The sequence below is a fragment of the Aeromonas sp. R4-1 genome, assembly GCF_040908325.1.
GTDB lineage: Bacteria > Pseudomonadota > Gammaproteobacteria > Enterobacterales > Aeromonadaceae > Aeromonas > Aeromonas veronii.
Genome location: NZ_JBFODM010000040.1, coordinates 1 through 41,489, shown reverse-complemented (window position 1 = coordinate 41,489; position 41,489 = coordinate 1). Strand labels below are relative to the sequence as shown.

Here is a 41,489-nt window from a genome sequence, read left to right as displayed (position 1 = left end):
CCTGATCGAGCTTGAAACCTTGCGGATAGCGGAAGCTATCGGATAAACCCTTCTTTTTGAAGCGAGGGAAATCGGCGCGTTTGGCGAAGAAGTTAGTGTAGGCTCGCTCCAGATCTTTTAGCGTTTGCTGCAAGGGTTGGGAGGGCGTTTCGGCAAGCCAAGCGGTTGAGTCTTCCGACTTCCATTGGGTGAGCTGTTTACACAGCTCCGCATAGCCGAGCTTCTTCTCGCCCTGTTCAAAGCGCTCCTGCTGCAACGCCAGCGCCTTGTTGAACACGAAACGGCATGAACCAGCGAAGCGGCGCATTCGCAGCTGTTGCTGGCCGTCTGGCCGAAGTTCATATTTGAAGGCTTGAAGTCGTTGCATGGCCATAATATACTTTGGTCTATGAGCAAAATCAATGACATTAGAACTGGCAGACACTGCGTTTTCTCTATGCATGTTCATTTGGTCTTTGTGACGAAATATCGCAGAAGAGTATTCGACAATGCCGCCATCGACCGCCTTAGAGAGCTGTTCTCCAAGATCTGCGCTGACTTTGAGGCAGAGCTAAAAGAGATGGATGGAGAGGTTGATCATGTTCACCTGCTGGTGAATTACCCGCCAAAAGTGGCAGTATCGGCGCTGGTGAACAGCCTAAAAGGGGCATCCAGTCGGGTGCTGCGAAAAGAGCGGCCAGACATCGCCGCCAAGTTCTACTACAAGGGCATGTTGTGGTCGCCATCTTACTTTGCATCGAGTTGTGGCGGCGCTCCGATAGAGATCATCCGGCAGTACATCGAGCAACAGCAAACACCTCATTAACCATGGAACGGCTACGCCATTCACACCTTATATCCCCGCCATGAATGACGGGGCTTTACGGTGCTTTTGGGTAAGTGTGAAACAACAAGAAGGTAACTGATGCGCGTTGAGGTCAAACCCGACCGGGAATATGCCTGGTTTATCCGCCCCTTTTTCTGGCTGCAAAAGCGCAACTATGGTCAGGTGCTTATTCCGGGCAAATGCTGGGGCCGCTCGCCGCGCCTGTTTGCCGCCGTCGCTACCCTCTACGGGGTCATCAACCGCAAGCGATCCCCCATCGACCCCGTGCTGCGCTCGCTGGTGACGGTGCGGGTCTCCCAGCTCAACTGGTGTCGTTTTTGCGTCGACATCAATGCCATGACCCTGGTAAAGAGAGCCGGCTCCAGCGAGAAGGTGGAGGCGCTGGCCAACTGGCGCGAAAGCCCGCTGTTCGATGAACGGGAGAAAGCAGTGCTCGACTACACCGAAGCGATGACCGGGCTGGATGGGGTTAGCGATGAACAGGCGGCCCGCCTCAAGCCCTGGTTCGACGACGACGCCATGGTTGAGCTGACCGGCCTTATCGCCTTCCAGAACATGTCGGCCAAGTTCAACGCCGCCCTCGATATCGCGCCGCAGGGCTTCTGCCAACTACCGGTGCAACCGGAACGCCCCGCCCAGCCAGACAGCAAGGACGCCTGATGAACCGGACCCGCCTGCTGCTTGCGCTGGTGATGGGGGGCCTCATCGGCACCTTTTTTACCCTCGATCTTGGCCGTTACCTCACTCTGGGCGCCTTGCAGGCCCAGCAGGCGGCACTGGCGCAATGGGTCGACAGCCACTTTGTCTCGGCCAGCCTGCTGTTCGTGCTTATCTATGTGCTGAGCACAGCCCTCTCCCTGCCCGGTGCCAGCCTGCTCACCCTGGGTGGCAGCGCGGTGTTCGGCGTCGCCTGGGGGCTGCTGCTGGTCTCCTTTGCCAGCTCCATCGGCGCGACCCTGGCCTTTCTCAGCGCCCGCTTTCTGCTGCGCGACTGGGTCACGGCCCGCTTTGGTGACAAGCTGACCACCTTTCACTCCGGCATGGCGAAGGAGGGTGCCTTCTATCTGCTCAGCCTGCGCCTCATCCCCGTATTCCCCTTCTTTCTGGTCAATCTGCTGATGGGGCTCACCCCCATCAGAGTCAGCACCTACTACTGGGTGAGCCAGCTTGGCATGCTGCCCGGCACCTTCGTCTATGTGCTGGCGGGCAGCGAGCTTGGCCAGTTAACCAGCACCGGCAATATCCTCTCTCCCGGCCTGATGATGGCGCTGACCCTGCTGGGGCTGATGCCCTGGCTGGTCAAGAAATTGACCGCACACCTCGCCCAGCGGCGCCTGCTCGCCACCTACCGCAAACCCGCTCGCTATGACTACAACCTGCTGGTGATAGGTGCCGGGGCCGGTGGACTGGTCACCAGCTATATCGCCGCAGCGGTGAAGGCCAAGGTGGCGCTCATCGAGAAACACAAGATGGGGGGCGATTGCCTCAACAGCGGCTGCGTCCCCTCCAAGGCATTGATCCGCTGCGCCCGCTTTGCCGCAGAGCAGCGCAAGGCCGACGAGCTGGGCTTTAGCCCAAGCCACTCCCGCGCCGATTTTGCCGCTGTGATGGAGCGGGTGGCTGAGGTTATCAAGGCGGTCGAGCCCCACGATTCCATCAAGCGCTATCAGGGGCTTGGGGTGGAGTGCATCGAAGGGGAGGCGCGGCTGGTCTCCCCCTGGGAGGTGGAAGTGAATGGCCAGCGCCTTGCCAGCCGCCATATCGTTATTGCCACCGGCGCCCGGCCGCTGGTGCCCAAGCTGCCGGGGCTGGATCAGGTGCCTTACCTCACCTCGGATAGCCTCTGGCAACTGCGCACCCCGCCGCGCCGCCTGCTGGTGCTGGGCGGCGGCCCCATCGGCTGCGAGCTGGCCCAAAGCTTCGCCCAGCTCGGCATTCCCGTGACCTTGGTGGAGCTCTCGGAGCAGCTGCTGCCCCGCGAAGATAGGGAAGTGGCCGACGCGCTGGCCGGGCAGATGAGCCGCGATGGCGTGCGGCTACTCACCGGCTGGCGCGCCGAGCGAGCCGACTACCTGCCCGCAGCCGAGGGGGATCTGCCCATCCGGCTGCAACTGCGCCGGGGCGATGAGACGCAGGTGATTGAAGGGGATCAACTGCTGCTGGCACTGGGTCGGGTCGCCAATGTGAGCGGCTTCGGGCTCGAAGCGTTGGGAGTCGAGTTTGCCCCCCGCGGCACCATAGCGGTCGATGGCTTTCTTGCCACCAACTTCCCCAGCATACTGGCAGTGGGAGACGTAGCGGGCCCTTACCAGTTCACCCACTTCGCCGCCCATCAGGCCTGGTATGCGGCGGTCAATGCCCTATTTGGCCAGTTCAAGCGCTTTCGGGCCGACTATCGGGTCATTCCGGCGGCCACCTACACCACTCCGGAGATTGCCCGGGTCGGCCTCAATCGCAAGGAGGCAGAGGCGCAGGGGATTCCCTTCGAGGCGACCCGCTTCGAGCTGGCCGAGCTGGATCGCGCCATTGCCGATGGTGAGCGCCACGGTTTTGTCGAGGTGCTGACCGTGCCGGGCAAGGATACTATCCTTGGCGCCACCATAGTGGGCACTCACGCCGGTGAGCGGATTGCCGAGTTCGTGCTCGCCATGCGTCACCGCCTCGGCCTTGGCAAGATCCTCGGCACCATTCACGCCTATCCCACCCTGATGGAGGGAAACAAATACGTGGCAGGTGAATGGAAACGGGCCCACCAGCCCACCCGGGTGCTGGCGTTGCTGGCCCGTTATCACCGCTGGCGCCGTGGCGCCTGACAATCAGGGAAACGTTTATGCTCAAGCCATTCTCACTGCTCGGCTCACACCTCAGATCACGCCAGAACTCTCGGCTTAAACAGCGGCTCAACGCCCTGCTGTGCGCCCTGCCACTGCTGGCCAGTGGCCCGCTGTTGGCGGCCAATCCAGACGACGGCTGGCAACAGACCCTTGAGGAGGCGAAAGGGCAGACCGTCTACTTCAACGCCTGGGGCGGCAGCCCGGAGATCAACGCCTATCTGGTGTGGGCCGGGCAGGAGCTGGCGCGCGACTATCAGGTCAAGCTGGTGCAGGTGAAGGTAGATGACATCGCCCAGAGCGTCAGCCAGCTGCTGGCCAACAAGCAGGCGGGTAAGCAAGCTGGCGGCCCCATCGATCTGCTGTGGGTCAACGGTGAGAACTTCAAGGCGCTCAAGGAGCAGGGGCTGCTTGGCGCGCCCTTTACCACTGAGCTGCCCAACATGGCGCTGGTAGACAGCAGCCTGCCGGTGAGTGAGGACTTCACCCTGCCGGTGGAAGGGCTGGAAGCCCCCTGGGGCATCGGCCAGCTCAATCTGATGGTCGACACCGAAGAGGTCGCCAGCCCGCCCACCTCGGCTGCAGCCCTGCTTGCGTGGGCCAAGGCCCATCCCGGCCGTTTCACCTATCCCAAGCCGCCCCAGTTCCATGGCTCCAGCTTTCTCAAGCAGATCTTGCTGGAGTTGACGCCAAACCCCGCCCCCCTCTATCGGGAAGCGACCGAGAGCGACTTTACCAAGCTCACCGCCCCGCTCTGGGCCTGGCTCGATGAGCTGCATCCGGCACTCTGGCGCAAGGGCAAGCTGTTCCCCACCAGCGCCGCCGAAACCCGCCAACTGCTCGATGATGGCGAACTGGCCATGGCCATCAGCTTCAACCCGCAGGAGGCGCAAAGCGCCGCCCAGATTGGCGCCCTGCCCCCCAGTGTGGAGGCGGTTGCCATGGAGAAAGGGGCGCTCACCAACAGCCATTTTCTCGCTATCCCCTTCAACGCCAGTGCCCGCGCCGGGGCCAAGGTGGTGGCCAACTTCCTGCTGAGCCCGGCAGCGCAGGCGCGCAAGGCCAATCCGGCATTCTGGGGTGATCCCAGCGTGCTGCGGGCCGATGCCCAGCCTGACTCCACAAAGGGGCAACCGGCATTGCGCTTCAAATCAGTGTCAGAGCCCCATCCCAGCTGGCAGCTCAAACTGGAAGCGGCCTGGGCCGGGCGTTACGGCCACTGATGAGTGCCGCTGGTCACCCGCTTGCCCGCTCCCGACCATGGCGCAGGTTGCTGATCCGCCACCGCGGGATGGGTATGGGCGTTGTTTATCTGGTGATCTTCGTCATTCCCCTGCTGGCGGGGCTATGGCAACTGCTGGCGGAGGGGATGACCGCCTCTCATCTTGCCTTGCTGTTGGCCCAGCCTGGCCTGTGGCACTCCGCTGCGCTGAGCCTGTGGATTGGCGCCGCCTCGACCCTCGGTAGCCTGCTGTTGACCGCCCTGCTGCTGGCCCACAGCGACAGCCGGGCTTTCGGCCTGCTCCGCCGCCTGCTCTCGCCGATGCTGGCCATGCCCCACGTCGCCTTTGGCATCGGTTTTACCTTTCTGCTCGCCCCCTCCGGCTGGCTGCTGCGGCTCGTCTCGCCAGCCCTTACCGGATTTGAACTGCCCCCCGATTGGCAGACTATTCGCGACCCTCTAGGACTCGGGCTGATTACACTGCTCGTGTTCAAAGAGACCCCCTTTCTGCTGCTGATGGCGATGGCCGCGCAGCAACCCATCCCGCTGGCGCGCCAGCAGTGGCTGGGGGCGAGCCTCGGCTTCAGCCCCCCCCAGATCTGGTGGCGCCTGCTGCTGCCAGCGCTCTGGCCCGCCCTGCACCTGCCCATCTATGCGGTGGCAGCCTATGGTGTGGCGGTGGTGGATCTCGCCCAGCTGCTCGGGCCCGATGCCCCCGCCCCGCTGGCGGTGCGGTTGTGGCTCTGGTATCAGGACCCGGATCTGCTCTGGCGCGGTGCCACCGCCAGCGGCGCCCTGCTGCTGCTCGCCATCACGGCGCTGCTGATCGCCCTGCTCAGATTACTGGAGTGGTTTCATCAAGAAGTGGGCAAAGGCTGCTGGCTCGATGGCAAACGGGCGATGCCTCACTCCTTTGCCAACCGGCTCGCAGCATGCTTTTCATTCACCCTGATCACCCTCAATCTGGCGGTGCTGGCGGCCCTGCTGCTCTGGTCGCTGGCGCGCCGCTGGCCCTTTCCCGCCCTCTTGCCCAGTCAGTGGAGCGGTCACTACTGGCTGGATCTGCTGCCAACCCTGCTGCCGCTGCTGGCAACCAGTGCGCTGTTGGCACTGGCGAGTGGCTTGCTGGCGCTGGTGATGGCGGTGTGTAGTCTGGAGGTGCAAGCCGGGCGCCGCCGCTGGCCACTTTGGCTTGTCTGCCTGCCGCTGTTGCTGCCGCAGGCCAGCCTGCTGTTTGGCATCCGGCTCGGGCTGGACTGGCTTGCACATGACTCGATAAGCAGCGCCATTGGCTGGAGCTGGGTGCTCTGGAGCCAGCTGCTGTTTGTCTTTCCCTATGTCTATTTGTGCCTGCACGGCCCCTATCGTCAGTTCGATCCGCGGATCACCCAAAGCGCCCTGCTGCTGGGAGCAACACCGTGGCGAGCCTGGTGGCAGGTCAAAGCACCGCTACTGGCCCGCCCTCTGCTATTTGCCTTCGGTGTCGGGGCGGCGGTAAGCCTGGCCCAGTATCTGCCGACCCTGCTGTTTGGCGCAGGCAGAGTGGTCACCATCACCACCGAAGCGGTGGCCATCGGCAGTGGCCTCAACCGGCGGCTGGCGGGGCTCTACGGCCTGCTGCAACTGCTGCTGCCGCTCGTTATCTATCTGCTGGCGCTCTGGCTGCCGGCGCGGATCAATCCGGCGCTCAAGGGGGGCGGCTCACGATGAACTCTCATGATGGAAATAGCCATGTGCTGAGCACCACGCCTCTTCGGCTCTATCTGGAGGAAAGCCTGTTGCTCTCGCTGCCCGCCCTGCAGGTGGCACCCGGCGAGGTGTTGACCCTGATGGGGCCCAGCGGCTGTGGTAAAAGCTCCCTGCTGGCGGGGCTCGCCGGGGTACTGCCGAGCGCGCTGACGGGGAGCGGCCCAATCCGGCTGGAGGGGGAGGTAAGGCTCGGCGAGCGGCCACTCAACACCTTGCCTGCGCAAGCGCGGCGCATCGGCATGCTGTTTCAGAATGACTTGCTGTTTGACCATCTGACGGTGGCGGAGAACCTGATGTTCGGCATGCCGGCGACCATCAAGGGAAAACGCGCGCGGCGGGAAAAGGCACTGGCCGCATTGGCACGGATCGCGCTGGCGGATCAGGCTGACAAGCTGCCGCAACTGCTATCGGGGGGTCAGCGGGCGCGGGTCAGCCTGCTGCGGGCGCTGTTAGCGGAACCCGACGCCCTGCTGCTGGACGAGCCCTTCTCCCGCCTCGACAAGCCGCTGCGGGCCGCCTTTCGCCAGCTGGTGTTCGCGCAGATCAAAGCGCTGGCCATTCCCGCCATTCTGGTAACCCACGACGAAGACGACGCGCCGGGCACCATACTTCACCTCACCGAATCCTGTTTTTGACCGAGGAGTTCACCTTGTTTGACCGCCACCTGATCCCCGTGATCCGCAGCCCCCTCAGCCAGCTTGCCAAGCCGCTCTGCCGCGCCGGGATCAGCGCCAATCAGGTGAGCCTCACCGGCTTTGCTATTGGCATGCTGGCGCTGCCGCTGCTGGCCTTTGGTTGCTATCAATGGGCGCTCGCGGCGATCCTGCTCAACCGCTTGCTGGACGGGCTCGATGGCGCAGTGGCGCGGGAAACCGGCATCACCGACTGCGGCGGCTTTCTCGACATCACGCTCGACTTTATTTTCTACGCCGCCGTGGTACTAGGCTTTGCCCTCGCCGCCCCCGCCAATGCACTGCCCGCCGCCACCCTGCTGTTTGCCTTTATGGGCACAGGGTCGAGCTTTCTGGCGTTTGCCATCATGGCGGGCAAGCGGGGGATCGACAATCCGGTCTACCACCACAAGTCCCTCTACTATCTGGGCGGCCTCACCGAGGGGAGCGAGACCATAGCTCTCTTTGTGCTGATGTGTCTGTGGCCCGCCGCCTTCGCCCCGCTCGCCTACGGCTTTGCGCTGCTCTGCGCCATCACCACCCTGACCCGGCTCTGGAGCGGTTACCACACCCTGCGTCACCCACCGCGCTAAACAGTGCAGCCCTCACCTAAGGGCTAATCTATCGCACGATGAATTGGTGGCCAACGAGGCGCACGGAACACTTGCACGGGGATGACAATGTTTTACCATGACGACACTTTTGTCAGTCTCTTTGAGAACCCTATGCGTCGCCTTGCCTCTCTTCTCACTCTGTCGTTATTCCCCCTGCTCGGTGGCTGCAGCAGCGCCCCGGCCCCCAAGCCCGTGGTCAAGCCTCAACCCAACAGTGCCTTTATCAATCAGGCGCCATCGAGCAAACCCGTTTACACACAAGGGGTTAGCAAGGGGGATTTCGCCAATCGCCCCAATGTGGACAGATTCGTCCAGAAGATGGTCGAGCAGCATGGCTTCGACAACGCCCAGTTGCATCAGCTGCTGGCACAGGCAGAGCGCTACGACTGGATCATCCGCCTGATGGATGCCCAGGCGCCGACCACCGCCAAGCCCACCGGCCCGACCGGCGCCTGGAACCGCTATCGCGCCAAGTTCATCACCCCGGATAACGTGCAAAACGGCGTCAACTTCTGGCGTGAATACGCAAGCGAGCTGAACCGGGCGGAGCAGATCTACGGGGTACCGCCGGAGATCATCGTCGGCATTATCGGGGTGGAGACCCGCTGGGGCCGGGTGATGGGCAAGACCCGCATTCTGGATGCGCTGGCCACCCTGGCGTTTGATTATCCGCGCCGCGCCGAGTTCTTCACCAGCGAGCTGGAAGCCTTCCTGGTGATGACCCGCGATGAAGGGATGGATCCTGCAGAACCCAAGGGCTCCTACGCCGGGGCCATGGGCTATGGCCAGTTCATGCCCTCCAGCTTCCAGCGCTATGCGGTGGACTTTGACGGCAACGGCCACACCAATTTGTGGGATCCGGTTGATGCCATCGGCAGCGTTGCCAACTACTTCAAGGCCCACGGCTGGGAGAAAGGGCAACCGGTGGCGGTGCGCGGTCAGGGCCAACTGCCCGGCTACGAGCATGGCTTCCAGACCCGCTACCCGGTCGCCACTCTGCGCCGCGCAGGGCTCACCCCCACCAGCAGCTTGGGCAATCACAGCGAGTCGAGCCTGCTGCGCCTCGATGTGGGCACCGGCTACCAATACTGGTACGGCCTGCCCAACTTCTACACCATCACCCGCTACAACCACAGCACCCACTACGCCATGGCGGTGTGGCAGCTGGGTCTGGCGGTGAAGGCGGCACGCTGACAACTCGCTGGTATAAAACAGACAATTAAAAAGGAGCCATTATGGCTCCTTTTTTATATCCAACGTTCAACCCCATCAGGGGCTCAAGGATGACTACCTGATTTAGACGCCTGCCTTGGCCAGCGCCGCAGAGACGATCTGCTGGGCTTCTTGCTGGATCAGATCCAGGTGCGCCTCGCCCTTGAAGCTCTCCATGTAGATCTTGTAGATGGACTCGGTGCCGGAGGGGCGCGCCGCGAACCAGCCGTTCTCGGTCACCACCTTCAGGCCACCGATGGCTGCATCGTTGCCCGGCGCCTTGGTCAGCTTGGCGATAATGGGCTCACCGGCCAGGGTAGAGGCTTCGACCAGTGCCGGATCCAGCTTGGAGAGCACCGCTTTCTGGGCGCTGTTGGCCGGGGCGTCGATACGGCGATAGCTGGAGCGGCCAAACTTGGTTTCCAGTGCGTCGTAGTGGGCCTGCGGATCCTTGCCGGTAACCGCCAGAATTTCGGCCGCCAGCAGCGCCAGAATGAAGCCATCCTTGTCGGTGGTCCAGACGGTGCCGTCTTTGCGCAGGAAGGAGGCGCCCGCGCTCTCTTCGCCGCCAAAGCCGAACTCGCCGCTATAGAGGCCATCCACGAACCACTTGAAGCCGACCGGCACCTCTTTCAGGGTGCGGCCAATCTCGCCGGCAACCCGGTCGATCATCGAAGAGGAGACCAGCGTCTTGCCGACAGCCGCATCGGCAGCCCAGCCGGTGCGATGGGTAAACAGATACTGGATTGCCACCGCCAGATAGTGGTTCGGGTTCATCAGGCCGGACTTGGTAACGATGCCGTGACGGTCATAGTCAGGGTCATTGCCAAGGGCGATGTCGAACTTGTCTTTGAGGGCAATCAGGCTCGCCATGGCGAACGGGCTGGAGCAGTCCATCCGGATCTTGCCGTCTTTATCCAGGGTCATGAAGGAGAAGGTCGGGTCGACCTTGTAGTTCACCACCTCGATATTCAGGCCATAGGTCTTGGCGATAACGTCCCAATAGGCGACGCCGGAGCCACCCAGCGGATCGACACCGATCTTGATGCCAGCGTTCTTGATGGCATCCATGTCCAGCACGTTCTTCAGATCATCCACATAAGGGGTGACATAGTCGTGCTCGACCACGAACGGGCTCTTGAGCGCTTCGGCGAACGGCATCCGTTTCACACCGGCCAGACCCGCTTCCAGAATGGCGTTGGCACGGTCCTCCACCCACTTGGTGATCTCTCCTTCGGCGGGGCCACCGTGAGGCGGGTTGTACTTGAAGCCACCATCTTCCGGCGGGTTGTGGGACGGGGTGATCACCACCCCGTCAGCGCGCGCAGCCGGTTTGCCTGCATTGTGGCGCAGGATGGCGTGAGAGATGACCGGGGTCGGGGTAAAGCCCATACCGGCTTGAATGCGAGTTTCAACGCCGTTGGCCGCCAGCACTTCGACTGCGCTGGCAAAGGCGGATTCGGACAGGGCATGGGTATCCATGCCGACAAACAGCGGGCCAGTGATACCGGCCTGCCGGCGATATTCCACCAGCGCTTGGGTCACCGCCAGAATATGGGATTCGGTAAAGGCGTTGTGCAAGGCACTGCCACGGTGGCCGGAGGTACCGAAGGCAACCCGCTGCTCGGGGCGGCTCATGTCCGGCTTGTTGAGGTAGTAGGCACTGACCAGACGGGGGATGTTGGTCAGGTCGCTTAAACGAGCCGGCTGACCGGCGTGGGAATGCTGAGCCATGGCGTTTTCCTTGCGTAATGGCGGCCTTGCTGGGCAAGGCCTGAGTCTTGATAAACCGTTAAATGGCGCCACACACCTGCGCGATCACCTCTTCGCCATAGCCCATGCTGGCCATCAGCTGGGCCACCATATTCTGCTTGCGGCTGGTGTTGGTGTTGGTGATCACCCAGAACGGGGTGTCCGGTACCGGCTTGGGCTTGGTGGTGCTACCACTGGCACGCAGAGCCTCGGGATCCCGTGAGAAATAGACGCGCTTGCGTCCCTTGATTTCGGTGGCCTGGGTAAACCCGACCGGATCGTCCCGGTAGAGGGTACTGAGCACCTGCATGAAGCGGTTGATGGACTTCTCTTCTTTTTGCAGCTCACCGGAATCGAGCAGGGCTTGCAGCCCTTGCCGGGTGGCTACCGCACTGGGCTGCACGACGGCAACGGGCTCGGCAACCGGCACACGTTCGTGAGCAGGCTGTTCCAGCAGACGGCGCAGGATATCGGAGGCACTCTCACCAATGTGCCGGGTCTGGCTGGCGATATAGAAGTAGAGATCGTCATCAAGCTCGATGGTTTTCATAGGGATGCGCTGGACTCGTCGAAATTCGGATGCGGCGATTATACATAGGCAAACCCGACAGCCCAAGCAAGGGGCTGGCAGATGTACATGAATCTCATCGAGAATACGGCATAATAGCGGGCCAAGTGTGTGATCAGCCGCACTGATAGCCGATCCGGACGGGATTTTTTAGAAAAAAAACCACATGAATTTCCTATCCGTTGGACGAAATCCTTTTCTTTCCAGTGCGTTAAATAAAACAGCGATACGCACCCACGACCGACAAGGTGTCATTTTGCAACAAAACAGCATATTGAACTTCAAGGAGCAGGGTCAGGGCCCGGCGGTCATTCTGATCCACGGCCTGTTTGGCAGCCTCGATAACCTCGGCCTGCTGGCCCGTGCTCTCTGCGAGCAATACCGGGTTATCAGCGTCGATCTGCGTAACCACGGCGCCTCCTTTCATGGCAGCGAGATGAGCTATCCGGCGCAGGCGGCCGATATTCTGACCCTGATGGATCGGCTGAATATTGCCGACGCCACCCTGATTGGCCACTCGATGGGGGGCAAAGTGGCGATGCAGGTCGCCAAGCTGGCGCCAGCACGTGTAAGCCGTCTAGTCGTCGCCGATATGGCACCGGTCGCCTATCCCCACTCCCGCCACCAGAATGTGTTCGCCGGACTCAACGCCACACTGCACACGCCGCCGCAAAGCCGCAGCGAAGCGGAAGCCATGTTGGCCGAACATATCGAGATCGCCGGGGTACGCCAGTTCCTGCTCAAATCCTTCGCCAGAGGCGAGCATGGCTGGGGTTGGCGCTTCAATGTGCCGGCGCTTGAGCAAAACTACGCCGACATCATGGGCTGGCCAGAGGATGATCGCCGCTTCGAGGGGCCGGTGCTCTTTATCAAGGGGGGGGATTCTGACTATATGCAGCCGCAATACAGCGAGGCGGCACTGGCCCAATTCCCGGCGGCAAAGGTGCGTGTCATCGCGGGTACCGGCCACTGGCTGCATGCGGAAAAACCGGCTCTGTTCAACAAATTGGTTGTGGATTTCCTGTCGACAGGCGGTTAACAGTTTCAAATCCTTTGTGATATAGTGCGCCCGTCATAAGGAGTGTGCGCAATCCATGCTAAGTGAACATATCGACCTGATCGAAAGTTTGGGCCTCAAGTTATTCTTTGTGGCCATTTTCATATTGATTGGCCTGGCCATTCAGGACGTGCTCAAGCGCGGCAACGTGCCCCGTTTCGGTCGTTTTATCGTCTGGTTGGTACTGTTTCTGGGTTGTGCGGGTTTTGTCGCCAAGGGGCTGATCGAACTGGGCTGGGAAGGCTCAGGACTCGGCTAACTTATTTTCATCTGTGATGTATGGCCAAACAGCAAACTGATCGAACAACACTGGATCTGTTCGCAAATGAGAAGCGCCCCGGCAGGCCAAAGACCAATCCACTCCCCCGCGAGACCCAGCTCAAGATCAACAAGCGTAACCAGCTTAAGCGCGATCGGGAAAATGGGCTGAAGCGGGTAGAGTTAAAGGTGGAGGCCGAGTTGCTGGAGCGCCTGAACCAACTTGCGTTACAACAGAACATCAGCCGAGCCGAGCTGATCCAATCTATCCTGAAACAACAGATTGAGTCCGCCTTTGCGGTGGACATTGCAGTCTGAGCGTTGAGCATTAACACCAAATACGGGTAACTAAACACTATGGCAAGTGTAGGTCTGTTTTTTGGCAGCGATACCGGTAACACCGAAGCTGTCGCCAAGATGATCCAGAAAGAGCTGGGCAAAAACCTGATTGAAGTCCGTGACATCGCCAAGAGCAGCAAGGCCGACATCGAGAGCTTTGATCTGCTGATGTTCGGCATCCCGACTTGGTACTACGGCGAAGCCCAGGCCGACTGGGACGACTTCTTCCCCGATCTGGGCGAAATCGACTTCACCAACAAGCTGGTCGCCATCTTCGGTTGCGGTGATCAGGAAGACTATTCCGAGTACTTCCTCGACGCCATGGGCACCCTGCGTGACATCGTCGAAGCAAAAGGCGCCATCATCATCGGTCACTGGCCGACTGCCGGCTACGAGTTCGAAGCCTCCAAGGCACTGGTCGATGACAAGCACTTTGTCGGTCTGGGTATCGATGAAGATCGCCAGCCGGAGCTGACTGCTGAGCGCGTCAAGGGCTGGTGCAAGCAGCTGCACGAAGAGATGTGCCTGGGCGAGCTGGAGTAATCCACCTCCCCCTCATACCTCTGACAACAAGGGCCCCGACGGGGCCCTTGTTGTATCTGCTTGTTGCGATGCCTGCCTTTATTCTTCCCTGTTATTCACCTCTGTGCTCCGGTTTGGCCCGCACATAGAGGGTGCGCTTGACCTGCGCCACCAGCTCGCCGCTCTTGTCTTGCACCGTCACCTCGAATTCGGGGAAGTGCTTGTTGCCACCTTCGGTCGCCGCCACGATTTCGGCCAGCTTGCCCTCGGTCAGGTTGAACTCGGCCACCAGCTTGCCCTTGCCCGGCTTGATGTAGTTGATGCTGCCCGCCTTGTCCCAGACGTAGTAGCGATTCTTGAAGTAGCCCATCAGCATCAGTGGATAGATGGGGTCTGTCATGGCAAACATGCTGCCGCCAAACTGGGTGCGGTTGGCATTCTTGTTCCACCAGCGGGATTTCAGGGTCACCCGGCAATAACGAAAGTCATCGCTCAGGGTCTCTATCTTGATACCGGCACCCCAGAAAGGGGGCCAGGCGTTGAGTGCGCGGCGCACCCAGGCCGCATTGTCAAAAAGCCAATCCATGGATCTCATCCGACCAGAAATATGAAAGTTACATCTTATCAACATCTGCCATGCCAGCAAGTCGGACGACACGATTGATTATTTCAATCCAACCGGCCATTTATGACTAAACCCCTTGAATTGCTGGGTTTATTTTTAGGGAGGCTACGACCTATAATGACAGGCCAAGCGAGTTCAAGGTTGCCATTCCTGCGGCAGTCCATCAGAATAACCCCACCTTCGAGAATGCGAATAAGTAGAATATGGCAGACAACAACCAAGCGTTAAAAAAGGCCGGGCTCAAGATCACCTTGCCCCGGGTCAAAATCCTGGAAATCCTGCAACAGCCGGACTGCCAGCACACCAGCGCCGAGGATCTCTATAAACGACTGATCGACCTGGGTGAAGAGATTGGTCTCGCTACCGTCTATCGCGTTCTCAACCAGTTTGATGATGCCGGTATCGTTACCCGTCACCACTTCGAAGGTGGCAAGTCGGTATTCGAGCTGGCCACTCAGGAGCACCACGACCACCTGGTTTGCCTCGACTGCGGCAAGGTGATCGAGTTCTCCGACGAAGTGATCGAACAGCGTCAGCGCGAGATCGCCAAGAAATTCAATATCCGTCTCACCAACCACAGCCTCTACCTCTACGGTCATTGTGCTACCGGTGAGTGCAAGCACGACGAATAAGTCGCCCGCGACTTGCAGATAACGGACAATAAAAAAAGCCAGCATCAGCTGGCTTTTTTATTGTCCGGCGCAGGCCGCTGGCAGCACACAGGGCAGGGTTTCCCCTGCCCCATCGGCTTAGCCTTCTACCTTGCCCCAGGAGTCGCGCAGGGCAACGGTGCGGTTAAACACCAGATGCTCCGGGCTGGAGAGCTTGTTGTCGGCGCAGAAGTAACCTTCACGCTCGAACTGGTAAGCCTGCTCCGGCTTGGCGTCCTTCAGGGAAGCCTCGACACGGGCCCCCTCGATGATCACCAGAGATTCCGGGTTCAGCGCAGCTTCGAAGTCATCCTCGGCGCCCGGGTTCGGCACCTTGAACAGACGGTCGTAGAGACGCACTTCCGCTGGCAGGGAGTGGGTGGCGCTGACCCAGTGGATCACCCCTTTCACCTTGCGGCCATCGGCCGGATCCTTGCCCAGAGTCTCGGGATCGTAGGAGCAGTAGATGCAGGTGACTTTGCCATCGGCATCTTTCTCGATGCGCTCGGCCTTGATCACATAGGCATTGCGCAGACGCACTTCCTTGCCCAGCACCAGACGCTTGAACTGCTTGTTCGCCTCTTCTTTGAAGTCCGCTTCGTCGATGAAGATTTCACGGGTAAAGTTCAGCTCGCGGGTCCCCATCTCGGCATTGCTCGGGTGGGCCGGGGCAGTCAGCACTTCATCGGCAGCCAGGTTCTCGATGACCACTTTCACCGGATGCAGCACGGCCATGGCGCGCGGGGCATGCTCGTTGAGGTCTTCGCGGATGCAGGCTTCCAGCATGCTCATCTCGACGATGTTGTCCTGCTTGGTGACGCCGATGCGTTTGCAGAACTCGCGAATGGAGGCCGGAGTGTAACCACGACGACGCAGACCGGAGACGGTCAGCATACGCGGGTCATCCCAACCATCGACGTGCTTCTCGGTCACCAGCAGGTTCAGCTTGCGCTTGGACATGACAGTGTATTCGAGGTTCAGACGAGAGAACTCGTACTGACGGGGGTGGCAGTCGATGGTGATGTTATCCAGCACCCAGTCGTACAGACGACGGTTGTCCTGGAACTCCAGGGTGCAGATGGAGTGGGTGATCCCTTCCAGCGCGTCCGAGATGCAGTGGGTGAAGTCATACATCGGGTAGATGCACCACTTGTCACCGGTCTGGTGGTGGTGGGCAAACTTGATGCGGTAGATAACCGGATCACGCATCACCATGAAGGGGGATGCCATGTCGATCTTGGCGCGCAGGCAGGCGGTGCCTTCGGCGAACTCGCCATTCTTCATCTTGGCAAACAGCGCCAGGTTCTCTTCCACGCTGCGATCGCGGAACGGGCTGTTCTTGCCAGCTTCAGTCAGAGTGCCACGGTACTCGCGCATCTGCTCGGGCGTCAGCTCGTCCACATAGGCCAGACCCTTTTCAATCAGCTCGATGGCGTAGCCGTGCAGCTTGTCGAAATAGTCGGAGGAGTAGCAGATCTCGCCGTTCCACTGGAAGCCGAGCCACTGTACGTCCTGCTTGATGGACTCTACGTACTCGATATCTTCCTTCACCGGGTTGGTGTCATCGAAACGCAGGTTGCACTGGCCCTGATAGTCGCGGGCGATGCCGAAGTTCAGGCAGATGGATTTGGCGTGGCCGATATGGAGATAACCGTTCGGCTCGGGCGGAAAACGGGTATGCACGCTGCTGTGCTTACCGCTGGCCAGATCTTCATCAATGATCTGACGAATAAAGTTAGTTGGGCTGTTCGCCTGACTCATGGCTCACCTCAAAAAAGCGTCACTGGCGGAAGTTGTGCCGGCTGGCACCCTCATCCCCCCGCCGTCAAGCCGGGTATGATCCCTTATTACGGGCGCTGTCTCAACCTGAATTTGGCACTTCCGGGCCATTTCCCGGCCATTGCGCCACTAAAAACGGCGTGGCTTGGCACATTGCACACCAAATGCATAAAAAAGCCCCGCACTAGGCGGGGCTGAAAGTGATGAAAAACACAAAACAGACAATTACACACAACAAAGGCTCACACGCACAGTCAACCTTTCCCAAACCCGATGCGCCATCGCCCTTGGGAAAGGCGGGTCTTGCGACCCACCTCATGTTAACGGTTGACTGCTATCAGTTCAGTTCGGTGACACGGCTGGTGCGCTTGCCATCGAAGCTGGTGGTACGCAGGTAGACCTTGCCATTCACGCTCGGCTTGGCCGCGGCGTCATAGGCACTCCAGTTGGTACCGTCCAGGCTGTACTGGATGGGCAGACCCGGCAGATCCACGTTCGCTTCCAGCACACCGTTCACTACCTTGGCACCCGGTACGGAGAGGCGGTATTCAACACCGGCCTGATCCAGTTTCGGCAGCACGCGCTGACCCAATACGTTGGCAAACTGGTTCCACTCTTTGTTGAGGGTGGCCTTGTTGACGAACTTGGTCTCGCCGGAGAACTCGCGACCCTTCACATAGTTCAGCTCGAAGCCACCTTTGTGCCAGGCACGCTCGGCCACGGAGAAGATACGCGGGTAGACCATGTACTCATACTGAGCATCGGTACGCACGGTTTCACTCCACTGCTGACCGGAGATCCCCTTGAACTTGACCGGATCCTGGTCACCTTTGGCCACGAAGGCGTTGCCGTCGCGGTCAACCGAGGTCTCGGCGTTCTGTGGCAGGTTTTCCGGGGCGAAGGCAAACACCTTGCGCGTGTCGTTGAAACGGGTTGCCCAGTAGTAGCCACGCTCGGCCGGGTGTACTTCGTTCGGGAAGTCGAAGTAGAGGTAATCCGGGTTGGACAGCACCACTTGGTAACCCTTGTGGGCCCACTTCATCGCTTCGTTGAAGCCACCCCAGTAGAGGGTTTCCCAGAAGTTGACACGGGTGTTGTCGGTGGCGAAGTCCTTGGCACCGCTGGCGTACTTCAGGCCATCTTCCCACGCCTGCAGGGTAGAGAAGCCGCGGTCTTTGACCATCTGGCCCACTTCCTTGGCGAAGTAAACCGGCAGCTCGCCCACTTCCTTGATCTTGCCTTCGTCGATCATCTTCTGGCACATCGGGGACTTGCCAAACGGCTTGTCCTGCTTGCTGGAGTCGACGTTACCTTTCCAGGCGACCAGCTCTTCTTTCTTGGTAACGGCCGGATCCTGATAGCCACCGCCCTGCATGATGTTCTTCGCCTCATCACCACCGTAATGCCATGCGGTCAGCGGCTGACCGGCGGCCTGGTGCATCTGGGCAACTTCATCCATTACCTTGGCCACGAAGGTGGCAGCACCCGGCTGGCAAGGGTTGATGAAGGACATCTTGTCGTAGAACTGGACCGAGGTGACGTTGGAGGTGTCAGCCGGATCAGTCAGACGGAACTGGTTGGCTTCCGCTTCTTTGCCTTCCGCCATCAGACGCTTGTAGCGCGCTTCCATGGAGATCACGGCAGCACGAGCGTGGGCCGGCATGTTGATCTCGGGGATCACGGTCACACCGCGGGCCTTGGCATAACGCACCAGATCCACGTAGTCAGACTTGCTGTAGAAACCGGAACCCTGGTTGTCGCTGGTCGGGCCGGAACCCAGTTGCGGCATCAGGCACTTGGTTTCGGACTCGTCGTGGCAACGCTGGCTACCGACCTGAGTCAGCTCCGGCAGACCCGGGATCTCCAGACGCCAGCCTTCATCGTTGGTCAGGCCAAGGTGCAGCACGTTGAGCTTCATGGCAGACATCTGGTCAACCAGCTTCTTCATGGTATCCAGACTGCGGAAGTGACGGGCCACGTCGGTCTGCATGCCACGGTATTCAAAGCGCGGCGCATCCTCGACGGTCATCGGGCTCACCAGCTTGTCATCAACACCCAGCAGGGAGATCAGGGATTGTGCACCCCAGAATGCCCCGTCGATGTCGCGACCCTGGATCACGGTGCCCTTCTGACCGATGGTCATGTCATAGCCTTCAGCCTGCTTGAGCTTGCTGCCGAGCTTGATGGTCACCGGGTAGCCGGTGTCGGAGAGGGTAACACCCAGCTTGGTCAGTTGAGCCTTCAGGGCCTCGGCGCGATCGCTCGGCAAGTCCAGGGCATTGAGTTTGATGGTAGAGAAGTCAACCTGCGGGCCAGCTTTGACTACCTGCTTCATCGGGGTCGGCAGGATCTGGTTGTCAATCTTGCCAGCCGGCAGCAGGGTGCTGGTCTGGTTGGCCGCGAAGCGGGTCTCGCTGTTCATCAGGATGTTCTTGTCATCCTTGGTACGCTTCCAGCCATCGGCCGGCATCGGCTTCTCGTAGGTGCTGGCATCATTGATGTTGCTCATGCTGGCCAGTACTTTCGGCTCGGCACCTTCGCTGGCGACATACCAGTTCGGCATGATGTCAGATTCGAACAGTACCCAGTATTCCACCACCAGCGGCACTTCGACCGTGGCATCCTTGGCAAAGCCCTGGAACTTCTCGGTTGGCGTCAAACGATAGAGATCGCCGGTCAGGTGAGTGATGGTGAACTGGTCGTTATCCACACGCTGGATACGACGAATGGAAGAGACGTAGATGCTCCAGTCTTTGGAGGTGACGTCCGCACCGGTATTGGTCAGGTGCAGCTTGGCAACGCCACAGCTCGCCCACTCGGAACCGAGCGCCTGGCAATCGAGGCCGGCACCGGCGCCGTCGTTGGTGACCACTTCATACTTGACCACCAGGTTGTTGGCGAGGGAGTCGACCACAGCCTGCTTGGCGGCATCGGCTGCCTGGACCTGGCTGACAAAAACGGTAGACATGGCAATGGCTAACAGAGAATGTTTCAAGTTCATAACTGCTGCTCTCATTTGAAGTAAAGGTTGGATTTTCTTGGCTTTTTTATATGGGGCCCCTGAGCGGGGCCCTTAGTTATGTCAACAATGGACTTAGACTTGAGGTGAGCGAGTCGCTCGATTAACGCAGGGCTTTCATCTCACCGGCGATGATTTCGGCCAATGGACCCAGAATCACCTGCAGGTTCTGCTCACCGAGTTTGACCACACCGGCCGCACCCAGGGCTTTCAGCTTGCGCTCATCGACGATGCTGCGGTCTTTCAGAGTCAGACGCAGACGGGTGATGCAGGCATCGATGGAGACCAGGTTCTCTTGACCACCCAGCACTTCCAGGTATTGCTTGGCCAGCTCGGTACGGTTGGTAGATTGAGCGGCAGCCGGAGCAGTATCTTCGTCATCTTCACGACCCGGGGTTTTCAGGTTCAGCTTGGCAATCACTACGCGGAACACGGTGTAGTAGAGGCCGAAGAAGACCAGACCCTGAGGGATCAGCATGTACCAGTTGGTCGCCAGCGGGTTACGGCTGGAGAGCACCATATCCACCAGACCGGCACTGAAACCGAAACCGGCCATCCACTGCATGGAGGCAGCGATGAACACGGAGATACCGGTCAGCACAGCGTGAATGACATACAGTACCGGCGCCACGAACATGAAGGAGAACTCGAGCGGCTCGGTTACACCGGTGAAGAAGGAGGCAAAGGCAGCTGCGATCATGATAGAGGCAACTTTCTCTTTGTTCTCTTTCTTGGCGGAGTGGTAGATGGCCAGAGCGGCACCCGGCAGACCGAACATCATGATGGGGAAGAAGCCAGCCTGGTACATACCGACCACACCTTTCACCTGCTCCAGGCTCTTGCCAGCGGCCAGAGCGGCATCGATGGTAGCCTGACCACCCAGGAAGTTCGGGATGTCGTTGATACCGGCCACGTTGAACCAGAACACGGAGTTCAGGGCGTGGTGCAGACCGATCGGGATCAGCAGACGGTTGAAGAAGGCGTAGATACCGGCACCGGTAGAACCCAGGCTCACGATGGACTCACCGAAGGAGACCAGACCACCGTAGATTGCCGGCCATACGGCCATCAGGATGAAAGATACGACGATCATCACTACGGAGGTTACGATCGGTACCAGACGACGACCGGAGAAGAAGGAGAGTGCCTTGTGCAGCTCGACGCTGCTGAAGCGGTTGTACAGCTCAGCGGCGATAACACCACACAGGATACCCACGAACTGGTTGCTGATCTTGGCAAACGCGGCAGGAACCTGCTCCACCGGGATGCTCTTGATCTGGGCCACAGCGCCCGGGCTCAGCAGGGTGGTAACGACCAGGAAGCCGACCAAACCTGCCAGAGCAGCAGAACCGTCTTTATCCTTGGACATACCGTAAGCGACACCGACTGCGAACAGTACGGACATGTTATCGATAATGGCTGCGCCCGCTTTAATCAGGAAGGCAGCCAGCGCACTGTCACCACCCCAACCATTCGGGTCAATCCAGTAGCCAACCCCCATCAGGATCGCTGCGGCAGGCAATACCGCTACCGGCACCATCAGGGCACGGCCGATCTTTTGCAAATAACCGAGAATGTTCACGGTTCCTCTCCTTAGTTAATGTTTTTCTAGAAATTAAGTGCTTATCACGTTTGACGCATAAGCCATCAAGGCTTGATTGGCAGTCTAGGGCTTTTATTTCGCTGCGCAAATTAATAAACCGATAATCGTGATCGTTATCACCCAAACAAGATAAAGGTGGTGGATAGATGTGGCTTAGTTCGCAATCTTTATTTACGCTATAAAACAACTTGAATCCGTCTTAGCCAATTGCCACCGCCAAACCGGTCGCAACCCGACACAGAGGTATCCCATATGCGCCTGATCCCGTTGAAATCTGCCAGCCAAGTAGGCCTGTGGTCTGCTCGTTACATCGTTGACCGCATCAACGCGTTCAAGCCGACCAGCGATCGCCCTTTCGTACTGGGCCTGCCCACCGGTGGCACCCCGCTCAACACCTACAAGCGCCTGATCGAGTTGCACAAAGCCGGTGAAGTGAGCTTCCAGAATGTGGTCACCTTCAACATGGACGAGTACGTTGGCCTGCCGGAAGATCACCCGGAGAGCTACCACAGCTTCATGCACAACAACTTCTTCAGCCACATCGACATTCGTCCCGAGAACATCAACATCCTCAACGGCAATGCCGAGGATCTGGTGGCCGAGTGCAAGCGCTACGAAGACAAAATCAAGTCCTACGGCAAGATCCACCTGTTCATGGGTGGCGTGGGTAACGACGGCCACATCGCGTTCAACGAACCGGCCTCTTCCCTCTCCTCCCGCACCCGGGTCAAGACCCTGACCGAAGACACCCGCATCGCCAACTCCCGCTTCTTCGGTGGCGACATGGAGCAGGTGCCCAAGCTGGCCCTGACCGTGGGTGTCGGCACCCTGATGGATGCGGAAGAGATCATGATCCTGGTCACCGGTCACGGCAAGGCACTGGCCCTGCAGGCCGCCGTGGAAGGCAGCGTCAACCACATGTGGACCATCTCCACCCTGCAACTGCATCCGAAGGGAATGATGGTGTGCGACGAGCCCTCCACCATGGAGCTCAAGGTCAAGACCGTTCGCTACTTCCAGCAACTGGAAGCCGCCAACATCGGCCGTCTGTAAGGAGTCGCCATGTACGCATTGACCAACTGTACCCTCTACACCGGCAGCTGCGTGCTGACCGGCTACGGGGTGCTTATCGAGGGCGACAAGATTGTCGCCATCTCTCACCTGGCCGAACTGCCTGCAGGCATCGAGCAAATTGACCTCAAAGGCGCCAACCTGACCGCCGGTTTTATCGATGTGCAGCTCAACGGCTGCGGCGGGGTGATGTTCAACACCGACATCACGGTCGAGACCCTGGCAACCATGCAGGCGGCCAACCTCAAATCCGGTACCACCAGCTTCCTGCCGACCCTGATCACCAGTCCGGATGCCGACATGAAGCAGGCCGTTGCGGTGACCCGTGACTACATGGCTGCACACCCCAACGAGGTGCTGGGCGTCCATCTGGAAGGGCCTTATACCAACCTCAAGCGCAAGGGGATCCACCCTGCCGCGCAAATTCGTCAGCCAGCGGACGAGATGATCGACTTCTTCTGCGCCAACGCGGATGCCATCACCAAGATCACCCTGGCACCGGAACGCAACGAGCCGGCCCATATCCGCCGTCTGGTGGAAGCGGGCATTCTGGTCTCGGCCGGTCACACTGCCGCCAGTTACGATCAGGCCATGGCCGGGTTTGATAACGGTATTCGCTTTGCGACCCACCTCTACAACGCCATGACGCCGACCCTCAACGGTCGCGAGCCGGGCGTCGTGGGCGCCATCTACGATCGCAAGGATGTCTATGCGGGCATCATCGTCGATGGCCACCACGTGCACTGGGCCAACGTGCGTCTGGCTCACAAGGCGCTGGGGGAGCGACTGGTGCTGGTCACCGATGCCACCGCGGCAGCCGGAGCGCCGGAAGGCTTTGAGAAATTTGATTTTTGTGGCACCACCGTCTTTTTACGCGATGGTCAGTGTGTCGACGAGAATGGTACACTCGGCGGTTCCTCCCTCACCATGATTGAGGGGGTGGAAAATCTGGTCAAGCAGGTCGGATTACCGCTCGATGAAGCACTGAGAATGGCCAGCCTCTACCCCGCTCGCGCCATTGGATGGGACTCACGTCTCGGTAGTATCCAGGTCGGTAAAGTAGCCAACCTCACTGTCTTCGATCAGGACTTCACGGTCCGTGGGACCGTGGTTAACGGACACTACACACAACAGTGACATCATGACTGGCGGACAAATAGCAAACGTAGATCTTATCAAGCAGGTCAACAGTGCAGCCGTGTATCGGCTCATCGACCTGCAAGGCCCCATCTCCCGGGTCAAGATTGCCGAGTTGAGTCAGCTGGCCCCGGCCAGCGTGACCAAAATAACCCGGCAACTGATCGAGCATGGCCTGATCAAGGAGACCTCTCCGCAAGCCTCAACCGGCGGGCGGCGTGCCATCTCCCTGACCACCATCAAACATCGCTTTCAGTTTGTCTCTGCCAAGCTGGGCCGCGGCTACCTGCAACTGAGTCTCTATGACCTCGATGGCAAGGAGCTCGACCAGCACGTCATTCAGGTGACCGAGATCGACCAGCAACCCGTGGTCGACATGCTGCTGCGTGAGATTGGCGCCTTTATCGATGCCAACCGCGAACGTTGTCGCAACCTCATCAGCATCGCGCTGACCATGCCGGGTCTGGTCAACCCGGAATCCGGCATGGTCATCTACACCCCCAAGTACCACATCCGCAATCTGGGACTGGCGAAGCTGCTTGAGAACCACTTCAACCTCCCCTGCTACGTGGGCAACGACACCCGCTCGCTGGCGTTAGCCGAACACTTCTTCGGCGAGTCCCGCGACTGCATGGACTCCATTCTGGTGAGCGTCCACCAGGGGACGGGCTCGGGGATCATCACCAAGGGTCAGGTGTTCCTCGGCCAGAACCGCAACGTCGGCGAGATCGGCCATATCCAGGTCGAGCCGCTCGGCAAGCGCTGTCACTGTGGCAACTTCGGCTGCCTCGAAACCATCGCCTCCAACGAAGCGATCATCGACAAGGTGAAGGAGCTCATCAGCCGCGGTCATCAGAGCGCGCTGCAGGAGAAGCACATCACCATTCAGGAGGTGTGCAAGGCGGCGCTGGCGGGCGATGAACTGGCCCGCAGCGTCATCGAGAACGTGGGTGAGCATCTGGGACGGGCGGTGGCTATTACGGTCAACCTGTTCAACCCGCAGAAGGTGCTGATCGCCGGTGAAATCACCGCCGCCGAAGAGATCCTCTTCCCGGCCATCCGTCGCTGCGTCGAGCATCAATCCCTGCCGAGCTTCCACCGTGGCCTGCCCATCGTGAAAGCCCGCTTCCAGAACCAGCCGACCTATGGCGGCTTTGCACTGGTCAAGCGCGCCCTGCTGGAGGGAGATCTGCTGCAGATCATCATGGAGCAGAAGTAAGACACTGATCTTGCGAGATAACCAAACGGCAGCCACTGGCTGCCGTTTTCTATTGTGTGCTTGCTGGCGATTTAGCCCGCACGACATGGCTTGAACAGATCCAGCTTGTTGTCGTAAACACTCGTCTGCACATCCATGATCCCCAGCATGGAGTGAAAGAGGTTGTCATGGGAGAAGCGCTGGCTGCTCGCCTCCGCCGCCAGGCAACCCATATCAAGCTGGCGATCGGCCTGTAACTGAGGCGAGAACCAGGTCAGCAGCGGCACCCGTGTCTGATCATCCGGCGCAAACTTGTATGGCGTGCCATGCAGATAGAGCCCCATGGCCCCGAGGGATTCACCGTGATCGGAGAGATAGACCAGTCCCACATCATACTGGCTCTCCAGCGACTTGAGCTTGTCGATCAGCAGCCCCACCACTTTGTCGGTGTAGCGGATGGTGTTGTCATAGGTATTGACCAGCTCTTCGTTGCTGCAGTTTTCAATGTCGCTGCGCGGGCAGTCCGGCATAAAGACGCGCTCGCTGGCAGGGTAACGACGGAAATAGGTCGGGCCATGGCTGCCCATCAGGTGAAAAGCCACCAGCTTGTTGCCCTTCATCTCGACAATCTGCTGATCCAGCCCCTCCAGCAGCACCTCGTCATAGCAAGACTCCCCCTGACAGAGCGCAGGATAGGACTTGGGAAGGATCTCGATGGTCGGCACATTGCGGCACACCCCTTTGCAGCCGCCATCGTTCTCTTTCCACAATACCGAGACTCCGGCATGTTGCAGCACATCGAGCAGGCCGTCACGGGAGCTGGCAAGCTGGTCATCGTAGCCACGGCGCGTGAGGTTGGAGAACATGCAGGGCACCGAAACGGCGGTTGCTGTACCGCAGGAGCGCACATCCCTGAACGACACCACTCCCTGCTCTTTTGCCGTAAAGCTGTTGGTCGCCTTGCCATACCCGTTAAGGGAGTAGTTCTGGCTGCGCGCCGTCTCCCCCACCACCAGGAACATCAAAGTCGGCTTGCTTCCCCGGGCCACCACCCTGGCATCGGTCCCCAGATGCTGGTAGGGGAGCGGCGTGGCAAACAGCACATCCCGCCCATATTTGTAGAGGCCGTGCACATAGTTGGCAGGCACAATCTCTTTGGCCAGCGACTTGTTGTTGCGACCGACCGAGGCGTAATCCTGATAGTAAAGTGCCGCGACGCCCCCGATAAACAGCAGAGAGATAGCCAATACACCTGCCCGCAACGCCAACCCCTGATACCAGCGAGCCGGATAGCGGATCCGCAGTGACCAGAGCACCAGAACAGGCAGCAGCCCGGTCAGCAGAAACCAGAGCGCAACCGAGCCATTCAAATAGGCCCCCGCCTCACCACTGTTGGTCTCCACTATGTTCTGGATCATGCCGGCATCGAAGATGACGCCGTATTTGAGCATGGCGTAACTTACGATGGAGCCAGTCAGAATGAGCACAGTAAAAAAGGGCTTGAGCACAAACCGGAACGTGAAGGGAATAAACACGGCATTGAGCGCCGCGATCAGCACCAGCGGGATCGAGATGGCAAATCCGGCTTTGACATGGGTCAGGGCGCTGAGCACCGTATAGAAATGCAAAAAGATTGGCCAGTTCAGTACCAGGGCGAAAAAGAGCACCAGCAACAGATTGGTTTGCAGTACACCGAGAGTTACACGCATAAACAACTCCTACATACCGGCCTGCAGTGCAGCGGGCCGGCCAAGCCAACAAAAACGACGGGGCCAGCGTAGGAAGTAAAACTTAAGCGCGAATTAAGAAGAGAAGCACGGCGCTCGTGCGCCCCATCACAGCACGGGGTGCTCCGCTGCCCCGAAATGGATTTTTAGTTGTCTATCCATCGGATTTTGCTAGCTTGTTGAGTAGGCATTCATGAAATGCAGGTTAACCGATGGCACTGATCCAAGCCTCGATAGAGCAATTGAGAGTAGGCCACTATATCCATCTCCCCACGGGATGGACTAACCACCCGTTTATGTTCAATACCTTCAAGATCAAGGATCAGCAGCAACTCGACATTCTCCGTCATCTTGATCTCACCCTGCTGATGGTCGACCCCGACAAGAGCGATCTGCCTATCGAGCCACTGTTGCGTGGCGATATCCCCGATGCCGGGCCCGATCTCGAAGAGCTGGAGTCCCTGATTGATGCCGGCCCGCCCCCCTTTGACGAAAAGGCCTTTCGCCGCTCCATGCGCGCCGCCGACAAGGCCTTTGGCCAATCCATGAGCGAGCTACGCGATGCGCTCGGGGCACTCAACCTCAAACCGGATGAAGGGCTGGCCAACACCGCACAGATCGTCCGCAATGCCGCCTTCACCCTCAGTCAGCACGAGGGCCCCCTCGGGCTCCACCTGATCCGCAGTCCCCACACCGATGTCCTGCTGCAGCACAGTCTCAATGTGGCTTTCATTGCCATGTTGATGGCGCGCGAACTGGGGATGAATCCCATCGAGCTGGAAGAGACCGGGCTTGCGGGACTTATCCACGACATCGGCGAACTGAAAATTCCCAGCCAGATCACCCAAAAGCGTGGTGAGCTAAACAAGGCCGAGCAGAACTTCCTCAAGATGCATCCCCAGTACGGATTTGACATGCTGAACCAACTCAATGCCTTTGAGCCCAAAATTCGTCAGGTAGCCCATCTGCACCACGAACGGCTCGACGGTAGCGGTTATCCGCTGGGGATCAAGGGGGGGGAGATCCCGCCGCTGGCGCGGCTGATCGGACTGGTCGACTTCTACGACGAGCTGCTTCATCCCCGCAACAGCGGCACGCCGGCGGCACCGAGTCAGGCCATCAGCCAGCTCTACAAGTTATCCCAGAAGAAGTTCGACCAGAATCTGGTCAAGTTGCTGGTCAAGGTGCTGGGGGTCTACCCGCCGGGATCCCTGGTGAAACTCTCCGACGAGAGCATTGCGCTGGTACTCTCTACCGAACCCACCATGCCCCTCAAGCCGAAGATCCTGCCCTATATCAAGGCCCAGCGGCCGGAAGCGGTCGCCATGATCGATCTGCGGGAAGATGAACGCACCATCAGTGCCTTTATCAAACAGGAGGAGCTGGATGAGGGACAGCGGCAGTTCTTCAATCTGACCCGCCGCTTCTGTTACTACTTTGCATTCTGAGTTATCCCCAGAAGCTGGGGATAACTCATTGGACAAACCGGAATAATTACACGAATCCCCACCAACAGGTTGCCATCTGATCATGTATAAAAAACGCCCAGCCAGGGGGGCCGGGCGGAGCATGCCACTTCCATGTGGCGTATCCGACGGATACATTCATGCTCTATCCATCAATAGCAATCTGTCGCCTCTTACACAAATATCAATTTAACATGCTGATTTAATGTAGTTTTATCCATTTGTTCTGGCAAACTGGCGGTCCGTTGCGACCCGCAGGGCCAACCGAACAAGATCTTGATCACACTTATTCACGGGCTGGTTGTTTTTTAGGCTGGCTGATGAGGCGCGTTTTTTATGCAGTTGGTTCTCTCTTTGTTACAGCAGATGAGCGTCAGCCTGGTGATCGCCTATCTCTTCTCGAAAAGCCCGCTGCTTCGCCCGCTTGCCAACTATTCAGTGAGGATTCCTCACAAGGTACTGATATACATAATATTTTCATGTTTTTGCATCCTCGGAACCTATGTGGGCCTCGATATCGACGATGCCATCGCCAACACCCGGGCGGTCGGCGCCGTCTTGGGGGGATTATTGGGGGGACCGCTGGTGGGCTTTCTGGTGGGGCTGACCGGCGGTCTGCACCGCTATACGCTGGGGGGATTTACCGATCTCGCCTGCGCCATCTCCACCACCTGCGAGGGGTTGCTCGGGGGCATAGTGCACTGGCGACTGATGCGCTCGGGGCGAACGGATGCCCTGTTTGAACCACGCATCGCCTTCTTTACCACTCTCTATGCCGAGATCATGCAGATGGTCATCATCCTGCTGGTGGCGACCCCGTTCGACAAATCCCTGCTGTTGGTACGCACCATCGCCACCCCGATGATTCTGGCCAACTCCTGTGGCGCGGCGCTCTTTATCAGCATGATCCGCGACCAGCAGCGGATGTATGAGAAGTTCTCCCGGGTCTTCTCCGCCAAGGCGCTCAATATCGCCAACCGTACAGTGGGGATCATGAGTCAGGGCTTTACCCCACAGGCAAGCAACAAGATTGCCCGCATCATTCAGGAGGAGACCGGCGTTGGGGCGGTCGCCATCACGGACACCGAGCAGATCCTCGCCTTTATCGGCACCGGCGAAGATCACCATCTGCCGGGCACCCCCATCGCGTCAGCCATCACCATGCAGGCCATCGCCCAGAACAAGGTGCTGTTTGCCGATGGCAACAGCCAGCCCTATCGGTGCAGCCTCTCCTCCGCCTGCCAGCTGGGCTCGGTGCTGGTGATCCCGCTGCAGGGGGACAAGGGGGTGATCGGCACCATCAAGCTCTACGAGCCGAAGAAGCGGCTGTTTCTCAAGATCAACCACACCCTGGGGGAAGGGATTGCCAACCTGCTGTCACAGCAGTTGCTGGCCGGTCGGCTGGAGCAGCATCAGCGGCTGCTGGTGCAGTCCGAACTCAAGCTGATCCAAGCCCAGATCAACCCCCACTTTCTGTTCAACACCCTCAACACCATCAGTGCCATCACCCGGCGCGATCCGGACAAGGCGCGGGATCTGCTGCTGCATCTGTCGCTGTTCTTTCGCAAGAACCTCAAACGCCAGAGCGGCCTTGCGACTCTGCAGGAGGAGCAGGAGCACTGCCAATCCTATCTGGAGATCGAGCTGGCCCGTTTTGGCGATCGGCTGACGGTGATAAACGAGATCCCGCCCCATCTGGCCACACTGCGACTGCCCAGCTTCACCCTGCAACCGTTGATCGAGAATGCCATCAAGCACGGCATCTCGACTCTGCTGGAGCAGGGGCGTATTCGCCTCTGGACCGATGAGCATCCCACCAGCGTCACCATCCATGTGGAAGATAATGCAGGCACCTGGCAAGCACATCCCGCTGGCGACGGTCTGGGCATGACCATCGTAGACCGGCGACTGAAAAGCGCCTTTGGCGAGCGCTATGGCGTGACTATTGCGTGCGAGCCGGAACAGTGGACCCGGGTGTCGTTCACCATCCCCAAGGAGCAACCATGATCCGCACTCTGATAGTCGATGACGAACACTATGCCCGCGAAGAGCTGAGGCAGCAGCTGGCCTGCGATCCTGCCATCGAGATCGTGGGGGAAGCGGCCAACGCCATCGAGGCGCTGCCGCTTATTCAGCGCCTCAAGCCCGACGTGGTGTTCCTCGATATCCAGATGCCCAAGCTGAGCGGCATGGAGCTGGTCGCCATGCTCGACCCCCTGCCCCGCATCGTCTTTGTCACCGCCTTTGACGAATATGCCATTCAGGCCTTTGAAGAGAACGCCTTCGACTACCTGCTCAAGCCGGTGGAGCCCGCCCGGCTCGCCAAGACCCTCGCTCGCCTCAAGCAGGATATCTCCCCGCAGCCCATCGAGCGGCTGGCCCCGACTATCGAACATATTCCGGGCTATCTGCACAATCGGGTCAGGCTGCTGCCCATCGCGCAGGTGGAGTATGCCTTCTCCGATCTGGGCGGGGTCCATGTGGCCTGTCAGGGCGAGCTGTTCCACACCCAGCTCACCCTCAAATCGCTGGAAGAAAAGAGCCCGCTGCTGCGCTGCCACCGCCAGTATCTGGTCTCCCCCAACGCCATCTTCGAGATCCAGCTGCTGGATAACCAGCTGGCAGAGATTGTCACCCCGAGCGGCGCCCGGGTGCCGGTCAGTCGTCGCTATCTCAAGGAGCTCAAAGATCAGCTGGGGCTGGACTGAGCCGCGGAGTGTGCGCCTGATCACAGCCGCCGACCGCTCGGCGCGCCAAAGCGCCGCTCGGGGAATTTCACCTGCCAGTCAGGCGCAACCGTTTTAGACTCGCTCTGCACACTAAAAAATAACAATGCAGGAGCGTAGCAATGATCTGGTTCTTCCTCTGTGTCGGCTTACTTGTGGCCGGCTACTTCATATACGGCAAATTCATCGAACGGATATTCAGCCCGAAACCCGAGCTGAAAACCCCCGCCATCACCATGGCTGACGGGGTGGACTATGTCCCCATGTCGGACAAGAAAGTCTATCTGGTTCAACTGCTCAACATCGCAGGCGTCGGCCCCATCTTCGGCCCGATCCTGGGTGCCCTCTACGGCCCGGTCGCCATGCTGTGGATCGTCTTTGGCTGCATCTTCGCCGGTGCGGTACATGACTACTTCTCCGGCATGCTGTCGGTACGCGCCAAGGGGGCCTCGGTGCCAACCGTGGTCGGTGAGCATCTGGGCACCGCCGCCAAGCACTTCATGAACCTGTTTGCCGTGGTGCTGCTGATGCTGGTGGGCGTGGTATTCGTGCTGAGCCCGGCGGGCCTCTTGGCCAACCTCACCTCCACCGATCTGGTCTACTGGATTGTGGCAATCTTTGCCTACTACATCCTCGCGACCATTGTCCCCATCGACAAGATCATCGGTCGCTTCTATCCCATCTTCGGCGCCCTGCTGGTCTTCATGTCGGTCGGCCTCATCGTTGGCCTGATCGCCTCCGGCAAAGGCTTCTACAACACCGGGATGGACTTCTCCAACCTGCACCCGACCGAACTGCCGCTCTGGCCGCTGCTCTTCATCACCATCGCCTGTGGCGCGGTATCCGGCTTCCACGCCACCCAGTCACCACTGATGGCGCGCTGCATGCAGAACGAAAAATCCGGCCGCTTCATTTTCTACGGTGCAATGATCGGTGAAGGGATCATCGCCCTTATCTGGTGCACCCTGGGTCTCTCCTTCTACGACAGCACCGAAGCGCTCAACGCTACTATGGCCAACGGCGGCCCGGCAGCCGTGGTACACGAAGTCTCCACCAGCCTGCTCGGCACCGTGGGCGGCATTCTGGCCATTCTCGGTGTGGTGATCCTGCCTATCACCTCGGGCGACACCGCATTTCGCAGTGCTCGCCTGATCGTGGCGGACTTCCTGAAGATGACCCAGAAACCGCTGGCCAAGCGTCTGCTGATTGCCATCCCCATGTTTATCCTTGGTTTTATCATCTCCAAGGCTGAATTCGGGGTGATCTGGCGCTACTTCGGCTGGGCCAACCAGACCACCGCCGTCATCATGCTGTGGGCTGCGGCTGCCTACCTCATCAAAGAGGGCAAGCTGCACTGGATCTGCACCATTCCCGCCATGTTCATGACTGCTGTGGTGATCACCTATCTGGCCAACGCCCCCATCGGATTCGGGCTGGAGATGGGGACCTCCACCATCATCGGCCTGACTGCAACGGCGGCCATTACCGTGGCCTTCCTGATGAAGTTCCGCCAGCCGCTGGTCAGCAGTACCAGCGAAGGGTAAAAACAGCAAAAAATGCAGCGAAAGCAGCACAAAAAAGGCGCCTGATGGCGCCTTTTTTAATGACAAAAAGACTAATAAGACAACTGTCGAACGGCTTCAGCTTCAATACAGCGAATAGCTTTAAGGAAAGTGCGAACAAGTATCCCACGAACAAAAAATGAAAATTTTAGTCATTTAATATCAATGGGTTACCAGTAAATGCTCTCGTGCCATATGACTTATTCGCACCTTCCTTAAGATTCCGGGCAAACTGACGATAAATGTGTGATTCTTAATTGCTTTAGTGCTTGTTGGAACCCATGATTAAGCTGTGCGTCATGCCAGTGGAGGTTATAAATGGCCCTTGATTATTTTGCCCTTGGTCTGCTCGTCTTTGTCGGGCTGGTCATTTTTTATGGCGTCATCGTTATCCACGATATTCCTTACGAGATTGCCAAACATCGGAATCACCCTCATCAGGATGCCATTCATGTGGCAGGTTGGGTCAGCCTGTTTACCCTGCACGTGCTGTGGCCCTTCCTCTGGATCTGGGCAACCCTCTATCGGCCGGATCGCGGCTGGGGCTTTAGCCAGCGGCTGCAAGAAGATGAAGAGGAGCTGGCGGCCCTCAAGCAGGAGTTGGCGGATCTGAAGAGCCGTATCAACACTATCGAACAGAGTGAGCAACAGGGATAAACCATGGACCTGCTACTGATCCTGACCTACACGGCACTGTGTGTCGCCATCTTCAAAATCTTCCGCATCCCGCTCAACAAGTGGACCGTCCCCACAGCAGCACTGGGCGGCGTGCTGCTCATCGGCACCCTGATCATGCTGATGAACTACAACCACCCCTACTCCGAGATGGCGCGCAACTACTACGTCTCCACCCCCATAGTGCCGCTGGTCAAGGGCCGGGTGGTTGAGGTGCCGGTACAGGCCAACCAGCCGGTGAAAAAAGGGGATGTGCTGTTTCGCATCGATGACGAGCCGTTCCGCCTGAAAGTGGAGAGCCTCACCGCACGGGTCGAATCCAACCGCGAACACCTCAAGTCCATCGAGGCGAGACTGCGCTCCGCCAGGCTGGATCGGGATCGCGCCAGCGACCTGATGCGCCGTGGCGTGGGCAAGCAGCGCGACCTCGACGTCACCCAAGCCAACGTGGACGACATCGTGGCCCAGATTGACCAGCAGAAAGCCACCCTGAACGATCTGCAGGCCCAGCTGATGGAAGCCAAGTACCAGCAGTCACAAACCGTGGTCTATGCCCCGAGCGATGGCCATGTGGTGCAATTGGCCCTACGCCCCGGCATGATCGCCACCCCCTTCATGTATCGTCCGGTGATGACCTTCATCCACAAGGATGACACCGCCTACGTCGGCTGGTTCTGGCAGAACAGCATGCAGAGACTGGCGGTGGGCGATGAGGCCGAAGTGGTGATCGATGGCGTACCCGGCAAGATCTTCAAAGGCAAGGTGACAGCCGTGGTTCCGGCCATTGCCGCCGGTAACGTGCAGGCCAACGCCGGTCTGCTGGATCAAACCACTGCGGTGCGCCCGGGTCGTCTGCCGGTGGTTATCTCCATCACCGACCCCGAGTGGGCCAAGTATCAGGTAATTGCAGGCTCCAGCGGGCAGGCTGCCATCTATACCCACTACTTCCACCATGTATCTGTGATGCGCAAAGTGCTGCTGCGCATGGCAAGCTGGATGAACTACATCTTCCCGTTCCATTGATCAGCACCCAAGCACCCTGCGGGCCGGCATCATGCCGGCCCGCTGTTTTTGTGACGGCAAGCACCCTATAATGGCGCCATCTTGCACCACCCCACATCGACATACCCAAGCCTGCATGTTCGTTCTCAGACCCTATCAGACCGACGCCGTCAACGCCGTTATCAGCCACTTTCGCAAACACCCGGATCCCGCCGTGGTGGTGCTGCCCACCGGGGCCGGCAAGAGTCTGGTGATCGCCGAGCTGGCCCGCAAAGCGCGCGGTCGGGTGCTGGTGCTGGCCCACGTCAAGGAGCTGGTGGAGCAGAACCACGCTAAATACGAGGCGTGGGGGCTCAAGGCCGATATTTTCGCTGCCGGCCTGGATCGCAAGGAGGCGAGCGCCCAGGTGGTGTTCGGCTCGGTGCAGTCGGTTGCCCGCAATCTGGATGCCTTTGACGGAGCGTTTTCGCTGCTGATCATCGATGAGTGCCATCGGGTCTCGCTCGATGATGACAGCCAGTACCATCAGGTGATCGACCACCTCAAGGCCGCCAATCCGGCCCTCAAGATCCTCGGCCTCACCGCCACTCCCTATCGGCTCGGGCTGGGCTGGATCTACCGGCGCCACTATCACGGCATGGTCAAGAGCCACGGCGAACGGCTGTTTGGCGACTGCGTGTTCGAGCTGCCCTTGCGTTTTATGGTCAAAAACGGCTACCTGACGCCGCCGCGCATGGTGGATGCCCCCATAGTCCACTACGACTTCAGCAAGCTGGTGGCGAGGGAGAACGGCCTCTTCAGCGAGGCGGATCTCAACGGCGAGCTCAAGCGCCAGGAGCGGGTTACCCCCCATATCCTGAGCCAGGTGCTGGAGTATGCCGCCGACCGGCAGGGGGTGATGATCTTCGCCGCCACCGTCGAACACGCCCGTGAAATTCACGGCCTGCTTGGCGCCCGAGGCCAGCAGGCAGCCCTTATCACCGGCGAAACGCCGGGGCCGGAGCGCGATGCCCTCATCAGCGCCTTCAAGGCGCGGGAGCTCAAGTTTCTGGTCAACGTGGCGGTGCTCACCACCGGCTTCGATGCCCCCCATGTCGATCTTATCGTAATGCTCAGGCCCACCGAGTCGGTCTCCCTCTATCAGCAGATTGTGGGGCGGGGCCTGCGTCTCTCGCCGGGCAAGAGCGATTGTCTGGTACTCGACTATGCGGGCAACAACTTCAACCTGTTCGCCCCCGAAGTGGGGGAGCCTCGCCCCCACGCCGGTACCGAGCCGGTACAGGTGCCCTGCCCCGCCTGCGGTTTTGCCAACACCTTCTGGGGCAAGACCGACGAGGATGGCAAGGTGATCGAGCACTACGGCCGCCGCTGTCAGGGGCTGTTTGAAGATGATGAGGGCAACCGCGAAGAGTGTGACTACCGCTTTCGCGCCAAGATCTGCCCCGGCTGCGGTGCGGAGAACGACATCGCCGCCCGCAGCTGCCAGAGCTGCGATCAGCTGCTGGTGGACCCTGACGACAAGCTTAAAGAGGCGCTCAATCTCAAGGATTGCATGGTGATCCGCTGCGCGGGGCTAACCCTCACAGCCGGGCGCGGCAAACAGGGGGAGCGGCTGGAGGTGACCTATCACGATGAGGATGGGTTGACCCTCAGCGAATACTTCGGATTTCACTCCCCGGGCGCACGGCGCTTGTTTCAACAGCACTTTGTGCGTCATCATTGGCCCGCCCCGGGGCTGGAGCCCGAATTTGCCACCCTGGCGAGCGTGCTGGCCGCGCAAAGCCAGTTCCGTCATCCGGATTTTGTCATCGCCCGCAAATCGGGTCGCTTCTGGCAGATAAAAGAGAAAATTTTTGATTATGAGGGTCGCTATCGTACCGCCAACTCGCTGGCATGATGGCGACCGGCATACATGGCATGAATTGCGTTATCCCGTCGATCCCGCATCGGCTGGTTGAATTATCAGGGTCGGCACCACTGCCGGGCCCTTCGTCACGTTAGAGGATGTTATGCAGCGGCTGTTGATTGGTTTTTGTGCTCTCTTTTCTTCTCTGGCGGCTCATGCCGCCCCGCTGACGCCCCCTCAGGGTGGCCAGTACGCCATCATGGTGCAGGGCAATAACGGCGTCGAGTTTGCCCGCCACGCGGATCAGATGATCGCCCCCGCCTCCACCATGAAGGTGCTCACCGCGCTGGCGGCCCGCCTCGAGCTGGGTGCCGACTTCCGCTTCGCCACCGACATTCAGGCCCAACCCGGTGCCAAACAGGGTGACACCATCAACGGCGATATCTGGATCAACTTCGTCGGCGACCCCACCCTCTCCCGCATGGATCTGCTGGCCCTGTTCAAGCAGCTCGGCGTCACCAGCATCAAGGGCAATGTCTACGTCAACACCGGCGCCTACAACGGCTACGAGCGCGGCAACGGCTGGTCGTGGGGGGATCAGACCCTCTGCTTCGCCGCTCCTGTCTCCTCGGTCATCATCGACAAGAACTGCGCCTACGGCACCATCACTGCCACCCAGATTGGCAAACCGGCGGTCGGCAACGTGGCCACCGGCGTCCCCATCGGCATCGGTGCCGACAACGTGGAGGTGATGAGCTATGGCGACATGGCGCGCCAGTTCTGCGCACTGGAAGTGGACATGGCCAAGGGCAACTTCTACGAGCTCAAGGGCTGTATCACCCCGAACAAGGAGCCGCAGGGGCTGCGTTTCGCCATCCACGACGTGGAAGCCTGGGGCTGGGACAACATCCGCTGGGCGATGAACCGGGCCGGTATCAAGCATGATGGCCTGCTGCGGGTCACCCACAAGGCCCCTGAAGGGGCAGAGACCCTCGGCACCCACTACTCGGTCTCCCTGCCGGTGATGCTCGCCAAGATGCTGAAGAAATCGGACAACCTCTACGCCGATACCTTCCTCAAAACCGTGGGCCGTCACTACTACAACAAGCCGGGCAGCTATCGCAGCGGCACCATGGCGGTGCGCGCCATCCTGACCAAGAACGGCATCGATCTGGGCAATGCCACTCTGGCAGACGGCTCCGGTCTTTCCGCTCACAATCTCATCAGCGCCCGTCAGATGATGTCGGTGCTGAACTTCATCCAGAAAAATGATGCCGAGCTTGGCCTGATCAAGCTGCTGCCAAGCTCTCAGGTGGATGGCACCCTGGCGTGGCGCCGCAGCGTCACCGCCCCCATGATGAAGAACAAGGTCCACGCCAAGACCGGCACCATCACCGGCACTTCCAACCTGGTGGGCTTTATCGACACTGCGGGCGGCCAGCGCAAGGCGTTTGTGATGTTCCAGCGTGGCCTGTCCCAAGATCCGGCCACCCATGAGCGCTACCGTGCCAGCAAGGCGCCGTGGCCCTGGACTGTGTTCGAGAAGGGGGTGCTGGAGAGCATCTATCAGCAGCAGCCGATCCAGATCGCCGATGAGAGCTGATCCAATAGGCCCACTCGAATCAGGGTATCGATAATTTCGGCTTCAAGTCGCCACGAGGCAGGGCTATGCTGTTGCCTGCCTCATATCAACGGCCATACATAAACGGCTTAAAAAACGGAGAGAAAATATGTTTGCAGTGATTTTTGGTCGCCCGGGTTGCCCCTACTGTGTCCGTGCCGTACAGATCGCCGAGCAGCTGACCGAACAGCGCGATGACTTCAAATTCCGCTACGTGGATATCCATGCCGAAGGCATCACCAAAGAAGATCTGGCCAAGAGCGCCGGCAAGCCGGTCAATACCGTGCCGCAGATCTTCCTGGACGAGCAGCACATCGGTGGCTGCACCGATTTCGAAGCCTATGCCAAAGCGAATCTGGGTCTCTACCAGTAATGCCAGCGGGTCATCCCGAGCGGGTTGACCGCCAGATCGTATAAAAAAATCCGGCGCTATCAGGCGCCGGATTTTTTTATGGGCAACACGCGCACATCATCCCCGATCAGGGGGTCACCGACTGGGCGGCAAAGCGCGCAATGATGGGGTTGTGATCCGAGCTGTCGGTGGCCGGTGAACTCACCTCGACCAGATCCAGATTGCGGTAGTAGAGGTGATCCAGCGGGCGACCGAAGGCGGTGCGGCGCAGATCAGGCACCGGCACGGCCTCTTGCAGACCCAGCTCGTCCACCAGTTTGTTCAGCCAGAACTGGCGCTTGTCGCTCCAGGTATTGAAATCACCGGCCAGGATCACCGGCCCCTGATGGCGGCGCACCAAGGCAGTCAGATCGTTGAGCTGCTCGCGGAAGGTGGCCATCCCCAGCTCGAAATTGACCGCATGGATATTGATGACCATCACGCCGTCGGGATCGCCCTGCAGTGGATAGAGGCTCACCAGCCCGGATTTGGGGATGCGCAGCAAAGGTTCGGGGGAGCGCACGCCACAGACGAACGCCTGCGGGGTCTTGGCCACCGTCATCACCCCGAACGACACGCCGCCCTGGGTGAAGGCTTGCAGCTGTTGCCACTGGAAATCACCGGCGCGCAGCCAGTCGAGCATATCGGGACGGGTGGCCGACTCTTGCAGCAGCACCAGATCCTGCCCCTTGGCATAACTGTCCATCCCTTCGCGCCAGTTCTTGCGCTGGCCCTTGTAGAGATTCCACACCGTCACCCCGAATTCACGGGGCAGCGCCGTGGTCGCCAACGCTACCAGCGGCGGACGCTGGCAGTCGAGTCCCGGCACAATCCCTTGAGCTGTGACCAGATGGTTCTGATCCGGCACCTCAAAACAGCCTACCAACCCCAGGGTCAGCAGGGAGGTGCCAAGAATGCGATAACTATTTTTCATTGGCTAACAACCGCCCGCCTTTGCTTTTTGTTGCGACCATCACAAACGTCATCCACGCCGACTAAGCTGATAGTCCCTGTTCCACCCAACCAGAAGGAACTTGTCTCATGGCGAAAGAACTTCGGTACAACGTGACGTTTTATGATCAACAAGGAAATTGTCATCAAGTGGAGCTGTCCACCGTCTATCAGATAAGACGGGACCCTCAATGCGATCTCTGCCTGTTCGACACCCTGCAATATGTGGGCTCGGAAGAGATGCTGGAACGCATGATACGGCAAAAAACCGGGCTTGAGCAGGAAATATCCATCATCAATGCCCGGCTGATTTAATCAGGCACTCACCGGAACCGGGCGGGATTTGCCATGTTCGTCGATGGCGACATAGGTGAAGATCCCCTCGGTCACGCAGTAACGCTGGGCATCGTTTTCCCGCAGTACCGGCTTGACCCACACCTCCAGCTTGAGCTTCATGGAACTGCGGCCGATCTTCATGCAGCGGCCGTAGCAGCAGACCACATCGCCCACCTTGACCGGACTGTGAAACGTCATGCCTTCGACGGATACGGTACAAATACGTCCTTTTGCCAGCTCCTTGGCCATAATGCCCCCACCTATATCCATCTGGGACATGATCCAGCCACCAAAAATGTCGCCATTGGGGTTGGTATCGGCTGGCATTGCCAGGGTTCTCAGCAACAACTCCCCATCGGGGTGACGTTTTGTATCTACCATCATTACCGCCTCTCTCTCATGGATGGCGGCATGATAGGGGGCGATCACCCCCTTGGCAAACCTCAATTGCCCGAGGCGGCGAGCTCGGCAAACCAGTGGGCCGGATCGGGCCAGCGATAGTTGAATCCCATCTGCTGGCAAATCAGCTGACCGTCGATGGGCTGAAATTCACCGGCAGGCTCGATAAAGACCGGCACAGGCAACCCCTGCTGGCGCGCCGCAAAGGGGTAAAACTGCTCGCGGCGCGGATGCACAGGCGCGCTCAGGTTGAAAACATCCCCGTCCTTGCCCCGTTCCAGCAGCAACATGCAAGCCGCCACCACATCGTCCAGATGGACCAGATTGACCGACTGGGCGCCGCCATCCAGGGTCTTGCCCGCGAGGAAACGGCCGGGATGGCGATCCGGGCCATAAAGGCCGGAGGGGCGCACTATCATCACCGTCTCGAAACCGGCCGCCAGCACCGCCTGCTCCGCCGCCAGCATCCGCCCGCCACGGGCATGGCGCGGTTGGGGCTCTTCACCCTCCTGCTGCCCCGCGCCCCATACCGAGGTAGCGCTGACAAACAGCACCCGCCGGGTGCCATTCGCTTTGGCCAACGCGCAGGCCTTTGCCACCGCCTGCGGGTAGTCATCGGTCTTGCTGGGCGGTACGCAGATAACCAACGATTCGCAGGGGATGGGCCACGACTCTTGTTGATCAGCAACGGACATCTCGGCAGAGCCCATGTTGGCAGAGATGGTCAGCGGATAGGCATTGATCCCCTCCCCCTGCAGACGGGCCGCTTTTTCGGCGCTGCTGACCGTCACCGCCACCTGCTTGCCAGCCGCCAACAGGGCTCGCGCCAGCGGCAGCCCCAGCCACCCCGCCCCCAGAATGCCGATCGTCCCGGCGATATGTTGTTCTGTCATCATCCCTTCTCCTGCTTGACGCTATTTGCCCCGCAGCTTACCTGCCACAGTATAAAAGGGAAGCCTCTCTACTGAACTTAAAAAGCCAATGCCTCCAACCAGTTGAACGCGAATTCAACTTCGAAGTGCGACACTCGCCTATGCCGCCTGACGGTACTCTTCGAATACCTTGACAGGCTGCCTGAATCCGAGACATTTCCGAGGTCGTAGGTTGAGCCACTGCTCCGCTCTCCTGACATCCTCGTCCGTGACCTCTCTCAGGTCTGTTCCCTTTGGGATAAACTGCCTCAACAGCCCATTGCTGTTCTCGTTCAGACCGCGCTCCCACGAAGAGTAAGGGTGCGCAAAGTAAGTCTCGGCACCCAGCGCTTCCTCTATCGCCTTGTGTTCGGCAAACTCGCCGCCGTTGTCAAAGGTGATGGTATGCACCTGCTCGATGTAGGGCGTTAACATCTCGATTATCGCATCCCGCACCACCCCAGCCTGTTTGCTCGCGACCCGCTTGACCAGATAGAGCCGGCTCTTGCGCTCCACCAGGGTGACCAGTGCACCTGTGCCTTGCTTGCCCAGCACCGTGTCCGCCTCCCAATCACCGAGCCGCTCCCGGCTATCGACGATAGCCGGCCGTTCATCAATAGAGCGGGCTTCCTTGATGGGAGAACGCAGGCTGCTCGCCCCCTTGCGGTAGCGCTTGTGGCCCTGGCGCAGATGGCGGTACAACTGGCCACCCCGGGCTTTGTCGGCGGCCACATGGCGGTATATCCACTCGTGACTCACCATGAGGCCTATCTGCTTGCCCACCGCGCTTATCTGCTCCGGGCTCCACCACCAGGCGAGTGTCAGCTCGACAAACTGGATGACATCGGCAGATAGCCGAGATTTGGCCGCACTGGCCCGTCGGTGGGTGGCGTGCTGATGCGCATTGTCTGGCTGGTAGCCCTGCGGCCCGGCGTTACGACGCAGCTCCCGGTAGAGGGTGGAGCGATGAACGCCAATGGCGCGTGCGGTGGCAAGGATGGACATCCCCTGTGCGCGAAGCACCGATAACTGGTATCGTTGCCCCTCGGTCAACTGCTGATAGCTCATGGTGATACTGCTTTTACTTTGGCGAGCAGAAGGGTACCACCAATCAGCAGTTGGCCACCTCTCGCCATTCATCCATGAGTGTCGCACTTATTATCTGAATTCCCG

At 59.4% G+C, this 41,489-nt stretch carries 38 protein-coding genes; 26 read left to right on the top strand and 12 right to left on the bottom strand.

Annotated elements, in window-relative coordinates:
• Positions 1-424: RNA-guided endonuclease InsQ/TnpB family protein (locus AB5Y90_RS07020; protein ID WP_368166724.1), on the bottom strand; the 424-nt coding region annotated here is incomplete at its 3' end.
• Here AB5Y90_RS07020 and tnpA point away from each other — a divergent pair.
• The 8 genes from tnpA to mltB all read left to right on the top strand — a co-directional run bounded on the left by tnpA (position 389) and on the right by mltB (position 9,107).
• Positions 389-805: an IS200/IS605 family transposase gene (tnpA, locus tag AB5Y90_RS07015; protein WP_064338318.1), complete on the top strand. Its 417-nt coding sequence runs from the start codon at positions 389-391 to the stop codon at positions 803-805. The genes AB5Y90_RS07020 and tnpA overlap by 36 nt on opposite strands.
• 99 nt (positions 806-904) lie before the next feature.
• Entirely contained in the window at positions 905-1,486 is a 582-nt protein-coding gene (locus tag AB5Y90_RS07010) for a carboxymuconolactone decarboxylase family protein (RefSeq protein WP_021231092.1), read from the top strand.
• The gene (locus AB5Y90_RS07005; protein WP_270657342.1) at positions 1,486-3,639 is read left to right on the top strand and encodes an FAD-dependent oxidoreductase; all 2,154 of its coding nucleotides are present in this window, start codon (positions 1,486-1,488) and stop codon (positions 3,637-3,639) included. Before AB5Y90_RS07010 ends, AB5Y90_RS07005 begins: the two co-directional genes overlap by 1 nt.
• 17 nt (positions 3,640-3,656) lie before the next feature.
• Positions 3,657-4,880, top strand: coding sequence for an ABC transporter substrate-binding protein (locus tag AB5Y90_RS07000; RefSeq protein ID WP_232099215.1), 1,224 nt, complete (start codon positions 3,657-3,659; stop codon positions 4,878-4,880).
• Positions 4,881-4,954: 74 nt separating this feature from the next.
• A complete protein-coding gene (locus AB5Y90_RS06995; RefSeq protein WP_270660482.1) occupies positions 4,955-6,589 on the top strand; it encodes an ABC transporter permease in 1,635 nt (544 codons plus the stop codon).
• A 23-nt stretch (positions 6,590-6,612) separates the two neighbouring features.
• Positions 6,613-7,263 (top strand): ATP-binding cassette domain-containing protein, encoded by a 651-nt coding sequence (locus tag AB5Y90_RS06990; protein WP_270657347.1) that lies wholly within the window; start codon positions 6,613-6,615, stop codon positions 7,261-7,263.
• A gap of 14 nt (positions 7,264-7,277) precedes the next feature.
• Positions 7,278-7,892, top strand: a complete 615-nt coding sequence (locus AB5Y90_RS06985) for a CDP-alcohol phosphatidyltransferase family protein (protein ID WP_042657097.1) — start codon at positions 7,278-7,280, stop codon at positions 7,890-7,892.
• 132 nt (positions 7,893-8,024) lie between these two features.
• Positions 8,025-9,107 carry a lytic murein transglycosylase B gene (gene mltB, locus AB5Y90_RS06980; RefSeq protein WP_270657339.1) on the top strand — a complete coding sequence of 361 codons (1,083 nt, stop codon included), beginning with the start codon at positions 8,025-8,027 and terminating at the stop codon, positions 9,105-9,107.
• A gap of 102 nt (positions 9,108-9,209) precedes the next feature.
• Here mltB and pgm read toward each other — a convergent pair whose 3' ends face one another.
• Both pgm and seqA read right to left on the bottom strand, forming a co-directional pair.
• Positions 9,210-10,859: a phosphoglucomutase (alpha-D-glucose-1,6-bisphosphate-dependent) gene (gene pgm, locus AB5Y90_RS06975; RefSeq protein WP_042657096.1), complete on the bottom strand. Its 1,650-nt coding sequence runs from the start codon at positions 10,857-10,859 to the stop codon at positions 9,210-9,212.
• Positions 10,860-10,917: 58 nt separating this feature from the next.
• Positions 10,918-11,427 carry a replication initiation negative regulator SeqA gene (seqA, locus tag AB5Y90_RS06970; RefSeq protein WP_042657095.1) on the bottom strand — a complete coding sequence of 170 codons (510 nt, stop codon included), beginning with the start codon at positions 11,425-11,427 and terminating at the stop codon, positions 10,918-10,920.
• A gap of 274 nt (positions 11,428-11,701) precedes the next feature.
• On the opposite strand from seqA, the gene AB5Y90_RS06965 reads away from it, so the two are divergent.
• Genes AB5Y90_RS06965 through fldA form a run of 4 tightly spaced genes read left to right on the top strand, consistent with a single transcriptional unit; the run spans position 11,702 to position 13,642 of the window.
• Positions 11,702-12,484, top strand: coding sequence for an alpha/beta fold hydrolase (locus AB5Y90_RS06965; protein ID WP_082034827.1), 783 nt, complete (start codon positions 11,702-11,704; stop codon positions 12,482-12,484).
• A 55-nt stretch (positions 12,485-12,539) separates the two neighbouring features.
• Positions 12,540-12,761: a DUF2788 domain-containing protein gene (locus tag AB5Y90_RS06960; RefSeq protein WP_005334296.1), complete on the top strand. Its 222-nt coding sequence runs from the start codon at positions 12,540-12,542 to the stop codon at positions 12,759-12,761.
• 20 nt (positions 12,762-12,781) lie between these two features.
• Positions 12,782-13,078 (top strand): LexA regulated protein, encoded by a 297-nt coding sequence (gene ybfE / locus AB5Y90_RS06955; protein WP_005334297.1) that lies wholly within the window; start codon positions 12,782-12,784, stop codon positions 13,076-13,078.
• A gap of 39 nt (positions 13,079-13,117) precedes the next feature.
• A complete protein-coding gene (gene fldA / locus AB5Y90_RS06950; RefSeq protein WP_005334298.1) occupies positions 13,118-13,642 on the top strand; it encodes a flavodoxin FldA in 525 nt (174 codons plus the stop codon).
• Between the two features lie 91 nt (positions 13,643-13,733).
• Here fldA and AB5Y90_RS06945 read toward each other — a convergent pair whose 3' ends face one another.
• Positions 13,734-14,207, bottom strand: a complete 474-nt coding sequence (locus AB5Y90_RS06945) for a DUF4442 domain-containing protein (protein ID WP_005334300.1) — start codon at positions 14,205-14,207, stop codon at positions 13,734-13,736.
• Between the two features lie 242 nt (positions 14,208-14,449).
• On the opposite strand from AB5Y90_RS06945, the gene fur reads away from it, so the two are divergent.
• Positions 14,450-14,878, top strand: a complete 429-nt coding sequence (gene fur, locus AB5Y90_RS06940) for a ferric iron uptake transcriptional regulator (protein ID WP_005334301.1) — start codon at positions 14,450-14,452, stop codon at positions 14,876-14,878.
• Positions 14,879-14,995: 117 nt separating this feature from the next.
• Here the strand turns inward: fur and glnS are convergent, their stop codons facing one another.
• From glnS to nagE, 3 genes are all read right to left on the bottom strand, one after another.
• Positions 14,996-16,657, bottom strand: coding sequence for a glutamine--tRNA ligase (gene glnS, locus AB5Y90_RS06935; RefSeq protein ID WP_064336856.1), 1,662 nt, complete (start codon positions 16,655-16,657; stop codon positions 14,996-14,998).
• Positions 16,658-17,012: 355 nt separating this feature from the next.
• Positions 17,013-19,676 (bottom strand): beta-N-acetylhexosaminidase, encoded by a 2,664-nt coding sequence (locus AB5Y90_RS06930; RefSeq protein WP_257124652.1) that lies wholly within the window; start codon positions 19,674-19,676, stop codon positions 17,013-17,015.
• Between the two features lie 121 nt (positions 19,677-19,797).
• On the bottom strand, positions 19,798-21,276 hold the full coding sequence (gene nagE, locus AB5Y90_RS06925) for an N-acetylglucosamine-specific PTS transporter subunit IIBC (protein WP_021231106.1): 1,479 nt from the start codon (positions 21,274-21,276) through the stop codon (positions 19,798-19,800).
• Between the two features lie 273 nt (positions 21,277-21,549).
• Here nagE and nagB point away from each other — a divergent pair, with 273 nt between their 5' ends.
• From nagB to AB5Y90_RS06910, 3 genes are read left to right on the top strand one after another with little or no spacing between them, the layout of a single operon-like run.
• Positions 21,550-22,350, top strand: a complete 801-nt coding sequence (gene nagB / locus AB5Y90_RS06920) for a glucosamine-6-phosphate deaminase (protein ID WP_005334308.1) — start codon at positions 21,550-21,552, stop codon at positions 22,348-22,350.
• 9 nt (positions 22,351-22,359) lie between these two features.
• Complete coding sequence (gene nagA, locus AB5Y90_RS06915; protein WP_021231107.1) at positions 22,360-23,505, top strand: N-acetylglucosamine-6-phosphate deacetylase; 1,146 nt, start codon at positions 22,360-22,362, stop codon at positions 23,503-23,505.
• A gap of 4 nt (positions 23,506-23,509) precedes the next feature.
• Positions 23,510-24,724, top strand: coding sequence for an ROK family transcriptional regulator (locus AB5Y90_RS06910; protein WP_257124651.1), 1,215 nt, complete (start codon positions 23,510-23,512; stop codon positions 24,722-24,724).
• Between the two features lie 71 nt (positions 24,725-24,795).
• On the opposite strand, the gene AB5Y90_RS06905 is transcribed toward AB5Y90_RS06910, so the two are convergent.
• Positions 24,796-26,412, bottom strand: a complete 1,617-nt coding sequence (locus AB5Y90_RS06905) for a phosphoethanolamine transferase (RefSeq protein WP_194495954.1) — start codon at positions 26,410-26,412, stop codon at positions 24,796-24,798.
• Positions 26,413-26,642: 230 nt separating this feature from the next.
• Between AB5Y90_RS06905 and AB5Y90_RS06900 the strand changes: the two genes are divergently transcribed.
• The 9 genes from AB5Y90_RS06900 (at position 26,643) to AB5Y90_RS06860 (ending at position 37,701) form a co-directional block, all read left to right on the top strand.
• On the top strand, positions 26,643-27,878 hold the full coding sequence (locus tag AB5Y90_RS06900; protein ID WP_257124650.1) for an HD-GYP domain-containing protein: 1,236 nt from the start codon (positions 26,643-26,645) through the stop codon (positions 27,876-27,878).
• Positions 27,879-28,232: 354 nt separating this feature from the next.
• A complete protein-coding gene (locus AB5Y90_RS06895; RefSeq protein ID WP_216954170.1) occupies positions 28,233-29,903 on the top strand; it encodes a sensor histidine kinase in 1,671 nt (556 codons plus the stop codon).
• The gene (gene btsR, locus AB5Y90_RS06890; protein WP_216979111.1) at positions 29,900-30,604 is read left to right on the top strand and encodes a two-component system response regulator BtsR; all 705 of its coding nucleotides are present in this window, start codon (positions 29,900-29,902) and stop codon (positions 30,602-30,604) included. The genes AB5Y90_RS06895 and btsR overlap by 4 nt, the downstream gene beginning before the upstream one ends.
• 140 nt (positions 30,605-30,744) lie before the next feature.
• The gene (locus tag AB5Y90_RS06885) at positions 30,745-32,166 is read left to right on the top strand and encodes a carbon starvation protein A (RefSeq protein WP_005350521.1); all 1,422 of its coding nucleotides are present in this window, start codon (positions 30,745-30,747) and stop codon (positions 32,164-32,166) included.
• A gap of 336 nt (positions 32,167-32,502) precedes the next feature.
• Entirely contained in the window at positions 32,503-32,841 is a 339-nt protein-coding gene (locus tag AB5Y90_RS06880) for a DUF3302 domain-containing protein (RefSeq protein WP_257124649.1), read from the top strand.
• A 3-nt stretch (positions 32,842-32,844) separates the two neighbouring features.
• Positions 32,845-33,882: an HlyD family secretion protein gene (locus AB5Y90_RS06875; RefSeq protein ID WP_075115488.1), complete on the top strand. Its 1,038-nt coding sequence runs from the start codon at positions 32,845-32,847 to the stop codon at positions 33,880-33,882.
• A 115-nt stretch (positions 33,883-33,997) separates the two neighbouring features.
• Positions 33,998-35,758: a DEAD/DEAH box helicase gene (locus AB5Y90_RS06870; protein WP_257124648.1), complete on the top strand. Its 1,761-nt coding sequence runs from the start codon at positions 33,998-34,000 to the stop codon at positions 35,756-35,758.
• Positions 35,759-35,870: 112 nt separating this feature from the next.
• The gene (gene dacB, locus AB5Y90_RS06865) at positions 35,871-37,310 is read left to right on the top strand and encodes a D-alanyl-D-alanine carboxypeptidase/D-alanyl-D-alanine-endopeptidase (protein WP_005350510.1); all 1,440 of its coding nucleotides are present in this window, start codon (positions 35,871-35,873) and stop codon (positions 37,308-37,310) included.
• 94 nt (positions 37,311-37,404) lie between these two features.
• A complete protein-coding gene (locus tag AB5Y90_RS06860) occupies positions 37,405-37,701 on the top strand; it encodes a GrxA family glutaredoxin (protein WP_223849348.1) in 297 nt (98 codons plus the stop codon).
• Between the two features lie 106 nt (positions 37,702-37,807).
• Here the strand turns inward: AB5Y90_RS06860 and AB5Y90_RS06855 are convergent, their stop codons facing one another.
• The gene (locus AB5Y90_RS06855; RefSeq protein ID WP_005337873.1) at positions 37,808-38,653 is read right to left on the bottom strand and encodes an endonuclease/exonuclease/phosphatase family protein; all 846 of its coding nucleotides are present in this window, start codon (positions 38,651-38,653) and stop codon (positions 37,808-37,810) included.
• Between the two features lie 107 nt (positions 38,654-38,760).
• Here AB5Y90_RS06855 and AB5Y90_RS06850 point away from each other — a divergent pair, with 107 nt between their 5' ends.
• On the top strand, positions 38,761-38,985 hold the full coding sequence (locus AB5Y90_RS06850) for a hypothetical protein (RefSeq protein WP_005344394.1): 225 nt from the start codon (positions 38,761-38,763) through the stop codon (positions 38,983-38,985).
• On the opposite strand, the gene yciA is transcribed toward AB5Y90_RS06850, so the two are convergent.
• From yciA to AB5Y90_RS06835, 3 genes are all read right to left on the bottom strand, one after another.
• Positions 38,986-39,390: an acyl-CoA thioester hydrolase YciA gene (yciA, locus tag AB5Y90_RS06845; RefSeq protein ID WP_033113469.1), complete on the bottom strand. Its 405-nt coding sequence runs from the start codon at positions 39,388-39,390 to the stop codon at positions 38,986-38,988.
• A 59-nt stretch (positions 39,391-39,449) separates the two neighbouring features.
• A complete protein-coding gene (locus AB5Y90_RS06840; RefSeq protein ID WP_307896867.1) occupies positions 39,450-40,298 on the bottom strand; it encodes an NAD-dependent epimerase/dehydratase family protein in 849 nt (282 codons plus the stop codon).
• A 138-nt stretch (positions 40,299-40,436) separates the two neighbouring features.
• A complete protein-coding gene (locus AB5Y90_RS06835; protein WP_019706001.1) occupies positions 40,437-41,384 on the bottom strand; it encodes an IS30-like element ISAs2 family transposase in 948 nt (315 codons plus the stop codon).
• Between the last annotated feature and the right edge of the window lie 105 nt (positions 41,385-41,489).

Excerpts from the sequence above, each read along its gene's own strand:
- seqA (WP_042657095.1), bottom strand. The coding sequence starts at position 11,427 with ATGAAAACCATCGAGCTTGATGACGATCTCTACTTCTATATCGCCAGC.
- AB5Y90_RS06960 (WP_005334296.1), top strand. The coding sequence starts at position 12,540 with ATGCTAAGTGAACATATCGACCTGATCGAAAGTTTGGGCCTCAAGTTA.
- AB5Y90_RS06945 (WP_005334300.1), bottom strand. The coding sequence starts at position 14,207 with ATGGATTGGCTTTTTGACAATGCGGCCTGGGTGCGCCGCGCACTCAAC.
- dacB (WP_005350510.1), top strand. The coding sequence starts at position 35,871 with ATGCAGCGGCTGTTGATTGGTTTTTGTGCTCTCTTTTCTTCTCTGGCG.
- yciA (WP_033113469.1), bottom strand. The coding sequence starts at position 39,390 with ATGATGGTAGATACAAAACGTCACCCCGATGGGGAGTTGTTGCTGAGA.
- tnpA (WP_064338318.1), top strand. The coding sequence starts at position 389 with ATGAGCAAAATCAATGACATTAGAACTGGCAGACACTGCGTTTTCTCT.
- mltB (WP_270657339.1), top strand. The coding sequence starts at position 8,025 with ATGCGTCGCCTTGCCTCTCTTCTCACTCTGTCGTTATTCCCCCTGCTC.
- AB5Y90_RS06885 (WP_005350521.1), top strand. The coding sequence starts at position 30,745 with ATGATCTGGTTCTTCCTCTGTGTCGGCTTACTTGTGGCCGGCTACTTC.
- pgm (WP_042657096.1), bottom strand. The coding sequence starts at position 10,859 with ATGGCTCAGCATTCCCACGCCGGTCAGCCGGCTCGTTTAAGCGACCTG.
- AB5Y90_RS06895 (WP_216954170.1), top strand. The coding sequence starts at position 28,233 with ATGCAGTTGGTTCTCTCTTTGTTACAGCAGATGAGCGTCAGCCTGGTG.
- nagB (WP_005334308.1), top strand. The coding sequence starts at position 21,550 with ATGCGCCTGATCCCGTTGAAATCTGCCAGCCAAGTAGGCCTGTGGTCT.
- AB5Y90_RS06905 (WP_194495954.1), bottom strand. The coding sequence starts at position 26,412 with ATGCGTGTAACTCTCGGTGTACTGCAAACCAATCTGTTGCTGGTGCTC.
- AB5Y90_RS06995 (WP_270660482.1), top strand. The coding sequence starts at position 4,955 with ATGGGCGTTGTTTATCTGGTGATCTTCGTCATTCCCCTGCTGGCGGGG.
- fldA (WP_005334298.1), top strand. The coding sequence starts at position 13,118 with ATGGCAAGTGTAGGTCTGTTTTTTGGCAGCGATACCGGTAACACCGAA.
- AB5Y90_RS06910 (WP_257124651.1), top strand. The coding sequence starts at position 23,510 with ATGACTGGCGGACAAATAGCAAACGTAGATCTTATCAAGCAGGTCAAC.
- AB5Y90_RS06870 (WP_257124648.1), top strand. The coding sequence starts at position 33,998 with ATGTTCGTTCTCAGACCCTATCAGACCGACGCCGTCAACGCCGTTATC.
- AB5Y90_RS06900 (WP_257124650.1), top strand. The coding sequence starts at position 26,643 with ATGGCACTGATCCAAGCCTCGATAGAGCAATTGAGAGTAGGCCACTAT.
- AB5Y90_RS07005 (WP_270657342.1), top strand. The coding sequence starts at position 1,486 with ATGAACCGGACCCGCCTGCTGCTTGCGCTGGTGATGGGGGGCCTCATC.
- AB5Y90_RS06850 (WP_005344394.1), top strand. The coding sequence starts at position 38,761 with ATGGCGAAAGAACTTCGGTACAACGTGACGTTTTATGATCAACAAGGA.
- AB5Y90_RS06835 (WP_019706001.1), bottom strand. The coding sequence starts at position 41,384 with ATGAGCTATCAGCAGTTGACCGAGGGGCAACGATACCAGTTATCGGTG.
- ybfE (WP_005334297.1), top strand. The coding sequence starts at position 12,782 with ATGGCCAAACAGCAAACTGATCGAACAACACTGGATCTGTTCGCAAAT.
- AB5Y90_RS06840 (WP_307896867.1), bottom strand. The coding sequence starts at position 40,298 with ATGACAGAACAACATATCGCCGGGACGATCGGCATTCTGGGGGCGGGG.
- AB5Y90_RS06880 (WP_257124649.1), top strand. The coding sequence starts at position 32,503 with ATGGCCCTTGATTATTTTGCCCTTGGTCTGCTCGTCTTTGTCGGGCTG.
- AB5Y90_RS06930 (WP_257124652.1), bottom strand. The coding sequence starts at position 19,676 with ATGAACTTGAAACATTCTCTGTTAGCCATTGCCATGTCTACCGTTTTT.
- AB5Y90_RS07000 (WP_232099215.1), top strand. The coding sequence starts at position 3,657 with ATGCTCAAGCCATTCTCACTGCTCGGCTCACACCTCAGATCACGCCAG.
- glnS (WP_064336856.1), bottom strand. The coding sequence starts at position 16,657 with ATGAGTCAGGCGAACAGCCCAACTAACTTTATTCGTCAGATCATTGAT.
- AB5Y90_RS07010 (WP_021231092.1), top strand. The coding sequence starts at position 905 with ATGCGCGTTGAGGTCAAACCCGACCGGGAATATGCCTGGTTTATCCGC.
- btsR (WP_216979111.1), top strand. The coding sequence starts at position 29,900 with ATGATCCGCACTCTGATAGTCGATGACGAACACTATGCCCGCGAAGAG.
- AB5Y90_RS06855 (WP_005337873.1), bottom strand. The coding sequence starts at position 38,653 with ATGAAAAATAGTTATCGCATTCTTGGCACCTCCCTGCTGACCCTGGGG.
- AB5Y90_RS06875 (WP_075115488.1), top strand. The coding sequence starts at position 32,845 with ATGGACCTGCTACTGATCCTGACCTACACGGCACTGTGTGTCGCCATC.
- fur (WP_005334301.1), top strand. The coding sequence starts at position 14,450 with ATGGCAGACAACAACCAAGCGTTAAAAAAGGCCGGGCTCAAGATCACC.
- nagA (WP_021231107.1), top strand. The coding sequence starts at position 22,360 with ATGTACGCATTGACCAACTGTACCCTCTACACCGGCAGCTGCGTGCTG.